This window comes from Paraburkholderia sp. SSBN10T (genome assembly GCF_056619545.1).
Genome location: NZ_JBWQQI010000013.1, coordinates 1 through 57,123, shown reverse-complemented (window position 1 = coordinate 57,123; position 57,123 = coordinate 1). Strand labels below are relative to the sequence as shown.

At 63.5% G+C, this 57,123-nt stretch carries 51 protein-coding genes (1 of these 51 only partly in view); 22 read left to right on the top strand and 29 right to left on the bottom strand.

What is annotated here, in order from left to right; genetic code table 11:
• Positions 1-1,286, top strand: the 3' portion of a protein-coding gene (locus AC1ECK_RS20325; RefSeq protein WP_480322055.1) for a CoA transferase. 109 nt of this gene lie to the left of the window's left edge; 1,286 of the gene's 1,395 nt are visible here — the last part of the coding sequence; its start codon lies off the left edge, out of view; it ends in the stop codon at positions 1,284-1,286.
• 35 nt (positions 1,287-1,321) lie between these two features.
• On the opposite strand, the gene AC1ECK_RS20320 is transcribed toward AC1ECK_RS20325, so the two are convergent.
• The gene (locus tag AC1ECK_RS20320; RefSeq protein WP_480322053.1) at positions 1,322-2,068 is read right to left on the bottom strand and encodes a GntR family transcriptional regulator; all 747 of its coding nucleotides are present in this window, start codon (positions 2,066-2,068) and stop codon (positions 1,322-1,324) included.
• A 312-nt stretch (positions 2,069-2,380) separates the two neighbouring features.
• On the opposite strand from AC1ECK_RS20320, the gene AC1ECK_RS20315 reads away from it, so the two are divergent.
• The gene (locus AC1ECK_RS20315) at positions 2,381-3,226 is read left to right on the top strand and encodes an aldo/keto reductase (protein ID WP_480322051.1); all 846 of its coding nucleotides are present in this window, start codon (positions 2,381-2,383) and stop codon (positions 3,224-3,226) included.
• Positions 3,227-3,319: 93 nt separating this feature from the next.
• On the opposite strand, the gene AC1ECK_RS20310 is transcribed toward AC1ECK_RS20315, so the two are convergent.
• From AC1ECK_RS20310 to AC1ECK_RS20260, 11 genes are all read right to left on the bottom strand, one after another.
• Entirely contained in the window at positions 3,320-3,787 is a 468-nt protein-coding gene (locus AC1ECK_RS20310) for a hypothetical protein (protein ID WP_480322049.1), read from the bottom strand.
• 261 nt (positions 3,788-4,048) lie between these two features.
• A complete protein-coding gene (locus tag AC1ECK_RS20305) occupies positions 4,049-4,939 on the bottom strand; it encodes a hypothetical protein (protein ID WP_480322047.1) in 891 nt (296 codons plus the stop codon).
• A gap of 516 nt (positions 4,940-5,455) precedes the next feature.
• Entirely contained in the window at positions 5,456-7,597 is a 2,142-nt protein-coding gene (locus AC1ECK_RS20300; RefSeq protein WP_480322045.1) for a dipeptide ABC transporter ATP-binding protein, read from the bottom strand.
• Entirely contained in the window at positions 7,594-8,457 is an 864-nt protein-coding gene (locus AC1ECK_RS20295; protein WP_480322043.1) for an ABC transporter permease, read from the bottom strand. Before AC1ECK_RS20295 ends, AC1ECK_RS20300 begins: the two co-directional genes overlap by 4 nt.
• Positions 8,454-9,464, bottom strand: coding sequence for an ABC transporter permease (locus tag AC1ECK_RS20290; protein ID WP_480322041.1), 1,011 nt, complete (start codon positions 9,462-9,464; stop codon positions 8,454-8,456). Before AC1ECK_RS20290 ends, AC1ECK_RS20295 begins: the two co-directional genes overlap by 4 nt.
• Before the next feature lie 37 nt (positions 9,465-9,501).
• The gene (locus AC1ECK_RS20285; RefSeq protein WP_480322038.1) at positions 9,502-11,166 is read right to left on the bottom strand and encodes an ABC transporter substrate-binding protein; all 1,665 of its coding nucleotides are present in this window, start codon (positions 11,164-11,166) and stop codon (positions 9,502-9,504) included.
• Positions 11,167-11,458: 292 nt separating this feature from the next.
• Entirely contained in the window at positions 11,459-11,995 is a 537-nt protein-coding gene (locus AC1ECK_RS20280) for a cupin domain-containing protein (protein WP_480322036.1), read from the bottom strand.
• Positions 11,996-12,240: 245 nt separating this feature from the next.
• The gene (fusA, locus tag AC1ECK_RS20275) at positions 12,241-14,346 is read right to left on the bottom strand and encodes an elongation factor G (RefSeq protein WP_480322034.1); all 2,106 of its coding nucleotides are present in this window, start codon (positions 14,344-14,346) and stop codon (positions 12,241-12,243) included.
• Between the two features lie 238 nt (positions 14,347-14,584).
• Positions 14,585-15,091 carry a DUF192 domain-containing protein gene (locus AC1ECK_RS20270; RefSeq protein WP_480322032.1) on the bottom strand — a complete coding sequence of 169 codons (507 nt, stop codon included), beginning with the start codon at positions 15,089-15,091 and terminating at the stop codon, positions 14,585-14,587.
• 157 nt (positions 15,092-15,248) lie between these two features.
• Positions 15,249-15,443, bottom strand: a complete 195-nt coding sequence (locus tag AC1ECK_RS20265; RefSeq protein WP_480322030.1) for a hypothetical protein — start codon at positions 15,441-15,443, stop codon at positions 15,249-15,251.
• A 384-nt stretch (positions 15,444-15,827) separates the two neighbouring features.
• Positions 15,828-16,409: a pseudouridine synthase gene (locus tag AC1ECK_RS20260; protein WP_480322028.1), complete on the bottom strand. Its 582-nt coding sequence runs from the start codon at positions 16,407-16,409 to the stop codon at positions 15,828-15,830.
• 351 nt (positions 16,410-16,760) lie between these two features.
• Here AC1ECK_RS20260 and icd point away from each other — a divergent pair, with 351 nt between their 5' ends.
• The 4 genes from icd to AC1ECK_RS20240 all read left to right on the top strand — a co-directional run bounded on the left by icd (position 16,761) and on the right by AC1ECK_RS20240 (position 22,547).
• Positions 16,761-18,017: an NADP-dependent isocitrate dehydrogenase gene (icd, locus tag AC1ECK_RS20255; protein WP_480322026.1), complete on the top strand. Its 1,257-nt coding sequence runs from the start codon at positions 16,761-16,763 to the stop codon at positions 18,015-18,017.
• A gap of 445 nt (positions 18,018-18,462) precedes the next feature.
• The gene (locus AC1ECK_RS20250; RefSeq protein WP_480322024.1) at positions 18,463-19,470 is read left to right on the top strand and encodes a DUF2515 family protein; all 1,008 of its coding nucleotides are present in this window, start codon (positions 18,463-18,465) and stop codon (positions 19,468-19,470) included.
• A 2-nt stretch (positions 19,471-19,472) separates the two neighbouring features.
• Complete coding sequence (locus AC1ECK_RS20245) at positions 19,473-20,153, top strand: flagellar biosynthesis sigma factor (RefSeq protein WP_480322022.1); 681 nt, start codon at positions 19,473-19,475, stop codon at positions 20,151-20,153.
• A 663-nt stretch (positions 20,154-20,816) separates the two neighbouring features.
• Positions 20,817-22,547: a multicopper oxidase family protein gene (locus AC1ECK_RS20240; protein WP_480322020.1), complete on the top strand. Its 1,731-nt coding sequence runs from the start codon at positions 20,817-20,819 to the stop codon at positions 22,545-22,547.
• Positions 22,548-22,673: 126 nt separating this feature from the next.
• Here the strand turns inward: AC1ECK_RS20240 and cspD are convergent, their stop codons facing one another.
• Positions 22,674-22,880 carry a cold shock domain-containing protein CspD gene (gene cspD / locus AC1ECK_RS20235; protein WP_017776809.1) on the bottom strand — a complete coding sequence of 69 codons (207 nt, stop codon included), beginning with the start codon at positions 22,878-22,880 and terminating at the stop codon, positions 22,674-22,676.
• Between the two features lie 581 nt (positions 22,881-23,461).
• Between cspD and clpS the strand changes: the two genes are divergently transcribed.
• Together clpS and clpA are read left to right on the top strand one after the other, a co-directional pair.
• A complete protein-coding gene (clpS, locus tag AC1ECK_RS20230; protein ID WP_074300583.1) occupies positions 23,462-23,776 on the top strand; it encodes an ATP-dependent Clp protease adapter ClpS in 315 nt (104 codons plus the stop codon).
• Positions 23,773-26,070 (top strand): ATP-dependent Clp protease ATP-binding subunit ClpA, encoded by a 2,298-nt coding sequence (gene clpA, locus AC1ECK_RS20225; protein WP_480322018.1) that lies wholly within the window; start codon positions 23,773-23,775, stop codon positions 26,068-26,070. Before clpS ends, clpA begins: the two co-directional genes overlap by 4 nt.
• 108 nt (positions 26,071-26,178) lie before the next feature.
• On the opposite strand, the gene dut is transcribed toward clpA, so the two are convergent.
• From dut to AC1ECK_RS20195, 6 genes are all read right to left on the bottom strand, one after another.
• Complete coding sequence (gene dut / locus AC1ECK_RS20220) at positions 26,179-26,625, bottom strand: dUTP diphosphatase (protein ID WP_480322016.1); 447 nt, start codon at positions 26,623-26,625, stop codon at positions 26,179-26,181.
• Between the two features lie 47 nt (positions 26,626-26,672).
• Complete coding sequence (locus AC1ECK_RS20215; RefSeq protein WP_480322014.1) at positions 26,673-27,674, bottom strand: LLM class flavin-dependent oxidoreductase; 1,002 nt, start codon at positions 27,672-27,674, stop codon at positions 26,673-26,675.
• 50 nt (positions 27,675-27,724) lie between these two features.
• Positions 27,725-28,939 carry a bifunctional phosphopantothenoylcysteine decarboxylase/phosphopantothenate--cysteine ligase CoaBC gene (coaBC, locus tag AC1ECK_RS20210; RefSeq protein WP_480322012.1) on the bottom strand — a complete coding sequence of 405 codons (1,215 nt, stop codon included), beginning with the start codon at positions 28,937-28,939 and terminating at the stop codon, positions 27,725-27,727.
• 27 nt (positions 28,940-28,966) lie between these two features.
• A complete protein-coding gene (gene lspA / locus AC1ECK_RS20205; RefSeq protein WP_480322010.1) occupies positions 28,967-29,467 on the bottom strand; it encodes a signal peptidase II in 501 nt (166 codons plus the stop codon).
• Positions 29,467-32,304: an isoleucine--tRNA ligase gene (gene ileS / locus AC1ECK_RS20200; protein WP_480322007.1), complete on the bottom strand. Its 2,838-nt coding sequence runs from the start codon at positions 32,302-32,304 to the stop codon at positions 29,467-29,469. Before ileS ends, lspA begins: the two co-directional genes overlap by 1 nt.
• Before the next feature lie 166 nt (positions 32,305-32,470).
• A complete protein-coding gene (locus AC1ECK_RS20195) occupies positions 32,471-33,466 on the bottom strand; it encodes a bifunctional riboflavin kinase/FAD synthetase (RefSeq protein WP_480322005.1) in 996 nt (331 codons plus the stop codon).
• A gap of 220 nt (positions 33,467-33,686) precedes the next feature.
• Between AC1ECK_RS20195 and purN the strand changes: the two genes are divergently transcribed.
• The 6 genes from purN (at position 33,687) to nadC (ending at position 40,706) form a co-directional block, all read left to right on the top strand.
• Positions 33,687-34,352 carry a phosphoribosylglycinamide formyltransferase gene (gene purN / locus AC1ECK_RS20190; protein ID WP_480322003.1) on the top strand — a complete coding sequence of 222 codons (666 nt, stop codon included), beginning with the start codon at positions 33,687-33,689 and terminating at the stop codon, positions 34,350-34,352.
• Positions 34,349-35,608: an RsmB/NOP family class I SAM-dependent RNA methyltransferase gene (locus AC1ECK_RS20185; RefSeq protein WP_480322001.1), complete on the top strand. Its 1,260-nt coding sequence runs from the start codon at positions 34,349-34,351 to the stop codon at positions 35,606-35,608. Before purN ends, AC1ECK_RS20185 begins: the two co-directional genes overlap by 4 nt.
• A gap of 78 nt (positions 35,609-35,686) precedes the next feature.
• On the top strand, positions 35,687-37,039 hold the full coding sequence (locus AC1ECK_RS20180; protein ID WP_480321999.1) for a mechanosensitive ion channel family protein: 1,353 nt from the start codon (positions 35,687-35,689) through the stop codon (positions 37,037-37,039).
• Between the two features lie 252 nt (positions 37,040-37,291).
• Positions 37,292-38,488, top strand: a complete 1,197-nt coding sequence (locus tag AC1ECK_RS20175; protein WP_480321997.1) for a DesA family fatty acid desaturase — start codon at positions 37,292-37,294, stop codon at positions 38,486-38,488.
• Between the two features lie 167 nt (positions 38,489-38,655).
• Positions 38,656-39,795, top strand: coding sequence for a quinolinate synthase NadA (gene nadA, locus AC1ECK_RS20170; RefSeq protein ID WP_480321995.1), 1,140 nt, complete (start codon positions 38,656-38,658; stop codon positions 39,793-39,795).
• A complete protein-coding gene (gene nadC / locus AC1ECK_RS20165) occupies positions 39,795-40,706 on the top strand; it encodes a carboxylating nicotinate-nucleotide diphosphorylase (protein ID WP_480321993.1) in 912 nt (303 codons plus the stop codon). Before nadA ends, nadC begins: the two co-directional genes overlap by 1 nt.
• Before the next feature lie 147 nt (positions 40,707-40,853).
• On the opposite strand, the gene nadB is transcribed toward nadC, so the two are convergent.
• The 4 genes from nadB to radC all read right to left on the bottom strand — a co-directional run bounded on the left by nadB (position 40,854) and on the right by radC (position 44,265).
• A complete protein-coding gene (nadB, locus tag AC1ECK_RS20160) occupies positions 40,854-42,452 on the bottom strand; it encodes an L-aspartate oxidase (protein WP_480321991.1) in 1,599 nt (532 codons plus the stop codon).
• Between the two features lie 327 nt (positions 42,453-42,779).
• On the bottom strand, positions 42,780-42,947 hold the full coding sequence (rpmG, locus tag AC1ECK_RS20155; protein ID WP_137959005.1) for a 50S ribosomal protein L33: 168 nt from the start codon (positions 42,945-42,947) through the stop codon (positions 42,780-42,782).
• A 10-nt stretch (positions 42,948-42,957) separates the two neighbouring features.
• Positions 42,958-43,191: a 50S ribosomal protein L28 gene (gene rpmB, locus AC1ECK_RS20150; protein WP_007180631.1), complete on the bottom strand. Its 234-nt coding sequence runs from the start codon at positions 43,189-43,191 to the stop codon at positions 42,958-42,960.
• Between the two features lie 264 nt (positions 43,192-43,455).
• Positions 43,456-44,265 (bottom strand): RadC family protein, encoded by an 810-nt coding sequence (gene radC, locus AC1ECK_RS20145; protein ID WP_480321988.1) that lies wholly within the window; start codon positions 44,263-44,265, stop codon positions 43,456-43,458.
• A 189-nt stretch (positions 44,266-44,454) separates the two neighbouring features.
• On the opposite strand from radC, the gene AC1ECK_RS20140 reads away from it, so the two are divergent.
• The 7 genes from AC1ECK_RS20140 (at position 44,455) to AC1ECK_RS20110 (ending at position 51,204) form a co-directional block, all read left to right on the top strand.
• Positions 44,455-44,910, top strand: coding sequence for an FKBP-type peptidyl-prolyl cis-trans isomerase (locus AC1ECK_RS20140; RefSeq protein WP_137959006.1), 456 nt, complete (start codon positions 44,455-44,457; stop codon positions 44,908-44,910).
• 2 nt (positions 44,911-44,912) lie between these two features.
• On the top strand, positions 44,913-45,872 hold the full coding sequence (ispH, locus tag AC1ECK_RS20135) for a 4-hydroxy-3-methylbut-2-enyl diphosphate reductase (protein ID WP_480321986.1): 960 nt from the start codon (positions 44,913-44,915) through the stop codon (positions 45,870-45,872).
• Positions 45,873-46,413: 541 nt separating this feature from the next.
• On the top strand, positions 46,414-47,334 hold the full coding sequence (locus tag AC1ECK_RS20130; protein ID WP_480321984.1) for a type 1 periplasmic-binding domain-containing protein: 921 nt from the start codon (positions 46,414-46,416) through the stop codon (positions 47,332-47,334).
• Between the two features lie 229 nt (positions 47,335-47,563).
• The gene (locus AC1ECK_RS20125) at positions 47,564-48,514 is read left to right on the top strand and encodes a branched-chain amino acid ABC transporter permease (RefSeq protein ID WP_480321982.1); all 951 of its coding nucleotides are present in this window, start codon (positions 47,564-47,566) and stop codon (positions 48,512-48,514) included.
• Positions 48,515-48,527: 13 nt separating this feature from the next.
• Positions 48,528-49,694: an ABC transporter permease subunit gene (locus AC1ECK_RS20120; protein ID WP_480321980.1), complete on the top strand. Its 1,167-nt coding sequence runs from the start codon at positions 48,528-48,530 to the stop codon at positions 49,692-49,694.
• Between the two features lie 17 nt (positions 49,695-49,711).
• The gene (locus AC1ECK_RS20115; RefSeq protein ID WP_480321978.1) at positions 49,712-50,488 is read left to right on the top strand and encodes an ABC transporter ATP-binding protein; all 777 of its coding nucleotides are present in this window, start codon (positions 49,712-49,714) and stop codon (positions 50,486-50,488) included.
• A complete protein-coding gene (locus tag AC1ECK_RS20110; RefSeq protein WP_480321976.1) occupies positions 50,488-51,204 on the top strand; it encodes an ABC transporter ATP-binding protein in 717 nt (238 codons plus the stop codon). Before AC1ECK_RS20115 ends, AC1ECK_RS20110 begins: the two co-directional genes overlap by 1 nt.
• A gap of 164 nt (positions 51,205-51,368) precedes the next feature.
• On the opposite strand, the gene AC1ECK_RS20105 is transcribed toward AC1ECK_RS20110, so the two are convergent.
• The 3 genes from AC1ECK_RS20105 to AC1ECK_RS20095 all read right to left on the bottom strand — a co-directional run bounded on the left by AC1ECK_RS20105 (position 51,369) and on the right by AC1ECK_RS20095 (position 54,410).
• Positions 51,369-51,854 (bottom strand): GNAT family acetyltransferase, encoded by a 486-nt coding sequence (locus AC1ECK_RS20105; RefSeq protein WP_480321974.1) that lies wholly within the window; start codon positions 51,852-51,854, stop codon positions 51,369-51,371.
• A gap of 20 nt (positions 51,855-51,874) precedes the next feature.
• Positions 51,875-53,059 carry an acetylornithine transaminase gene (locus AC1ECK_RS20100; RefSeq protein ID WP_480321972.1) on the bottom strand — a complete coding sequence of 395 codons (1,185 nt, stop codon included), beginning with the start codon at positions 53,057-53,059 and terminating at the stop codon, positions 51,875-51,877.
• 319 nt (positions 53,060-53,378) lie between these two features.
• Positions 53,379-54,410: a CDP-6-deoxy-delta-3,4-glucoseen reductase gene (locus AC1ECK_RS20095; protein WP_480321970.1), complete on the bottom strand. Its 1,032-nt coding sequence runs from the start codon at positions 54,408-54,410 to the stop codon at positions 53,379-53,381.
• 67 nt (positions 54,411-54,477) lie between these two features.
• Between AC1ECK_RS20095 and AC1ECK_RS20090 the strand changes: the two genes are divergently transcribed.
• On the top strand, positions 54,478-55,536 hold the full coding sequence (locus AC1ECK_RS20090) for an NAD-dependent epimerase/dehydratase family protein (protein WP_480321968.1): 1,059 nt from the start codon (positions 54,478-54,480) through the stop codon (positions 55,534-55,536).
• A 16-nt stretch (positions 55,537-55,552) separates the two neighbouring features.
• On the opposite strand, the gene AC1ECK_RS20085 is transcribed toward AC1ECK_RS20090, so the two are convergent.
• The 3 genes from AC1ECK_RS20085 to AC1ECK_RS20075 all read right to left on the bottom strand — a co-directional run.
• The gene (locus AC1ECK_RS20085; RefSeq protein WP_480321966.1) at positions 55,553-55,741 is read right to left on the bottom strand and encodes a hypothetical protein; all 189 of its coding nucleotides are present in this window, start codon (positions 55,739-55,741) and stop codon (positions 55,553-55,555) included.
• Between the two features lie 178 nt (positions 55,742-55,919).
• Complete coding sequence (locus tag AC1ECK_RS20080) at positions 55,920-56,624, bottom strand: pseudouridine synthase (protein ID WP_480321964.1); 705 nt, start codon at positions 56,622-56,624, stop codon at positions 55,920-55,922.
• Positions 56,625-56,720: 96 nt separating this feature from the next.
• On the bottom strand, positions 56,721-57,123 hold a 403-nt coding region (locus AC1ECK_RS20075; protein WP_480321962.1), incomplete at its 5' end, for an ATP-binding cassette domain-containing protein.

Below are 57,123 nucleotides of genomic sequence, written 5' to 3'. Positions count from 1 at the left end.
ACCGGGTCGGCACGCTCGCCACCGCCACGATAGCCGCCGCGGGCCTCGCCGCTGCGGAATGCTTCCGTCTGCGCACGGGTTGCCGGCAACGCGTCGAGGTGGACGCGCGGCGCGCGCTGGCGGCGTTTCGCAGCGAGCGCTATCTGCGCATCGACGACGGCTCGCCGCCCGCCTTGCGCGATCCGGTAATGGGCTTCTACGCAACCCGCGACGGCCGCTGGATCCAGTTGCACACCAATTTCCCGCATCATCTGGCCGGCATCCTGAAAGTGCTGGGTTGTGCCAACGATCGTGCCGCGGTGGCCGAGGCGATTCGCGGCTGGGACGGCGCGGTGCTCGACCAGACGCTCGCCGACGCGGGCCTGTGCGCCGCGCTGATCCGCTCGCCGCGCGAATGGGCGGCGCTCGAGCAGGCGCAGGCGATTGCCGGGCTGCCGCTCTTCGAGATCATGCGAATTGGCGACGCGCCGCCCGAACCGGCTGGACGCGGCGGTGCCGACCGGCCGCTGGCCGGCGCGCGGGTGCTCGATTTGTCGCGCATCATTGCCGGGCCGGTGGCGGGGCGCGCGCTGGCGCAGCATGGCGCCCAGGTGTTGCTGATCAACGGGCCGCATTTGCCGAATATCGCGCCGCTCGTGATCGACAACGGGCGCGGCAAGCGCTCCTCCACGCTCGATCTGCGCGACGCTGCCGGGCGTGAGCGCCTGCGTGCGCTGGCAGGCGACGCCGATGTGTTCCTGCAGGCGTACCGGCCGGGGGCGCTCGCCGCACGAGGTTTTGCACCTGAAGCGTTGGCGCAGGTGCGGCCCGGAATCGTGTGCGTGTCGATTTCCGCGTACGGTCACGCGGGGCCGTGGGCGCAACGGCGCGGCTTCGACAGTCTGGTGCAGTCCGCGAGCGGCATTGCCTGGACCGAGAGCCGCGCGGCGCAGAGCGACGAGCCGAAGCATCTGCCGTGTCAGGCGCTCGATCATGCCACCGGCTATCTGGCCGCGTTCGGCGCGATGGTCGCGCTGGCGCGGCGGGCCACGGAGGGTGGAAGCTGGCATGTGCGGCTGTCGCTGGCGCAGACCGGCCGCTGGCTGCAATCGATGGGGCAGATCGAGGACGGTTGGCGTGTGCCTGAAGTCCACGCCGAGGACCTCCAGGATTGCATGGAGACGGTCGTATCACCGTTCGGCCGGGTGCGTGGGGTCCTTCCCGCCGAGCGCCTGTCGGAGACGCCGCCGTTTTATAGCCGCCCGCCGGTGCCGATCGGCACAGACGAGGCTTGCTGGGTGAATTGACTTGCCGCGCTCGCGTGCGAGGCGCCGCCGCCGCGCTACTTGCGCAGCTCGGCGACGAAATCGTAGTAGTCGTTGCGGCAATAGGTGTCGGTCAACTCGATTGCGCGCTGGTCGGACGTATAGCCGACGCGCGTAATCAGCAGCAGCGCCTCGTGCGGCGCAATGCTCATCTGCTGGGCGATCTCGTCGCTCGCGTTGACGGCGCGAAAATGCTGCAACGCGCGTACGATCCCGAGTCCGCGCTGTTCGAGGTAGCTGTACAGCGAATCGCCGATGGCCTGCGGATCGGGAATCACCGCGGCGGGAAAGGTCGAGTTCTCAACCGCCATCACGATGCCGTCCGCGAGGCGCAGACGCCGCAAACGCGTGACCGCCGCAGCCGGCGACAATCCCAGTTGAATCACTTCGTCTCGATTGGCAGGCACGATCTCGCGCGAGAGCCATTGCGAACTGGGACTGAAACCGCGCCGCCGCAGCATTTCGCTGAAGCTCGACAGGCGCGAGAGCGGATCTTCATAGCGCGGCGTGATAAAGCTGCCCGCTCCCTGAGTGCGGCGGATCAAACCCTGTTCGACCAGCAGCGCGATCGCCTTGCGCGCGGTGATCCGCGAGACGCCGAGCGCGTCGGACAGCACCCGCTCGGACGGCAGCGCCTCGCCTGCGTTCCAGCGGTTTTCATGTATCGCGTTGCCCAGCTTGCGAGCGAGTTGCAGATAAAGCGGCGTATCGTTTTCCGGGTCCGGGCGCAGGTCGCGCCAGCGGTCTTCCGAGGCAGAGTTCATGTGGCAGACGCAAGAAGGGCAAGCGGCAATTCTATGACATCGGCGCGCGGTGTTATAGCGGGCTTTTGCCTGGGGGGCGATTTCGTCTCGCCACAGCGGATAAACTGGCAGCGCAAGCGGCTACGTGCGGACCGCCTTGTTCGCGGTCCGCGACCGGCCTTTCTTTTACAAGCGGGCCTACGTGAGCGAGCTTCCGTAAGCGGGCCTCCGTGAGGGGCCCTGCGGAACCGGCTCTCCGTAAGCGGCCCTGCGGAAGCGCCCCTTTCATGAGTGGCACTCCGCACGCGAACCGCCACAACCGCAGGAGATGACATGACGACCGACATCGCCACCGTGAGCTTGCCCGACGGCGAGCGCATCCCGAAGCTGGGGCAGGGCACCTGGGAGATGGGTGAGCAACCCGCGCGGCGCAGCGCCGAAATCGCGGCTTTGCGCGCCGGCGTCGAACTCGGCATGACGCTGATCGACACTGCCGAAATGTACGGCGACGGCGCCACGGAAACCCTGCTCGGCGAGGCGCTCGCCGGCTTGCGTGAGCGCGTCTTCCTCGTCAGCAAGGTCTATCCCCACAATGCCAGCCGGCGCGGCGTGCAGGCGGCCTGCGAAAAAAGCCTGAAACGCCTGAAGACCGACCGGCTCGATCTCTACCTACTGCATTGGCGCGGTTCGGTGCCGCTGGAGGAGACGGTTGAAGGCTTCGAAGCCCTGCGCCGGGCCGGCAAGATTCGCCACTGGGGCGTCAGCAATTTCGACACCGAGGATATGGAGGAACTGATGTCGGTGCCGGGCGGCGACGCTTGTGCGACCAACCAGATTTTGTATAACGTCGCGCGGCGTGGGCCGGAGTTCGATCTGTTGCCGTGGCTCGCCGGGCGCAACATGCCGGCGATGGCGTATAGCCCGGTGGATCACGCGCGCTTGCCGAAACGCTCGCCGCTCGACGACATTGCCGACGCGCGCGGCGTCTCGGTGTTTCAGGTGGCGCTGGCGTGGGCGTTGCGTCAGCCGGGTGTGTTCGCGATTCCGAAAGCGGGACGCATCGAGCATGTGCGCGACAACCATCGCGCCTTTGAACTGCAACTGGGCGCCGACGACTGCGCGGCCATCGATGCTTACTTCAGACCGCCGCGCAGCAAGCGGCCGCTCGAGATGCTTTGAGCACACGCGGCTAGTGCTGCTATTGCTGTGATGCTCGATGCGCCGGCGCGGTCGAACTGCACGATGCGTGGGTCGCCTCAAGCGCCGCGGGACTCAGTTGCAGGCGTGGTGCAGGTGGACCGAACCGAGCACGGCGACCTCGGCGGGCGTGCGGCCAAGCGACTCTTGGCTCACCTGGGCAGCGTCGTTCACGAAGTCGTCGACGATCGAGGACACCTGAACGTTACGCAGACACAGCGAGACACGCTGGGTCTCGTTGGCCGGCAGCGATGTGCGCTGGCCGAGGAACAGCACGCCGTATTGATAGCCATGGATGATGCCGCGCACGGCGCCGACGCATTCTCCCTGCGCCACGTTGTCGGCCTTCTGCTTGCAGAGCTGCATGAGCGACCATGCGGAGAACGAGGGATCGACGGGAGGGGCGGCCTGTGCCTGCGCCGCTTGCTGTTGAGCTTGCTGGGCAGCCGTCTGTGCGTGGGCCAGCGTGGCGAAGCCGATTGCTGCAGCCATCAACAGGCCGGTGGCTGCTCGCGCCGCGGTGCGGGGGACATTTCGTTGCATGTTGTAGTGCCACATGTTGTGGTGCCCTCATATCGAACGTTGAATCTGTTATGAGGGCAACGAGGCTGTTTGGTTCCTGCTGGATTGGAACCTTGCGGCGCGTGTGTCGGCCGAGGCGTGCCCTGCTGCTGCGGGTCCCGGCTTTGGCGGTGACGCTCGACCGGGGGATCGAGACGCCACCGCCGACGCTTGCCGGGGGAGCTGCTGCGACGGGGCACGGCACGCGAGGAGGAACGGCTCGGGGGCGCCGTTCCGTTGGATCTAATGTCCGTTACCGCCGCTGCCGTTACCGCCGCCACTGCCGCTTCCACCCTTGCCTCCGTGACCGCCGTTGCCGAAGCCTCCGCCAAAGCCCCCGCCAAAACCGCCACCGAAGCCACCGCCAAAACCACCTCCAGGACCACTGCCGCAACCGCAGCCGCTGCTACCGCCGCCGGGGCCGCCGCCCTTGCCGCCACCAGGGCCGCCGCCGTTACCACCGCCGTTGCCGCCACCGTTACCACCGCCGTTGCCGCCACCGCTACCACCACCGTTACCACCACCGTTACCACCGCCGTTACCACCGCCGTTACCACCGCCGTTACCACCGCCGTTGCCGCCACCGTTACCACCGCCGTTACCACCACCGTTACCACCACCGTTGCCACCGCCGTTGCCACCGCCGCTACCGCCACCCTTCCCACCGCCATTGCCACCACCCTTCCCACTAGCGTTCGAGCCACCACCACTGGCGCTGGCTCCGCCGCCGCTCGACCCGGTGCCCGTATTGGCTCCTTCGCCACTGGTCCCGGCAGCGCCGCCGGCGTTTGCACCGGCGCTCGCAACGCTCGTGCCGCCGCGCGGATGCTTCACGCAGTTTCCTGAGCTGTCGCTGCGGCATTCGGGAATCTGGAAGATTGCCGCAGCGTCGTCAGCCGCAGTGGCTGCATAAGCCGCGGGGCTCGTTGCCGACTCGTCGTCCTGCGTGAGCTGGGTCGCCGCGGACGCACCGCTGGCGGGCAACGGAGCGCCCGCTGCAACCGCCAGCCTTACGCCGTCATCGACGAGCGCAGCATAAGCGCCCTGCGTCACCAGCAAACCCGCGCCAGCAGCAACAACAGCAAGCCCTCTGGCAATCCCGTAGCAGTACTGATTTAGTATTGTGGTTTTCATTACTTCTCTCCCGAGGAAACGCCGGCCCTCGTCGCCGCCGTCTCTCAAGCTATGCTTCTTATGCAATGGGCCCGTCGATTCGCGGGCCTCATCGCCTCCCCGAGTTCGCTCTGCGCAGCGCATGCCTCTCTAATGCACGCGATGTGCGCGAAACGCTGTCACCGTTTTGCCGATCCTTCGTGGCTCCGGCTCGTGTGACTGATTCCCCCTCCCTCACGCGAGATGATCGACGCGCTGGTTGCCCGCTCGTCTGCCGCGTGATGTCGACGGTGCGCCGTGGGCCGTGCTGGTCCATTTGTATGGAACTCAGCGCGGCGGTGCGCGCGCGTGGCTGGATCGCTCAACGCGGGCCGGATACCGCTTGTTCCATAGCGATAACCATGCCATTGCCCGCAGAGGCCCGTCCGATGTGGCATCTGTGTGACGGGTCCGGTGCGCGGCGCGGCGAATCGACGGAAAATGTTTCGCTCGTGAAACGCGTGCTGAGGACCGGCATTGGCGAGGCCCGACGCCGGATCAGAGCTCGTGCGGTGCGTCGCCGGCGGTTTCGCTGTGGGCGGCGCACTTGACGCCCTGCAGCGTGCGCAGGTCTTCGATGGGGATGTGGCAGCGGATCCGATGGCGCTCGCCCGCTTCGGCGAAGGGCGGGTCCTGCTCCTCGCAGATCGCACCGAGCTTGCGCGGGCAGCGCGTATGGAACACGCAGCCTGAAGGTGGCGCGGCCGCACTCGGTATCTCACCGGAGAGGCGAATGCGCTCGCTTTGGACAGGCGCGCCGAGCGCGGGCGCCGAAGACAACAGTGCCTCGGTGTAGGGATGGTGCGGGCCGTCGAAGACGGCGGCGGCCGGGCCGCTTTCGAGCAGGCGCCCGAGGTACAGCACGGCGATGCGATCGGACAGGTAGCGCACCACGTGCAGATCGTGCGAGATGAACACGTAGCTCACGCCGCGCTCGCGCTGCAGATCGGCGAGCAGGTTGAGGATCGACGCCTGCACCGAGACATCGAGCGCCGAGGTCGGTTCGTCGCAGACCACCACGCGCGGTTCGCCGGCGAACGCGCGGGCAATCGCGACACGCTGCTTGAGGCCGCCTGACAATTGACGCGTGCGGGCGCCCAGATAGCGATCCGGCAAGCGCACGGCTGCGGTAAGCGCGGCGAGCCTTTCGTCCTGCGCTGTGCCGCGCAACGCGGCGAGCCGCGACAGCGCGCGGCCGATCAGCCGCTTCACGGAGTGCGAGCGGTTGAGTGCCGAGTCCGGGTTCTGGAATACGATCTGCAGCGATTTGACCTGCTCGTCGTTGCGGCTCGTCACGCGCGCCGGCAGCGGTGCGCCGTCAAGTTCGAGGACACTGCCGGCATCGGGCGAGAGCAGGCCTAGCATCAGCTTGGCGAGCGTCGTCTTGCCGCTGCCCGATTCGCCGACGAGGCCGAGGGTCTCGCCGCTGGCCAGATCGAGCGAGACGTCGTCGACCGCCCGCACCGCGACGCCGGCGACGTGGAATGTCTTCGAGACCCGTTCGGCGCGCAGCACGAGCGGACTGGGAGCCGCGGCATCCGCAGATACCGCGCCATCAGTGCCGCTACGCGGCGTGGGCGCTTCGGTGCTGGTACGCGGCAATTCCATCGCGCGTTCGTGATAGTGGCAGCGCGACATCTGATCGCCGTGGGCTCCGGCGACGCGATGCGGCGGCGGGGCCTCGCGGTGGCAGCGCTCGTCGGCGAGACGGCAGCGGTCCGCATAGATGCAGCCGTGCGTGAGCGAGCCGGGCGCGGGCAATTGCCCTGCGATCGTGTCGAGCCGCTCACGCTCCTTGCTGCGGCCGGGGGTCGGCAGACAGCGCAGCAGGCCGACCGTATAAGGATGGCGCGGTTGCGCGAACACGTCCTGGGTTGCGCCTTCCTCTACCAGCTTGCCGGCGTACAGCACGCCGACGCGCTCGCACATGCGCCCGATCACCGCGAGGTTGTGGCTGATGAAGAGCACGGCGGTGCCGAGTTCCTTGCGCAACTGCGCGACCAGGTCCAGCACTTCGGCTTCGACCGTGGCATCGAGACCGGTGGTGGGTTCGTCGAGAATCAGCAGGGCGGGGTTCGAGGCGAGCGCCATCGCGATTACGACGCGTTGCTGCATACCTCCGGACAACTGATGAGGATAGCTGTCCATCACCCGTTCAGGGGCCGCAATGCGCACGCGCCTGAGCATCTCCAGCGTGCGCGCGAGCGCCTCGCCGCGGCCGGCGCCGGCCGCTTCGAAGGCCTCGGCGACCTGGCGCGCAATCGTCATGGATGGATTGAGTGCGCGCCCCGGATCCTGGTAGACCATCGAAATCGCGGTGGCGCGCATCGTGCGCAATGCATCGGCGTCGAGCGCCTGCACGTCCTGTCCGGCGATCAGAATCTTGCCGGCTTTCGCCTTGCCGTTGCGCGGCAGGTAGCGCAACGTCGCCATTGCCACGGTCGACTTGCCGCAGCCCGATTCGCCGACGAGGCCATACGCCTCGCCGCGTCTCACGCGAAACGAGATGTCATGCAAGACCTCGCGGTCGCGTCCACGAATCCGGTAGGTGACCGTCAGGCCAACCACCGTCAGCGCATCGGTGCGGTCGCTCTTCGAGACGTCGAAGGCGGGGAACGAGGCGGGAGGTGGGCCGTTCATCGATCGAGCACACCTTGCACGCTATCGGCGACCAGGTTCACGCCCACCACTAGCGAAGCGATGGCGGCGGCGTCGAACACCACCGTCCACCACGCGCCGCCCGCCATCAGCGTGTACGACTCCGACAACGCCAGGCCCCAGTCCGCCGACGGCGGCTGGATGCCAAAGCCGAGAAACGACAGCGTGGCCACCGCGAAGATCGCATAGCCGAGGCGCACGGTGGCTTCGACGATGATCGGCGGCAGCACGTTCGGCAGGATCTCCGCAAACATGATGTAGGGCGCGCGCTCGCCGCGCAGTTGCGCCGCGGCGACATAGTCGAGATGGCGTTCGGCGAACACCGCGGCGCGCACGGTGCGTGCGGTGATGGGCGTGAAGGTGATGCCGATCACCAGAATCACGGTGAAGTTCGACGCTCCCACGGCAGCCAGCGCGAGCAGGGCGACGATCACGAGCGGCAGCGCGAGCACCGCGTCGATGGCGCGTCCGACCACGTTGTCGACCCAGCCTTCGAAATAGCCGACCACGAGCCCCAGGGCGGTGCCGGCCAGCGTGCCGAGCAGCGTGGCGAGCGGCGCGATGGTAAGGATGTCGCGCGCGCCGACGATCACGCGCGAGAACACGTCGCGGCCGAGCTGATCGGTGCCGAACCAGTGGGCGTGGTCGGGCGGCATCAACGAATTGAGCGGATCGGATGCATAGGCGTCGAGCGGCGCGATCCACGGTCCGGCAATCGCGCAGACCACCCACCAGACGACGATCGCCACGCCGACCACGAAGGTGGGCGAGCGTAGCAGCACGCGCATCTGATCGAAGCGGGGTTCGTGCGTCTCGCGCATGGCCGGAATAATCGTGCTCATTCGCCGCTCCTCACGCGCAGGCGCGGGTTGAGCAGCACTTGCAAGGCATCGGCCGCGAGATTGGCCACCGTGTACACGACGCCGATCGTCAGCACGCCTGCCTCGAGCATCGGAAAGTCCTTTGCCTTGGCAGCGTTGTAGATCAGCGAGCCAATGCCCTGGTAATGAAACAGCGTCTCCACCACGACGAGGCCACCGATCATGTAACCGAGCTGGGTCGCGGCGACCGTGATGGTGGGCAGGAGCGCATTGCGCAAGACGTGCCGCCAGATCACGACACGTTGCGGCAAGCCCTTGAGAATGGCGGTGCGCGTGTAATCGGCGTCGAGCGCTTCGACGGTGCCGGCGCGCGCCATGCGGGCGATGTAGCCGAAGAACACCAGCACGAGCGGCAGCACCGGCAGGATCAGATGCCTGAGCTGTTCGAGCACGCCGGCCTCGGGCGGATACGACGCCTCGATCGGCAGCCAGCGCAACCACACGCCGAAGATCAGGATCAACGCGATCGACGAAACGAATTCCGGCACCACCGTCGCCGACAAACCGGCAATGCTGATCGTGCGGTCGAGCCAGCGGCCTGCGTGCATGGCGGCCCACACGCCACCGGCGATACCCAGCGGTACCACGACGACGAACGCGAGCACGCCGAGCTTCGCCGAGTGCGCCAGCGCATCGGCGATAAACGGTCCAACCGGTTCCCGATACGCGTACGACAGTCCCATATCGCCGCGCACGAAATGCGTGATCCACTCGACGTATTGGGTCAACAGCGGCCGGTCCGCGCCGAGCTGATGATTGAGTGCGGCGACGGCGCGGGCATCGGCGAGCGGCCCGAGAATCGTGCGGCCGATATCGCCCGGCAGCAACTGGCCGCCCGCAAACACGATCACCGACAGCAGCCACAGAGTGATCAGCGACAGCGCGAAACGGCTCGCAAGAAAACGCACGACCCGCCCGGCATTGCCGCTGGCAACGCGAGGAGTGGAGGGTGTGAGCGCGGTGGACATGGCTGGCTCGAAGCGGATGTTTTCGCTGCTCGGGCGCTCAGGCGCTGAGCGTTACCTTGTCGAAGTACAACTGCGCCAGCGCGGTAAAACGCATGCCGTTGACGCCGGCCCGCATGGCGATCAGTTGATCGTAGAAGAACGGAATGATCACCGGCGTCTCATCGAGCAACAGCGTCTGGATCTGGCCGGAGAGCTTGCGCTGCGACGCGATGTCGACTGCTGCGACAAACTGTGCGACCAGTTGATCGTACTGCGGATTCCTGAAGTGCGCTGCGTTCCACGTGCCGTTGCTCGTCAGCGGCGCATTCAGGAACACGTTCGGCACGCCGCGATGACCATAGTCGGTGATGCCGAGCGGCGAGTCGAGCCAGTCCGATTTGCCGGGCGTGCCCGCACCGTAGTACAGCGACTGGCTTTCCACTTTCAGGTTCACGCGCACGCCGATCGCCTTCGCCGCGTTCTGTACGACCACGGCGAGATCGGGGATCTCCATGTACTTTTCGGTGGTGAGCGTCACGTCGAAGCCGTTGGCGACACCCGCTTGCGCGAGCAGTTGCTTTGCTTTGGCGATGTCGATCCTGCGCTGCGCGACGCCTGCATCCGAGGACGGAAACACCGGCGCGAACGGGCTGTCGTTGCCGAGCTGCGCCTTGCCGCGAAACAGGCCGCGCACGATCACTTCGCGATCGAGCGAAAGCGCCAGGGCCTGGCGCACGCGCTTGTCCTTGAACAGCGGATCGTCGTTGCGCATGTGGATCTGGCGGTGCGCGCTCGATTTCACGGCCTTCGTCTTGAACTCGGGGTTGTTCATGATGCCCGAGCCGCCCTGCACGGTGAAGGTGCCCATCACGTCGGCCTGGCGTCCTTGCAGGGCGAGGATCTGGGCCTGCTCGTCGGCGTAGAACGAGAACTGCACGCGTTGCGGTAACGCTTTTTCGCCCCAGTAGTCGGGATTGCGTACGAACGAGGCGCCCACCTTCGGCGTGTATTTTTCGAGCTTGAACGGCCCGGTGCCGATAAAGCTCTTTTCGTAGTTGCCCGCGTAATTCGCCGGCAGCACGATGGCGTTGTAATTGTCCGAGGAAACGTAGTACGGGAAGTTGCCGTTCGGCGCATCGAGATGGAAGGCAACCGTGTGATCGTCGACAGCCTGGGTGCCGCCCTTGGACAGCACACCCTTCAATACCGAGAGCGCCGCCGAACCGCTTGCCGGATCGGCAAGGCGATCGAAGGTGGCGACCACGTCTTTGGCGGTGAAAGGCTGGCCGTCGCTGAACTTCACGTTCGGACGCAGCTTGAAGGTCCACACGTCGCCCTTGTCGTTGGGCTTCCACGATAGCGCGAGCGCCGGCTTCAGCAGCAGATGCTCGCCGTCGTCGTCGATCAGGAATTCGCCGGTCTGAACCAGCAGCGCGAGGCCGCCGGCGTCGGTGACGGTGAGCGGATCGATCGCGCCGGCCGGCGTCAGGTGGGCGACACGAATGGTCGCGTTCGCGGCGCCGGGCGCACCTTGCGCACGCGCTTGGCGCGGGGCGAGCAGACCACCGCCCGCGAGCGACAGGCCGATCACGCTCGCGTAGCGCAGCAGTTCGCGGCGCGACAGGCGGCCGGCGAGGAATTCGTCGAGCGCGTGATTGCCGTATTGATCAGCGCTGTGGCGTGCCGTTTCGAGCGCGAGAAGTCGATCCTTGGGAGTCTTCATCGATGGGGTGTCCAGTCCGTTCTGATAGGTGCCGCGCGGCTTACGTGCGGCAGGGCGACGGTATTGCGATGACGAAAAGCGGTTTCAGTGTAAGCGATTGCCTACGGATTCGGAACGCCTGTGGCGGACGCGCGGCGGCTTGGGGTGCTGAAAAGGGTCAACATGTATCGCGCTGACAACGGCGGCCCGCTCAGCCGCCTGTGGCAAGCCTGGCGCCGTATCACTGTTGCCGACGCCCAGGCAGAAGATCCGCTGCCACGGCGACATCTTTACCGGTTTGCCACCGGCAGATCTACTGCCCGTGCGGATGCTTGTGGATCGGATCGACCCAGAATACCGTTTCGGGCGCTTCCACGGCGTCGATGTTCAGATTCACCACGACCGCTTCGTTGTCGCTGCGCACCAGCACGCATTCGAGCGGGTCGTCGGTGCTGGCATTGATCTCCTGATGCGGCACGTAGGGCGGCACGAAGATGAAGTCGCCGGGACCGGCCTCGGCCGTGAATTCGAGATGCTCGCCCCAGCGCATGCGCGCCTGGCCGCGCACCACGTAGATGACGCTTTCGAGCGCGCCGTGATGATGCGCGCCGGTCTTCGCATTCGGATGAATCGTCACGGTGCCGGCCCAGATCTTCTGCGCACCGACGCGTGCCGCGTTGATCGCGGCGGCGCGGTTCATGCCGGGGGTTTGTGCCGTGTTGGTGTCGAGCTGATCGCCGCGGATCACCTTGACGCCGTGTTCACGCCAGTCGACCGGCGCGGGGGCGGGGTCGGCCTCATGCGGGTGAGCGTGAACATGGTCGTGGTCGTGCGGATGGTCGTGGCTCATGGCGTGTCTCCGATCCAATGCGAAGCGGTCGACCGGAGTTAGTGCTTCAGCACCTACTCCGGTCTCACGTGAAGCAGCCGCGCGGGGTGGGTGCACCGGTTGGCGTTTCGCCATTCTGGCATGTTCAGCGCTGGTGCGTGCAGGGCGCGTAATGTGGAAAAAGCGGCAGAAAAGACCGAGGAAAAAACGGACGAAAAAAAGCCCGTCCAAACTGGACGGGCCCGGTCCGCGCCAACCTTAGGCGCTTACTTCTGCTTGGCGTTGATCACGGCTTCGGCGACGTTGGACGGCGTTTCAGCATAGTGCTTGAACTCCATCGTGTAGGTTGCCCGGCCCTGGGTTGCCGAACGCAGCGAGGTGGAATAGCCGAACATCTCCGCGAGCGGCACCTCGGCGCGCACCAGCTTGCCGCCGCCGCCGGCGATGTCTTCCATCCCCTGCACCATGCCGCGACGGCTCGACAGGTCGCCCATCACGTTACCCATGAAGTCTTCCGGCGTTTCCACCTCGACGGCCATCATCGGTTCGAGCAGGACCGGCTTGGCACGGCGCATCGCTTCCTTGAAGGCCATCGAGCCGGCCATGCGGAACGCGTTTTCGTTCGAGTCCACGTCGTGGTACGAACCGAAAGTCAGCGTGACCTTCACGTCCACCACCGGATAGCCCGCCAGCACACCGGCCTTCAGCGTTTCCACGATGCCCTTGTCGACCGCCGGGATGAACTCGCGCGGAATCACGCCGCCCTTGATGGCGTCGACGAATTCGTAGCCCTTGCCCTGTTCCGACGGCTCCAGCGTGATCACCGCATGACCATACTGGCCGCGGCCGCCCGATTGCTTGACGAACTTGCCTTCGACATCCTCGACCTTGTTGCGCACCGTTTCGCGGTAGGCAACCTGCGGCTTGCCGACCGTGGCCTCGACGCCGAACTCGCGCTTCATGCGGTCGACCAGAATTTCGAGGTGCAGTTCGCCCATCCCCGAGATGATGGTCTGGCCGGATTCTTCATCCGTTTGCACGCGGAACGACGGGTCTTCCTGGGCGAGACGATTGAGCGCAATGCCCATCTTTTCCTGGTCGACCTTGGTCTTCGGCTCGACGGCCTGCGAGATCACCGGCTCAGGGAAAATCATCCGCTCGAGAATGATCACGTGCGCGGGATCGCACAGCGTGTCGCCGGTGGTCGCTTCCTTCAGGCCGACCGCCGCCGCGATGTCGCCTGCGTAGACTTCCTTGATTTCCTTGCGCTCGTTCGCATGCATCTGCAGGATCCGGCCGAGGCGCTCCTTCTTCTCCTTGACCGCGTTGTAGACGGTGTCGCCCGAATTCACCACGCCCGAGTACACGCGGAAGAAGATCAACTGGCCGACGAACGGGTCGGTCATGATCTTGAAGGCGAGCGCCGAGAACGGATCGTCGTCGCGCGGATGGCGCTCGATTTCCTTGTCGTGCTCGTCGTGACCCGTGATGGCGGGCACGTCGACCGGCGACGGCAGATAGTCGATCACCGCGTCGAGCATGGCCTGCACGCCCTTGTTCTTGAACGCGCTGCCGCACAGCATCGGCACGATTTCGTTGGCGATGGTGCGGGCGCGCAAGCCGTGCTTGATTTCCTCTTCGCTCAGCGTATGGCCGTGCAGGTACTTGTCGAGCAGTTCCTCGCTGGCTTCCGCCGCGGCTTCGACCATCTTGTCGTGCCATTCCTTGGCGGTATCGGCCAACTCGGCCGGGATATCCTGGTACTCGAACTTGATGCCCTGGCTTTCGTCATCCCAGAGGATGGCCTTCATCTTGACCAGATCGACCACACCGAGGAAATGCTCTTCGGCGCCGATCGGAATCTGGATCGGCACCGCAATGCCTTTCAGGCGATCGCCGATCTGCCGCTGCACGCGGAAGAAGTCTGCACCCACGCGGTCCATCTTGTTGACGAAGGCGATGCGCGGCACCTTGTACTTGTTCGCCTGGCGCCAGACGGTTTCGGACTGCGGCTGCACGCCGCCGACCGAGTCGTACACCATGCAGGCGCCGTCGAGCACGCGCATCGAGCGTTCGACTTCGATCGTGAAGTCGACGTGGCCCGGGGTGTCGATGATGTTGATGCGGTGTTCCGGATAGTTGCCGGCCATGCCTTTCCAGAAAGCAGTCGTGGCAGCCGATGTGATCGTGATGCCGCGCTCCTGTTCCTGCTCCATCCAGTCCATCGTCGCCGCACCGTCGTGAACTTCACCGATCTTGTGAGTCACGCCGGTATAGAACAGGATGCGTTCGGTGGTGGTGGTTTTGCCGGCATCGATGTGAGCGCTAATACCGATGTTCCGGTAACGCTCGATGGGAGTCTTGCGGGGCACGTGAATCTCCTTGGAGTGGTTCGCCGGTGAAGGGCGCCGTGCGACGCACGCCGCCGCCCGGACGATCTCGGTGCTGCTGTAAGACTATAAGGATAGCGCGTGGCACCTGCTTTTGCAGGAATCTTGCCAGCGCCCGACCTATGCAAAAAAGCCGGTGACCCTGGCAGGGCACCGGCTTTCCGGGAAAGGGCCGTGAAGGGGCGTGGCTTCTGGCGGCGCGCCTGCCCCGAATGGGTGGCTATTGCGCCGCCGGCAACCCCTGAATCGTCATTCCCGGCTTGATGCCCTTCGACTCGAACCAGTTCTTGCTCATTTCCAGTGCATACACGCCGTTGTTGCGCGGGCAGTGGTTGTTGGTCGTTTCGGCATCCATCTCATCGATGTCGGTGATCGTGCCGTCGGCGCGCATGAAGGCGATCGACAGCGGGATCAGCGTGTTCTTCATCCAGAAGCAGTGCACGGCGTTCTCGTTGAAGACGAACAGCATGCCTTCGTTGGGTGCGAGCTGCGAACGGTACATCAGGCCTTGCTCGCGATCCGGATCATTGGCGGCGACGGCGGCGTCGATCACGAACATCCCGACGGTCAGCCTGGCGCGCGGGAAGTCGCCGGGCCGTTTCGCACCAGGCGGCATTTGCTGCGCATAGGCGCTATGAACGGGGGCGAGCGTGAACGAGGCGGCGGCCAGCGGCAGCACAACGGCAAATGCAAAGCGCGCGAGCAACGAGCGCAGGGAAATTCGCACGGCAAGACTCCTGGACGGAAAATTAACCCGCGAATGTTACGCGAGCGCGTCAAAGCGCGTCAAAAACAAAAAGGCAGATCGCCTTGCGGTGATCTGCCTTTCAACGCCGTAAGAACGGCAACTGCTGCTAGTTCTTGACTGCGTTTTTACAACAAACTTACTCCGAAGCGCCCGAAGCTGCTGCTGCAGCTGCTGCCTTCTTATGCGCCTTCTTGTGTGCCTTCTTCGTGACCTTCTTGGCCGACGAAGCTGCTGCTGCCGGAGCTGCCGAAGCTGCGACCGGTGCCGATGCTTGTGCGAATGCTGCCGTTGCGAAGAGGCCAGCGACCAGAGCGGCGATCAGTTTGTTCATTTTGTGAATCCTCAGCTTTAGTTAATTAACCAAATGACCCGGTTATGTATGAGTCATGTCGGTAAACGTGCCATCCACCTTTCGGTTGACAGCCGCATCAAACAATTTTTTTGACGCGTCTGCTAGCGCTCGGACTCCCTGTACTGACCGCGAGAACGGCTTGCACAAAGGCCCTCAAGGCTGAATGCCGGATAGCTTCGGGCGGCATCTGCGTCGAATAACGCGTGAGCTCGCGACGCGGTTGACGCAAATTTTCGGGAATGTTTATGCGCCGCTTTATTGAGCGGTTGGCCGCCCCCAATGCGTCATTGCGATGGATTGGCATTGCATTGGAAATGCTTGCGGATACAACGGCTTAGCGTAGGTGTGCCTAAAGATTGGGCACTATCGCAAGCCATCCCACGGGGCTCGGGGAGGGATTTCGAGCCAGGCGCCGGGCTGTATTCCCAGCGAAAAGATATCGAGCGCGCCGATTCCGACGCGCACCAGGCGCAGGGTGGGGAAACCGACTGCGGCCGTCATGCGGCGCACCTGGCGATTCTTGCCTTCGGTGATCGACAGCTCTATCCAGGTGGCCGGAATGGCTGCACGGTATCGAATCGGCGGATTGCGCGGCCAAAGGGGCGCGGCCTCGATCCCGGCCGGCTCGAGCAGCCGGGCCTGACATGGGCGCGTCACATAGTCGCCCAGGTCGACGCCTCTCGTGAGCGCGCCCAGCGCCGCCTCGTCCGGCGCGCCTTCGACCTGTGCCCAGTAGCGCTTGACGAGCTTGTGGCGCGGTTCGGCAATGCGTGCCTGCAGGGCGCCATCGTCGGTCAGCAGCAGCAGGCCTTCGCTATCCGAGTCGAGGCGGCCGGCCGGGTAGACGCCGGGCATCTTGACCCAGTCGGCAAGCGACGCGCGGGTTTCATGCGGCGAGAACTGGCAGATGGTGCCGAACGGCTTATTGAGAGCGAGAAGGCGCATGCGGAATCCGGCGAGCACCAGCCGGTGTCCGGCGCGAGCCGGTACCGGCGGGTACCCTCGCGACGCGCGGCCGGGCAGGTTCTGTAGAAAATGGCGGGATAATAATGCATAATTCCCAACGGCAGATCTTATGTCTTATATAAGACATAAGAGAACAAGGCCGCTGACAGCCGCTGCCGCTGCCTTGCGTTGTCTCAAAACCTGCGGCGCGGCCGGCACGCGCTGGCGTCACCGTGGGCTAGAATAGCCGCTCGGCCGCTTGCAGGCGTACGGCATTGCGCGTAACGAGGAGCGCCCAGTTCCGCAGTCCCCATCTGCTTCAACCAGAACAGCCATCACTGGAGTCCGATCATGCCGTATCAGCACATCAAGGTTCCGACGGGCGGAGACAAGATTACTGTCAACGCAGACTACTCGCTCAATGTTTCCGACCAACCGATCATTCCGTACATCGAAGGCGACGGCACGGGTACCGACATCACGCCGGTCATGATCAAGGTGGTGGACGCGGCGGTCGAGAAAGCCTATGCGGGCAAGAAGAAAATTCACTGGATGGAAGTCTATGCCGGCGAGAAGGCCACCAAGGTCTATGGCCCGGACGTGTGGCTACCGGAAGAAACTCTCGCGGTCGTCAAGGATTATGTCGTCTCGATCAAGGGCCCGCTGACCACGCCGGTGGGCGGTGGCATCCGTTCCCTGAACGTGGCGTTGCGCCAGGAGCTCGACCTCTACGTTTGCCTGCGCCCGGTGCAGTACTTCAAGGGTGTGCCTTCGCCGGTGCGCGAGCCGGAAAAGACCAACATGGTGATCTTCCGCGAGAACTCGGAAGACATCTATGCCGGTATCGAATGGGCAGCGGAATCGGAGCAGGCGAAGAAGGTCATCAGGTTCCTGCGCGAAGAAATGGGCGTGAAGAAGATCCGCTTCCCGGAAACCTCGGCGATCGGCATCAAGCCGGTGTCGCGCGAAGGCACGGAGCGTCTGGTGCGCAAGGCCCTGCAGTACGCAATCGACAACGATCGCCGCTCGCTTACGCTGGTGCACAAGGGCAACATCATGAAGTTCACGGAAGGCGCGTTCCGTGACTATGGCTACGCGCTCGCGCAGAAGGAATTCGGCGCGGAACTGGTGGACGGCGGCCCGTGGATGAAGTTCAAGAATCCGAAGACGGGTAACGACATCGTCGTCAAGGACGTGATCGCCGACGCGTTCCTGCAGCAGATCCTGCTGCGTCCGGCCGAATACGACGTGATCGCGACGCTGAACCTGAACGGCGACTACATTTCGGACGCGCTGGCTGCACAGGTTGGCGGTATCGGCATTGCGCCGGGCGCGAACCTGTCGGATTCGGTGGCGATGTTCGAAGCCACGCACGGCACGGCGCCGAAGTACGCGGGCAAGGATTACGTGAATCCGGGCTCGGAGATTCTCTCGGCGGAAATGATGCTGCGCCATCTTGGTTGGACCGAAGCGGCAGATGTCATTATCAAGGCGATGGAAGCGTCGATTCTGCAGAAGCGCGTTACGTACGACTTCGCGCGTCTGATGGAAGGCGCGACGCAAGTGTCGTGTTCGGGCTTTGGGCAGGTGCTGATCGAGAATATGTGACGAAACTTCAGGCCGTATTGGCTTGGATCAAAAACCCCGGTAGATCGATGGTCTGCTGGGGTTTTTTGTTTTACCTCGGCGTGCGTTGCTGATGGTAAGGCTCAACTGCCGGCAGGTTCCCTGCTGAGCTCATCAAAACGCGCGGCGCATTGCGGATTCGGCGATGCGGCGGCGTCCGACTGCCATCAGCGCATCCGGATTTTTGCGAGTGCATCACGACTGCGTGAGCAACGCGTATCCGCTAAACGATCGCACAACGAACCTATCCCTTAAATTGTCGCGCCCTGCGGTTTACGTTAGTAAACGTCGTCTGCAGTGAGCAGGCTATGCGCATCGGCAGCGCAGCGAGGCAGGTGCATCATGCGGACCAACGCGACCAGCACACTTGCGAACAGGCTGGCTATGCCGTTGCTAGGGACGAACAATACCAACGAGGATGTGCTTTATGTCGAAGTGTGACGACCCGCGTTGTCCTATCTGCTACCCGAACTGGAAAGAGGAAGAGGCCGCCGCGAGGAAGAAAGCCGAGGATGATCGGCAAGACTGCGTCGACTGCTGGCGGCACTATCAGAAGAAGGCCGAAGCGATTGTTGCCGTGGAAGACCCGATTGCGCGCAACCGCCGCATCAATGCTGCCTATGCAAAACTGTGGCTGGACGATCGTCGTTTCCAGTGGGCCGGGCTAGCGGCCTTCGCATCAAAGCAGGTCGGCTGCGGACTGCTCAACGCTGCGGAGATGATCCGCAAGTCAAACCAGCAGCGCAACGCTTATCAGCAGTGGGGGCGAGCCAGTTCGCCGCTTGAGCGGCTGTCGCCGTATGCGTCGCCACGTATGCTAATTCATGATCAGGCGATGGGAGAAGGCGCGACCAAGGTCTATCAGATGCTGGCAAAAGGGAACACGGCCCTGTTCCTCGATATCTGGCCACTGCATATGTTTTACAAAGAATTTGGACTCCAGCGGTTCAAGCGGTGCTTGCCGGAACGACAGCGGTTGCGTGGCTCGGTCGTGTGGCCGATCGAAACTGCCGTTCCATTCGGTGTGGCGCAGCCTCGAGTCGAGCGCGGGTTTGAGGCAATTGATGCAGGGCACACGGCTGCCGGCGTCAGAATGTTGGCCGAGCATGAACAGCTCAACATCTTGCAGCCTGCCATGTATGACGATCCGACATTCGCCATGCTGATGCGTGCCAACCACTTCGCATGGGCGCTCAACATCCCCACGGGTTCGGCGCGTGAGATCCAGTTGACACTCGCAAATCAATGCACTGTGACGGGAGTAAACGCGCAAATCGAGCGGTTCAGCAGGGAACCACTCGCCAATTTGGCAGATGCCAACCAGCGGATGGTGTTCGTGATGCGCGCCGCCCAGCGTTTTGACGATCTGTTGCGCGATCCGATCGAAAAGTACTCTGTCGAAAACTCCATCTTTCTTATCGCGCACCCAAGGTAGCCATGCCGCGTCGAAACATCAAACTGTTCGGATATCTCGCATGTGCATTGATCGGCTGCGCGGCCGTGTGGGGTATCTACGCGTTGGCAAGGCCCGTTGATGAAGTCGCACTGACCCTTGGCGAACCTTATGAGCAGGTACGCAAGCAATCCCGCTCGACCTTGCCCGCTGCCGACCCCAGTATATTTTGGGGGGGATTTGTAACTCGTCCGGCCAGATTGCGTTTCACAGCTCCTGGGTATGACTTCGTCACGCCACCTGCGAAATTCCTGTACGTCGGGGCGGACAAGTACGGAAAGGTCGACTCGGTAACTTTGTCCCCGCAGGTTGAAACGTTGCCACTCGATCAAGCAATGGCGATCGTGCTGGATTTGCAGGAACAGCTACGCCAGCACGGCTGGCGCACGGTGCAAACGGAGCGCTACCCGCCGATCAGCAACACGCCCTCAATGGTCGACAGCATCCGGCGGGGCGACGATCCGCAGACTTTCTGGCAGGTCGCGGACAAGTATCAGGTGGCACTCGACATTCGTCGGTTCGTTCACGAAAGCCGACCGCAGGACGAGCGGTATCTCATTACGCTCGCACTAAGCGAGCCGCTTATGCGGGAAGGCGGGCCGGACGAACAGGAAACCACAACGTCATTGACTTGTCCCTTCTGTGCTCACATTGATGTTGATTAAGCCAGAGATGTTTCTGGTTTTGGGAACGCGTCAAGTTAGCTCCGGGCTTGCTTGATGCATGCGCAGGAACTAGCCTGGGGAAGGCTTGCGCTATGATGTACCGGTCGACGACCCCCCCTCTGGACTCGCCTTCCCGCAACCGCATGTACTTCCTGAAACGTCTCCTGCTATTGATCTCGCTTGCGCTGCTTACTGCGCACGGCGTGTCTGCACATGAGCATGCGGCGGATTTGCAGAACATGTCGTTCTCTTCCACGGGAAGTGTGCTCGTAACCACCGCGGATGCTTCGTCCCATTGCCCGGGATCAGTGGCCTCTGCCTCCGGTCAGCCCTGCGGTCACGACCACGCACCGTGCTGCTGCGTTACCCCCTGCGGCATCCATTGCGGTGCGTTGTTCTCTGCCTTCCAGTTCGAGCCCCACGCGCTCGACCCGACACACCCTAAACCGCTTCCCGAACTGCGTCGAGACGGCCTGACTCACGCGCCGCCCGTGCGCCCGCCGATCGGCTGACGGTTCGATGCGTTGCGCTGGTCCGAACGACTTGCGCAATGCATGCGGTACAGCACGGCTCGCGCGGCGGCTGGCATCGTGCGAGCGTTTGAACGATAGCGCGCAGCAGCCTACGAGCGCCGCTGCGCCGTCCAGATTAGGGAAGCGATCCATGATCCGCAGGGAATTTCTCGTCCGCGCGTTGAGCGCGGCCGCAGCATCACTGCTTGCGCGCGAAGCGCTCGCACAACAAGGTATGCATGCGATGCACGGCATGTCCGGAATGAGCGGCATGCAGGGAATGCCGTCCATGTCCGGGATGCCGGACATGCCAGGCGGCATGGCATCGTCCGTCGAGATGGCCGCGCCCGAGGCGCTGACCTCCGGTGCGCCGCTGGCTCCGTTGCGCAGGCTTGCCAACGAAAGCCGGGAACCGGGGTTGTTCCGCGCCACCCTTGTCGCGCAGCCGGTTCGACACACGCTGATTGCAGGGCGTCCGACCACTTTCTGGCAATACGATTCCGCGGGCGAGCACGCCGGCGTCGGCAGCGATCCAGTTTCCGCGTCACCGGATAGCCCGGTCACCGGCCCGCTGATCGACGTGCGTGAAGGCGATACGGTCGAGATCCGTTTCGTGAACCGTCTGCCGCAACCGTCCACGATTCATTGGCATGGCCTGCCGGTGCCAGCCGACCAGGACGGCAATCCATCGGACCCGGTCGCGCCCGGTGGCTCACGTGTCTACCGCTTCACGCTGCCGCGCGGCAGCGCCGGCACGTACTGGTATCACCCGCATCCGCATGGTCAGTCGGCCGAGCAGGTGTTTCGCGGACTCGCGGGCCCGCTCGTGGTCCGCGCAGCCGACGATCCGCTCGCCGGCTGGCCCGAGCGGCATCTGTTCTTCTCCGATCTGAAGCTCGCGAGCGACGGTTCGATCCCGCCGAACGACATGATGGACTGGATGAACGGCCGCGAAGGGCAGTTTGTGCTGGTGAACGGTGCGCGCCGCCCGCTTATCGTCGTCGCGACGGACGAGCGCTGGCGAGTATGGAACGCGTGTAGTGCCCGCTATTTGAGATTGTCACTGGGCGAGGGCCATGTATTCACCCAGGTCGGCACGGATGGAGGGTTGCTCGAGCAGCCGCGCACCGGGCTGAACACACTTTTGCTGGCGCCGGCCGAGCGTGCAGAACTGATCATTTCCGCCGTTAGAGCGCCGGGTGAGGCGGCGCAAGCTGCGCAACCTGCGCAGTCGAAGCCGTTGGCGAAATCCCCGCAGGCGCTTCGGGCCGTCCTGAGCGCCGAGGTCTACGACCGTCGCAAGATGGCGATGTCACACGGCAGCCTGCAGGCTGACCCGGTCCTGCCGCTTGCCGACGTGCAGTTTGAACCAGGTGCCGCGGACGCCACCCAGACCGTCCATCCGCTTCCGACCGCGCTGCGGACCATTGCACCGCTCGGGGCGCCGGCCGCACGAAAATCCGTCGTGTTTTCCGAACGCATGGACATGGCCGCCATGCACCGCGCCGACGGGCCGGGTAATGGGTTGCACGCGGGGCTGCCAGCCGGTATGGCTTTCATGATCAACGGCGCGACTTTCGATCCACGCCGCATCACGCTGACCAGCCGGCGTGGCGAGGTCGAGCACTGGTCGATTGAAAACCGCACGGATATGGACCATCCGTTCCATTTGCACGGCACGCAGTTTCAGGTGCTGGCGCGTGAGCGGGGCGGTGTCGTCGCGCCGGAGCCTTACCGGGCGTGGCGCGACACCGTCAACGTGCAACCGGGCGAGACGGTGCGCATTGCCGTGGTTCAGGAGTTGGTGGGCAAGCGGATGTTCCACTGCCACATCCTCGAACACGAGGATCTCGGCATGATGGGCACGCTCAACGTGATCTGAAGGCTATCCGAAAGCCGGGTACGGGCGCTGGGCACAAACTCGCCCACGCGGGACGCGCATGTCGCGTCCCAGAATGAAGAAACCCGGCACGAAGCCGGGTTTCCAGGGTACGGGTATCGAACAGACTCAGGCTGCGGCCTGGATGTTCGATGCCTGCTTGCCTTTGGGGCCTTGCACGACCTCAAAGCTGACCTTCTGGCCTTCCTTCAGGGTCTTGAACCCATTCATCTGGATGGCCGAAAAGTGTGCAAACAGATCCTCACCGCCTTCGTCGGGCGTAATGAATCCGAAACCTTTCGCGTCATTGAACCATTTGACCGTACCAGTTGCCATACCAACTTCCCCTGTAACTCATGACACCACCACGAGCCCTCGAAAAGCTTAACGGCTGCGGGTATGCAACCGCTTCCTCCTCACAAGCTCACCATCGGCATTTTTTCGAAATATGTGGCTGACTGAAAAAAGTGCCAGCTTGATTGTTGAGGCTCTTTATTCGAGTGTCAAGAAAATTTTGAGACCTGTTCCGGCGCGTTGCAAACACCCCATTTCCAGGGTTTTTCCCGCTTTTCTTATGTGCGCTAGCGCAACCGCCCTGTCTTGAAAAGTCGCATAATCGACTCACATGCAGTTCTGCTGCCGGTGCTCCCGCAAGTATTACCGTATGACAGCGAAGTGACGCCCTCGGCCGTCGTGCAGGCGGTCAGCTTGCCGGGGCAGGTTGTGCGATACTCGGTCCAACTGCACTGCAACAGCAGTGGCAACAACCTTCAGGAGGGCCGGCTCCGCAATCGGCTCCGTGCAGGACGCACGCGTGACAGGCAGCGCCGTCACGTGGGGACGAACAAGGGATCGCCGGACAGCCGGTGGGGTTTTGACAGGATTGCGGGCCTGTCCGAGTTGTTTAGAATGGGTGTATGGCAATTATCCCGGACAAGCAGGACGGCACCGTACTGGAGCGGCAGGAAAAAAAGCTGAAGCCGCCCTCCATGTATAAGGTGGTGCTGTTGAATGACGACTTCACGCCAATGGAATTTGTCGTGATGATCGTGCAGGAATACTTCAATAAAGATCGTGAAACCGCAACGCAGATTATGTTGAAGGTGCATCGCGAGGGCAGGGGAGTTTGTGGGGTCTATACGCGGGACATCGCGTCGACCAAAGTCGAGCAAGTCGTTACCCACGCACGGCAGGCCGGGCATCCGCTGCAGTGTGTGATGGAGGAAGCATGATTGCCCAGGAACTGGAAGTCAGCTTGCACATGGCGTTCATGGAAGCACGCCAGGCGCGGCACGAGTTCATTACGGTCGAACATCTTTTACTGGCCCTGTTGGACAATCCGACGGCAGCAGAGGTGTTGCGCGCATGCGCGGCCAACATCGAGGATCTGCGCCAGAACCTGCGCAACTTCATTCATGACAACACGCCGACCGTGCCGGGCACGGACGACGTCGACACGCAGCCCACGCTGGGTTTCCAGCGCGTGATCCAGCGTGCCATCATGCATGTGCAGTCCACCTCGAACGGCAAGAAGGAAGTGACCGGTGCGAACGTGCTGGTTGCGATCTTCGGCGAGAAGGATTCGCATGCCGTCTACTACCTGCAACAGCAGGGCGTAACGCGCCTCGACGTGGTGAATTTCATCTCGCACGGCATTGCCAAGACCAGCAGCACCGACGCCGCCAAGGCGAGCGATGCGAACGCCGAGTCCGACGAAGCCGCTGCGCAGAAAGAAACGCCGCTCGCCCAGTTCACGCAGAACCTGAACCAGATGGCGAAAGACGGCCGCATCGACCCGCTGATCGGGCGCGAGTCGGAAGTCGAGCGCGTCGTGCAGGTGCTGTGCCGCCGGCGCAAGAACAATCCGCTACTGGTCGGTGAGGCGGGTGTCGGCAAGACCGCGATCGCCGAAGGGCTCGCCTGGCGCATTACGCGCGGCGAAGTGCCGGATATCCTGGCCGACGCGCAGGTGTACTCGCTCGACATGGGCGCGCTGCTCGCCGGCACCAAATACCGCGGCGATTTCGAACAGCGCCTGAAGACGGTCCTCAAGGAACTGAAGGAACGTCCGCACGCCATCCTGTTCATCGACGAAATCCATACGCTGATCGGCGCGGGCGCCGCGTCGGGCGGCACGCTGGATGCATCGAATCTGCTGAAGCCGGCGCTCTCGTCGGGCACGCTCAAGTGCATCGGCGCCACCACCTTCACCGAATACCGCGGCATCTTCGAAAAGGATGCGGCCCTGTCACGCCGTTTCCAGAAGGTCGATGTGACCGAGCCGACCGTCGAACAGACGGTGGCGATCCTGCGTGGCCTCAAGTCGCGTTTCGAAGAGCACCACGGCGTCAAGTACTCGTCGGGTGCGCTGTCGGCCGCGGCTGAACTGTCGGCGCGCTTCATCACGGATCGTCATCTGCCGGACAAGGCGATCGACGTGATCGACGAAGCGGGCGCAGCGCAACGCATCCTGCCGAAGTCGAAGCAGAAGAAAACCATCGGCAAGGGCGAGATCGAGGAAATCATCTCGAAGATCGCGCGCGTGCCGGCGCAAAGCGTGTCGCAGGACGACCGCAGCAAACTGCAGACGCTGGACCGCGACCTGAAGAGCGTGGTGTTCGGGCAAGACCCGGCCATCGACGCGCTGTCGGCCGCGATCAAGATGGCGCGTGCCGGGCTCGGCAAGCTCGACAAGCCGATCGGTGCGTTCCTGTTCTCCGGCCCGACCGGGGTCGGCAAGACCGAAGTGGCCAAGCAACTGGCGTTCACGCTGGGTATCGAGCTGATCCGCTTCGACATGTCCGAATACATGGAGCGTCATGCGGTGAGCCGCCTGATTGGCGCGCCGCCGGGCTATGTCGGTTTCGATCAGGGCGGTCTGCTGACGGAAGCCGTGACGAAGAAGCCGCATTGCGTGCTGCTGCTCGACGAAATCGAGAAGGCGCATCCGGACATCTACAACGTGCTGCTGCAGGTGATGGACCACGGCACGCTGACCGACAACAACGGCCGCAAGGCGGATTTCCGCAACGTCATCATCATCATGACGACGAACGCGGGTGCCGAGGCAATGGGCAAGTCGGTCATCGGTTTCACGACGCGCCGCGAAACCGGCGACGAGATGGTTGATATCAAGCGCATGTTCACGCCGGAGTTCCGCAACCGTCTGGACGCAACGATCAGCTTCCGCTCGCTCGATGAAGAAATCATCATGCGCGTGGTCGACAAGTTCCTGATGCAACTGGAAGACCAGTTGCATGAAAAGAAGGTCGATGCGCTGTTCACCGACGCCCTGCGCAAGCATCTCGCCAAGCACGGTTTCGATCCGCTAATGGGTGCGCGGCCGATGCAGCGTCTGATCCAGGACACGATTCGTCGTGCACTGGCCGACGAGTTGCTGTTCGGCAAGCTGATGAACGGTGGCCGCGTGACGGTGGATGTGGATGCCGAAGACAAGGTGCAGCTCACCTTCGACGAAACGCCGGCGCCGCGCAATCCGAATCCGGAAGCGGTCGAAGTCGAGTAAGTATTCGGTTTCTCGCAGCAAGCAAGGTAAAACGGCGCGGGCCATGTGTGGTCCGCGCCGTTTTTCTTGGGTGCTTGTCCCGTAGCGCTCCGGGCGCTGAAGACTTGGTTAGTGCTTGCCGGTGCTGCCGAAACCGCCCGCGCCGCGTTCGCTTTGCTCGAAATCGTCGACGACATTGAATTCCGCCTGTACGACCGGCACGATCACGAGTTGCGCGAGCCGTTCCAGCGGATTCAGCGTGAATGCGGTTTGCCCGCGGTTCCACGTCGAGATCATCAATTGGCCCTGGTAATCCGAGTCGATCAGGCCGACCAGATTCCCCAGCACGATGCCATGCTTATGCCCCAGGCCCGAACGCGGCAGGATCAAAGCCGCATAGCCGGGATCGCCGACGTGGATCGCCAGACCCGTCGGCACCAGTGCGGTTTCACCTGGCTGCAGCGTCAGCGGTTCGTCGAGGCACGCGCGCAGGTCGAGGCCCGCGCTGCCCGTCGTTGCGTAGGCCGGGAGTTGGTCGCGCATGCGCGCGTCGAGAATCTTCAGGTCAAGTTTCATGCAGTTCGAGTGAGTGGGTAGGGGTAAAAGTTCAGCGTGAGGCTGGTTCAGTGACCGAGCTGGAACGCGTCGGCGAGCAGTTCGTAGGAGCGCAGCCGTGCGCGGTAACTGCCGGCCACGGTCAATACCACCAGTTCATCGGCCTGGAACTGCTCCTGCAGGGCGAGCATGCGTTCAGTCACGCTCTGCGGCGTGCCGATAATGCTGCGTGGCTTCTCGCGGTCAATCACCAGTTGCTCGCGCTCGCCGTACTCCTGCGCCAGACCCTGCTCGATAGTGGGAATTGGCGCGTTCAGGCCATAGGCCATCTGCACGCGGCGCAAGTCGACGGCTTTCTCCAGCGCCGCCGCCTCCTGTTCCGTATCCGCACAGATCACGAACACCGCCGCAGCAAGGTACGGTTGCGCCTCGTTGCCCGGCTTGAAGCGCTCGCGATACGCCTGCGCGACCTGATGGCCGAAGTGCGCGTTGATGAAGTGCGCGAACGCGAAACGGATGCCGAGCTGGGCGGCCAGCAGGCCGCCGAATTCGCTCGAGCCGAGCATCCATAGTTGCGGGCGGGTCTCGATCTGCGGCTGCAGCAGCACGCCGCTCGCCAGATGATCGGCCGGCAGCGTGCCGTTCAGCAGGCCCACTAGGTCAGCTACCTGTTGGGGAAAGATATCGCCGCGGTTGTACTCGCCGGCGGCTACGGCTTGTGCGGTGCGCATATCGCCGCCCGGCGCGCGGCCCACGCCGAGATCGATGCGGTTTGGGAACAGCGCTTCGAGCATCATGAACTGCTCGGCAACCTTGAACGGGCTGTAGTACGGCAGCATCACCCCGCCGGAGCCGATCCGAATGCGCCTGGTCACGCTGCCGAGGTGGGCCAGCATCACCTCGGGGCAGGGATTGGACACGCCGCGCAAGCCGTGGTGCTCGGCGCACCAGTAGCGCGTATAGCCGAGATCGTCGGCAAGCTGCGCGAGTTCGACGGTGGCGGCGATCGCGTCCGCCACCGAGTGCCCGTCGATCACGGGCGTTTGATCGAGCACGGAAAGTAGCGTCATGACAGTACTGCTCCAGGGTGACTCAAGGTTCCGGCAAGAGGACCGTGTGGTTACCGGATCAGGCTCGTATCGGGCAGACGCTTCGCGATTTCGGCAATCAATGCGCCCGCGAGCGCCCGTTTGTCCGCACGCGGCAGTTTCGTCGCGCCGCCCGCTTCGAACAGGACTACTTCGTTGTCGTCGAGGCCGAAGGTCAGCGGGCCGAGATTGCCGATCAGAAGCGGCACATTCTTGCGCACGCGCTTTTCTTCGCCGTGTACTTCGAGATCGCCGCTCTCCGCCGCAAAGCCGACACAGAACGGCGGGTGCGGCAGCTTCGCTACCGCGGCCAGAATGTCCGGATTTTCAACAAAGTTGAAAGACGGTATGGCGTGCCCGGCGGTTTTCTTGATCTTGTGGTCGCTGACGTGGTCGACGCGCCAGTCGGCCACCGCCGCCACGCCGATGAAGATGTCGTAGTCGGGCACCGCGCGCATGACCGCATCGTGCATCTGCTGGGCCGTTTGCACATCCTCGCGGAACACGCCCCACGGCGTCTCCAGCGCAACCGGTCCGGCGATCAGATGCACGTCGGCGCCGGCCTGTTGCGCCGCGCGCGCCAGCGCAAAGCCCATCTTGCCGCTCGAGCGGTTGGTGATGCCGCGCACCGGGTCCAGCGGTTCGAAGGTCGGACCGGCGGTCAGCAGCACACGGCGGCCGGCGAGGATCTTCGGCTGGAAAAACGCCGCAATCGCTTCGTAGGTGGCGGCGGGCTCCAGCATGCGGCCGTCGCCGACTTCGCCGCACGCTTGCGCGCCGGAGTCCGGGCCGAGCACGTCGATGCCGTCGGCGCGCAGTTGCGCGACGTTGCGCTGGGTGGCCGGGTTCTGCCACATCTGGCGGTTCATCGCCGGCACGACGAGCAAGGGGCAATCACGCGCCACGCATAGCGTCGAGAGCAGGTCGTCGGCCATGCCGTGTGCCAGCTTGGCGAGGAAATCCGTCGAAGCCGGCGCGATGACGATCGCATCCGCTTCGCGCGACAGATCGATATGCGCCATGTTGTTCGGCACGCGCGCGTCCCACTGGCTCGTGTAGACCGGACGGCCCGACAGCGCCTGCATGGTGACCGGCGTGATGAACTGCGTTGCCGCTTCAGTCATGACGACCTGCACGGTGGCGCCTGCCTTGGTCAGCAGGCGCGTGAGTTCGGCGATCTTGTAGCAGGCAATCCCGCCGCTCATGCCGAGGACGAGATGTTTGCCTGCGAGTTCTGCGGTTGCCAACGAAGCCTCCGAGACAAAGCTACAGCGTTAGCGCGAGCCGCGTACCCGCCGCAATTCGTCGAGCACGAGCAGGATCGCGCCGATCGTAATCGCGCTGTCGGCGAGGTTGAACGCGGGCCAGTGCCAGTTGCCGACGTGGAAATCGAGGAAGTCGATCACGTGGCCGTACGCCAGCCGGTCGATCACATTGCCGAGCGCCCCGCCCAGAATCAGCGCCAACGCCGCGCAGAACATCTTCTGCGCGCCATGGCGCTTGAGCAGATAGCAGATCACCAGCGCCGCGACGACACCCAGGCCCGTGAAGGCCCAACGCTGCCAGCCGCCCGCCATGGCGAGGAAGCTGAAGGCGGCGCCGCGGTTGTACACGAGGATGAGGTTGAAAAACGACGTGACCTCATGCGGCACACCGTAGGCAAACACCTTCTGGACCGCGATCTTCGTGAGCTGGTCGAACAGAATCACGATCAGCGCAACGCCGAGCCACGGCGCCAGCGACCCGCCGGCGGGTTTCGACAGGGTTCTTGCCATTATGCCGCGCTCCTCGTTTCGCCGCTTCCAAACAGGTTGCTAAAGCACCGGCCGCACAGCGACGGGTGTTCGGCGTTCTCGCCGACGTCGGCGCGGTAGTGCCAGCAGCGCTCGCACTTCAGATATTTCGATGCGACCACTTCGACGCCCTCGGCCGCTTCGCTGTCGACCTTCACGACCGTTGCCGCGGACGTGATCAGCACGAATTTCAGATCCCCGCCGAGGCTCGCCAGCGCGTCGTGACGCGCACCGCTCGCGCGGATTTCGACTTCCGCCTGTAGCGACGAGCCGATCAGATTCGCCACCCGGGCTTCTTCCAGCGCCTTGGTGACGTCGCTGCGCACCGCGCGCAGCAGCGTCCACTTGTCGAGCAGCGCGGCGGCGTCCGCCACTTCCGGATAGGCGTGATACGTCTCGGTGAAAATCGTTTCGCTGGCCGGCTGGAACACCTTCCATGCTTCTTCGGCGGTGAACGACAGGAACGGCGCCATGATGCGCAGCAGGCCGTGCGCGATGTGATACAGCGCGGTCTGGGCGGCCCGGCGCGCGACGGAGTCCGCCGCCGTGGTGTACAGGCGGTCCTTCAGCACGTCGAGGTAGAAACCGCCGAGGTCTTCCGAACAGAACGTCTGCAGCTTGGCGACGACCGGGTGGAACTCGTACTTGTCGTAGTGCGCGAGGATCTCGGTTTGCAGGTTGGCCGACAGCGCCACCGCATAGCGGTCGATCTCGAGCCAGTCTTCGACCGGGCGCGCGTGCTTCTCGAAGTCGAAGTCCGACAGATTGGCGAGCAGGAAGCGCAGCGTGTTGCGGATGCGGCGATAGCTTTCCGTCACGCGCTTCAGGATTTCCTCCGAGATCGCCAGTTCGCCCGAATAATCGGTCGAGGCGATCCACAGGCGGATGATTTCCGCACCCAGGCGATTCGCCACTTCATGCGGATCGATGCCGTTGCCGAGCGACTTGCTCATCTTGCGGCCTTCGCCGTCCACCGTGAAGCCGTGCGTGAGCAGCGCGTTGTAGGGCGGGCGGCCGTCGAGCATCGAAGCGGTCAGCAGCGACGAATGGAACCAGCCGCGGTGCTGGTCCGAGCCTTCCAGGTACAGGTCGGCCGGGAACTGCAGTTCGTCCTTGTGCGAGCCGCGCAGGACATGCCAGTGGGTCGTGCCGGAATCGAACCACACGTCGAGCGTGTCGCGGTTCTTTTCATACATGTTGGCGTCATCGCCGATCAGCTCGCGCGGATCGAGCGATTGCCAGGCCTCGATGCCGGCCTTCTCGACGCGTTGTGCGACTTCTTCGAGCAGTTCCAGCGTGCGCGGATGCAGCTCGCCGGTTTCCTTGTGGACGAAGAACGCCATCGGCACACCCCATTGGCGCTGGCGCGACAGCGTCCAGTCCGGGCGGTTGGCGATCATGCTGAAGAGGCGCTGCTTGCCCCACGACGGGTAGAACGCGGTGTTTTCGATGCCTTCGAGCGCGGTTTCGCGCAGCGTCCTGTCGGTGTCGTTCGGCTTCACATCCATGCCGGCGAACCACTGTGACGTGGCGCGGTAGATGATCGGCGTCTTGTGACGCCAGCAGTGCATGTAGCTGTGCTCGTACTTTTCGGTGCGCAGGAGCGAGCCGGCCGTTTGCAGCGCTTCGACGATCTTCGGATTCGCCGCCCAGATCGACAGGCCGCCGAACAGCGCGAGCGATTCGATATAACGGCCGTCGCCCATCACCGGGTTGATGATGTCCGAATCGGCCATGCCGTGCGCCTTGCACGAGACGAAGTCTTCCACGCCGTAGGCGGGCGAGGAGTGGACGATGCCGGTACCGGTTTCCGTCGTCACGTAGTCGCCGAGATAGACCGGCGCCGTGCGCTTGTAGCCCGGATGCGCGGAGGCGAGCGGGTGGTGGAAGCGCAGGTTGACGAGCTTTGCGCCCGGGGCTGTCGCCACGACGTGGCCTTCGAGGCGGTACAGCTTCAGGCAGGCTTCGACCCGCTCTTCAGCCAGGATCAGCAGGCCGCGCGGCGTATCCACCAGCGCGTAGACGATTTCCGGGTGGAGGTTGAGCGCCTGGTTGGCCGGGATGGTCCACGGCGTCGTGGTCCAGATCACGATGCCGCCTTCGCTGCGCGGCAGCGCCGCGAGGCCGAACGCGTGCGCGGTCTTCTCCGGCTCGGCGAAGGCGAACAGCACGTCGATGGTCGGATCGGTCTTGTCCTTGTACTCGACTTCCGCTTCGGCCAGCGCCGAGCCGCAGTCGAAGCACCAGTTCACGGGCTTCAGGCCGCGGAACACATAGCCCTTTTCCATGATCTTCGCGAGCGCGCGGATTTCGCCGGCTTCGTTCGTGAAGTTCATCGTCTTGTACGGGTTGTCCCAGTCGCCGAGCACGCCCAGACGCCGGAAGCCGAGCTTCTGCTTCTCGATCTGCTCGGTCGCGTAGGCGCGCGCCTTCTGCATCACCTCGGCGGCCGGCAGCGACTTGCCGAACTGCTTTTCGATCTGGATTTCGATCGGCATGCCGTGGCAGTCCCAGCCCGGCACGTAGACCGCGTCGAAGCCCGCCAGGTTGCGCGCCTTGACGATCATGTCCTTGAGGATCTTGTTCACCGCGTGGCCGAGGTGGATGTCGCCGTTGGCATACGGCGGGCCGTCGTGCAGGATGAACTTCTTGCGGCCCCGGGAGGCGGCGCGAATCGTTTCGTAGATCTTGCGTTCCTGCCATTCCTTGACCCATTGCGGTTCGCGCTTGGGCAGGTCGCCACGCATCGGAAACGGCGTGTCGAGCAGGTTGACCGGGTAGCGGGACTGCGGTTTCGAATCGGCTTTCTTGTTGCTCATGGTGTGGTCGCGGTGAATTCTTTCGATGCGCGGCAAGCGCGCGATATGCGCACGATGCGCGGGGCGTTGGGCGCGCCCGGCAGGCATGTCGCGTGATCCACGGACGCCCTTCGATGCGCGCGGCGAGGGTACGTGTTGGGCTTGACGCCGGCACGTACCGTGGCGGCTATCTAATTCGGTCCGTGGCTGAAGTGGCGAAGCCGGTCGAGCGGCTGCCCGGCGTGCCGGTGCCGACAGCCGCAAACCAGGCACGCGCATTGGCGACGTCACGCGCGATGGCGGCGGTCAGCGTTTCGAGGTCGACGTACTTTTCCTCGTCGCGCAGCTTCTTCAGGAATTCGACGCGCACGAGCTTGCCGTAGGCGTCGCCGTGCCAGTCGAGCAGGTGAACTTCGAGCAGCACGCGGCCGGAATCGTCGACGGTGGGGCGCAAGCCGAGGCTCGCGACGCCCGGCAGCGGTTCCGCTGCGATGCCGTGCACGCGCACCACGAAAATACCGGCGAGTGCCGGGCGCTTGTGGGCGATCGGCAGGTTCAGGGTGGGAAAGCCGAGATCGCGGCCGAGCTTCATGCCGTGCACCACGTGGCCGCTGATCAGATAATCGCGGCCGAGCGCGGCGCGTGCCGCATCGAGATCTCCCGCCACCAGCGCCGTGCGCACGCCCGAGCTGGAGATGCGCGCGCCTGACGGATCCGCGACGGTGGCCATCTGCTCGACTTCAAAACCGTGCTGCACACCCGCTGCCTTCAGCGAGTCGAAATCGCCCGCGCGCTTCGCGCCGTAGCGGAAGTCGTCGCCGATCATCACCCAGCGCGCATGCAGGCCGTTGACGATGATCCGTTCGACAAACGTATCCGGCGACTGGCTGGCGAAAGTGTGATTGAAGTGCTCGACCACGACCCGGTCCACGCCATTGGTGCGCAGCGCCTCCAGCTTGTCGCGCAGCATGGCGATGCGCGGCGGCGCGCCGGCCGGGTTGAAGAATTCGCGCGGGTGCGGCTCGAAAGTCATCACGCAGACGGGCAGGCCGCGCGCATCGGCAGCCGCCCGCACGTGGGCGAGCAAAGCCTGATGGCCGCGGTGGACACCGTCGAAGTTGCCGATGGTCAGGGCGCAGGGCGCACGGCTCTCGGCATTGGGAAGACCGCGGAAGACTCTCACAATAGCGGGTTGGGCGACTTTAAGTTTTGGGACGACGTGTAACGGACGACGTTTAACAATGACGTATAACGGGCCGGTCTGTGGGGCCGCCGCCGGCGCATATGCCGCCAGCACGGACTCCGCCAGCGCGTATCCCGCAAAACAAACGATTATAAACGCTCAAAGCGAGGCACGGCGGCGCAGCGCCGTTCCGGCGTCCCCCGAATGATAAAATCCGCGGATGAAAAAACTTGTCATCCTGATTTCCGGGCGGGGCAGCAACATGGAAGCCATCGTGCGTGCCTGTTCGCGCGAAGGCTGGCCGGCGCAAGTCGCCGCCGTGATTGCCAACCGTCCAGACGCCGCGGGCCTTGCATTTGCCGCGTCGCACGGTATTGCCACGTCGGTGGTCGACCACCGCCAGTTTCCCGATCGCGAGTCCTTCGACGCCGCCCTTGCGCGCCAGATCGACACCTTCACGCCGGACCTGGTCTTGCTCGCCGGTTTCATGCGCGTATTGACGCCCGGCTTTGTCGACCACTACGCGGCGCGTATGCTGAACGTGCATCCGTCGCTGCTGCCGAGCTTCGCGGGTCTGAAAACCCACCAGCAGGCGCTCGACGCCGGCGTGCGGCTGCACGGCGCGTCTGTCCATTTTGTCACGTCGCAGCTCGATCATGGGCCTATCGTGATTCAGTCCGCCGTGCCGGTGCAGGACGGCGACGACGCCGCGGCGCTCGCCGCGCGGGTGCTGGCCACCGAACACATCATTTACCCACGCGCGGTGCGCTGGTTCGTCGAAGGGCGTCTCGCGCTCGACGGACTGCGCGTCACGCTAACGCCGCCGGAGCCGCAATGGCTCTTTGCCGACATCAATAGCAACAAGATCGCCGGAGAGGGCGTATGAGACTGCATGGTTTTTTGATTGGACAAACCGAAACGCTGCTGGCGGACGTGCTGAAGCTGGCCGGCCCTGCCGACGCGGCCACCAGCCGTTTTTTCCGCGCCCACCCGAAGCTCGGGCACGGCGAGCGCGGCGTGATCGCCGAAGCGGTGTTTGCGGTGCTGCGCCGCCGGATGGAGTTCGCCCATCTGGCCGAAAGCGGCACGGGCAGCCCGGCGCGCCGGATGGCCTTGCTGGGCCTGATGCAGACGGCGGGGCGCTCGGCCCTGAAACCGTTCGTGTCCGACACCGAGTCGAACTGGCTCGAACACGTCGCGAAGATCGACCCGGAAAGCCTGCCGCTGCGGATTCGCATGAATCTGCCCGACTGGATCTACCAGGCGCTGTCGAAGCGCTTCGAGGCCGAAGAACTGGCACAACTGGCCGCCGCGCTGAACTACCCGGCGCCGCTGGACCTGCGCGCCAATCCGATCAAGGCGACCCGCGACGACGTGCTGGGCGCGCTCTCGAAGGCCGGCATCGAAGCCGGCGCCACGCCGTTCGCGCCGTTCGGCGTGCGGGTGGTCGGCAAGCCGCCGCTCACCAAGCTGGATGCGTTCCAGAACGGTTGGGTCGAGGTGCAGGACGAGGGCAGCCAGTTGCTGTGCTCGCTGGTCGCGCCGAAGCGCGGCGAGATGATCGTCGATTTTTGCGCCGGTGCGGGCGGCAAGACGCTCGCATTGGGCGCGATGATGCGCTCCACGGGCCGGCTGTACGCGTTCGACATCTCCGAGCGGCGCCTCGCCAAGCTCAAGCCGCGCCTTGCGCGCAGCGGCTTGTCGAACGTCAACCCGGTGCTGATCGACAGCGAGCATGACGCGAAGATCAAGCGCCTCGCGGGCAAGATCGACCGCGTGCTGGTCGACGCGCCGTGCAGCGGCCTCGGCACGCTGCGGCGCAATCCGGACCTGAAATGGCGTCAGTCGCCGGAATCCGTCGCCGAACTCGCGCCCAAGCAGTTGTCGATCCTGACCAGCGCCTCGCGCCTCGTGAAGGTGGGCGGGCGTCTGGTCTACGCGACCTGCAGCATTCTGGAGGCGGAGAACGAGGCGATCATCACGCAGTTCCTCGCCAATCATCCGGGTTTCGCTCTCGTGCCGGCGCGCGACGTGCTGGCCGAGCAGCGCGTCGAGATCGAAATGGGCGACTACCTGTCCCTGTGGCCGCACCGTCACGCCACCGACGGCTTCTTCGCCGCCGTGCTGGAGCGCCGGGCTTAACGCGCCTGAAGCGCCGCGGGCGCGCCGGCCGCCTTGCAGCAACGGCGGTCGCAGCGCACCGGGCGCAACATCGAAACCATGCACAATCGGATCTTCTTTCACCTGTTCGGCGACGTTGCCCACGACTTCGGCCAGCCGGTGATGCTCTGGCAGGCGGGCCTGCTGCTCGGCACGCTCGTGCTCGCATGGGGGCTCGCCCGGCTGCTGCGCCGCACGCTCGATCTGCGCCGCCAGACGCGCTATCAGGCGCTGCGTTTCGGCGCGGAAAGCCTGAACCGCGCGTTTTTTCCGCTGATCGGCGCTGCCCTGGTGTGGCTCGCGCAAGCGGTCGCCGGTCCGTTCATGCATACGGCGCTGCTCGATCTGGCGCTGGTGCCGTTGTTCGGCATTGGCCTGATCTACGTGATGTTTTTCCTCGCCCGCCGCGTTTTTGCGAGTCATGGCGAAGCTCATGCGTGGCTCTTCCTTGGCGAGAAGATCGTTTCGCTGATTGTCTGGATCGGCATGGTGCTCACCGTGATGGGCATTCAGGACGACGTCCTCGACTGGATGGCCAGCGTGCACTTTCGCGTCGCCAATGCGCATATGACGCTGCTGTCGCTCTCGACTGGCCTCCTGTGGGTCTGCGTGACGATGGTGGTGGCAATGTGGCTCGGCTCGGCGTTCGAGGAGCGGTTGATGCGCTCCCATACGCTCGATGCGAACCTGAAAGTCGTAGTGGCGCGGGTCGGCCGGGCGTTGTTCGTGCTGGCGGCGGTGCTGATCAGCCTGTCGCTAGTGGGCATCGACATCACCGTGCTGGGCGTGTTCGGCGGCGCGCTGGGTGTGGGGCTCGGTTTCGGCTTGCAGAAGATCGCCAGCAACTATGTGTCCGGCTTCATCATCCTGATCGACCGGTCGCTGCGGATCGGCGACACCATCAACACCGGCGGCCTGCAAGGCATGGTCACGCAGATCCGCACCCGCTATACGGTGGTGCGAGGTCTTGACGGGATCGAAACGCTGATTCCGAACGAAAAGCTGATTACCGACGTGGTGCAGAATCAGTCGTCGTATCTGACCCGCGGTTTGGCGAAGCTTGCGGTGCAGGTGGCCTACACGTCGGACGTCGAACAGGCCATGGGCTTGCTCACGCAAGCGGCCGCCGGGGTGCCGCGCGTGTTGCAGGACCCGGCGCCCACTCCGTATCTGGTGGGCTTCGGGTCCGATGGCATCAACCTCGAACTGGCCTTCTGGATCGAAGATGCGGCGACCGGCACCGGTGGCGTGCGCTCGGTGGTCAACCGTAATATCTGGCGTCTGTTCAGCGAAAACGGCATTTCGATTCCGTTCTCGCAACGCGAAGTGCGCATCGTCGGCGCGAGCGACATACTGTCTCGATCGGCAAATCTGACCGAAAAGGCCGCCGACGAGCCGGGTAGCGCCGCCTGACGGGGTTGCGCTGTCGTGCCTGCGTGCCGAAAAAGCGTGCCAGCGTGTTTCCCCTGGCTTGATGCGCCACAAAAAATCCCCAATTGTTACAAACACTTGGAACGGTTCAAGTAGAATAACGTCCAATCTGTCCGTATGCTTTCACTTTCTTGACATCGCGTTTTTGGTTACCCCGTTTCTAGTTGTCTTCCAGTTGCGGTATTCGCGTTGTGTTCTGGTGTTCTGTCACTCTCGTTCCACAGGTAAATTGCCTTGTTGAATTCCTTGCTTGATTTTCTTGCCCACGGCCTGCTGCGCTTCTCCTGGTGGCAACTCGTGGTGTACACGCTCGTGGTGACGCACATCACGATCATCGGTGTGACGGTGTATCTGCACCGTTGCCAGGCGCACCGCGCCCTTGACCTGCATCCCGCGGTCAGTCATTTTTTCCGCTTCTGGCTGTGGATGACCACCGGCATGCTGACCGGCCAATGGGCGGCGATTCACCGTAAGCACCATGCGAAGTGCGAGACGGAAGAAGATCCGCACAGCCCGCAAACGCGCGGCATCTGGAAGGTCCTGCTGGAAGGCGCCGAACTCTATCGCGCGGAAGCGAAGAACGAAGAGACCATGCGCAAGTTCAGTCACGGCACCCCGAACGACTGGATGGAACGCAACGTCTACACGAAGTACCCGATTCTCGGCGTGAGCCTGATGATGGTGCTGAACGTCGCGCTGTTCGGCCTCGTCGGCCTGACGGTCTGGGCCGTGCAGATGATCTGGATTCCGTTCTGGGCGGCCGGCGTGGTGAACGGTCTCGCGCACTTCTGGGGCTATCGCAACTTCAATTCGTCGGACGCGAGCACCAACATCTTCCCGTGGGGCATCCTGATCGGCGGCGAAGAACTGCATAACAACCACCACACGTATGCGACCTCGGCCAAGCTGTCGAACAAGTGGTACGAGTTCGATATCGGCTGGATGTACATCCGCATCATGTCGGCTTTCCGCCTCGCCAAGGTGAAGAAGGTCGCGCCCACGCCGCGCCTGACCACCGGCAAGCTGGTGCTCGACCAGGACACGTTGCAGGCCGTGCTGGCCAACCGCTACGAAGTGATGGCCCGTTATGGCAAGGCGCTTAAGCGCGCTTATCGCCAGGAACTGGCGCACCTGAAGGAAGTGGGCGCGCGCGAAAAGTATCAGGTGATGCGCGGCGCACGTAGCTGGTTCCACAAGGAAGAAGCTGGGCTCGACGAGCCGCAGAAGCGTCAATTGCCGCAAATCTTCGCGAACAGCCAGAAGCTGCGTACCTACATCGAGTTGCGCAATGAGTTGGCCGCCATGTGGGAGCGTTCGAACGCCTCGCGTGAACAGTTGCTGGTGCAGTTGCAGGATTGGTGCCATCGCGCGGAGCAAAGCGGCATCAAGGCCCTCCAGGAATTCGCGATGCGCCTGCGTCGCTATGCATAAGCACGAAATCTATTAAAATTTAGTTACGTCACAAAACCCCGCGTTGGCGGGGTTTTGCTTTTTTGGGCCGCCAAAAACGTCGGACGTGACGCGCAGCACGCGCAACAGGCACAGCACGTGCCGCCACGCACGGCGAGCAGCGGCGAATCAGCAGGGCAGAGGGGATCATGAATCAGCAGGCGATCAGGAGCGTTGAATACGACCGGCCGCAGGCGCAGGGCCTGACGTGTGGTATCGGGCAAGCGTGGGCAAAGGTGCCGGACGTGCCGTCGGCGGAAGAAAAGCGCGCGCTGAAGGCGCGTATCCGCGAGTTGCTGGTGCGTGAGAAAGCGGTGCTCGTCGCACACTATTACGTCGATGCGGAATTGCAGGAGCTTGCCGACGAAACCGGCGGCTGCGTGGCGGACTCGCTGGAGATGGCCCGTTTCGGCCGTGATCACGAGGCGCAGACGCTGGTGGTGGCCGGCGTGCGCTTCATGGGCGAGACCTCGAAGATTCTGAGTCCCGACAAGCGTGTGCTGATGCCGGATCTCGATGCGACCTGCTCGCTCGATCTCGGTTGCCCTGTCGACGAGTTCTCAGCGTTCTGCGATGCGCATCCGGATCGCACGGTGGTGGTCTACGCGAACACCAGCGCGGCTGTGAAGGCGCGGGCGGACTGGATGGTGACGTCGTCGATCGGCCTTGAGATCGTCGCCGACCTGCATGCGCGCGGCGAAAGGATCATCTGGGCGCCGGACAGGCACCTGGGCAGCTACATCCAGAAGAAGACGGGGGCGGACATGCTGCTGTGGCAGGGTTCGTGCCTCGTGCATGACGAATTCAAGGGCATCGAGCTCGATCTGCTGCGCGAGCAATATCCGGACGCGAAGGTGCTGGTGCACCCCGAATCGCCGGAAAGCGTGGTGGCGCAGGCCGATGTGGTGGGTTCGACGACGCAACTGATCGATGCCGCGCAACGGCTCGATGCGAAGCAGTTCATCGTCGCGACTGATCTCGGGATTCTCTACAAGATGCGGCTTGCCGCGCCGGGCAAGACCTTTATCGAGGCGCCCACGGCCGGCAATAGCGCGACCTGCAAGAGCTGCGCGCATTGCCCGTGGATGGCGATGAACGGACTGGCGAACCTGGCCGACGTGCTGGAACGCGGTCACAACGAGATTTTTGTGGATCGCGCAGTGGGCGAGCGCGCCCGTGTGCCGATCGACCGCATGCTCGACTTCGCGGCGCGCCACAAGAAGCGCGTGCAGGCGAGCGGCGACCTCGCGAAGGACGCGGCATTGTTTTCGAACGTGGGGGCAGCGTAATGGGGGCGGCTGAGCAGAATCGGGCGCGGTATCAGGCTGACGCGGTATCGCCGTTGTTTCCCGAGGTGCGGGCGCAGTATGGCGCTGCCTTCGATGCAGCGCTTGCGCGCAACGTCGCGGATGCACTGGCGGAAGATGTGGGTACCGGCGATCAGACGGGCCGTCTCGTGCCGGCCGATGATCTGCGCGACGCGCGGATCATCGTGCGTGAAGACGCAGTACTGTGCGGTGTGCCCTGGTTCAATGAAGTGATGCGCAGCGTCGACTCGCGCATCGACGTGCAGTGGCGCTATCGTGAAGGCGAGCGTATGACGGCCGACACGCCCGTTTGCGAGTTGCGCGGCCCGGTGCGCGCGTTGCTGAGCGCTGAGCGTAATGCGCTCAATTTCCTGCAGATGCTCTCTGGTGTGGCGAGCGCGACGCGGCGCTACGTCGACGCGATCGCTCATACCCAGGCGCGCATTCTGGACACGCGCAAGACCTTGCCCGGTCTGCGGCTTGCTCAGAAGTACGCAGTGCGCGTGGGCGGCGGCGCTAACCAGCGGCTTGCACTCTATGACGGCATTCTCATCAAAGAGAATCACATTGCCGCGGCTGGCGGCGTGGGGGCGGCGATGGACGCTGCGCTCGCGTTGAACGCGGGCGTGTCGATCCAGATCGAGGTGGAAACGATCGAGCAGCTTGAAACTGCCCTGGCGCATCGGGCGCAATCCGTGCTGCTCGACAACTTCACGTTCGATGCCATGCGTGAGGCGGTGCGTCTCACGGCCGGGCGCGCCGTGCTCGAGGTCTCGGGCGGCGTGAACTTCGAGACCGTGCGGACGATTGCCGAGACGGGCGTCGATCGCATCTCGATTGGCGCCTTGACGAAGGACGTGCGCGCAACGGATTACTCGATGCGGATCGTCTGATTCTGCCGTTTCAATTTGAGTGCGCGGCATGGCGTCATTTGCCGCGGCCGCCGCTGCAGCAAAAGGCCATCGCCAACCTCCGATGGCCTTTTGCTTTTGGGCAGGTCCGAAGCGCGCGGCGCCCAGCCGCGCTCTGAACTTCACGCGTCAGACGTTGCGGTTGCGCACATTCTCTGGCGACAACACCGTGGGCAACGCTTTCGGCAAGGCAGTCGGCCAGTCGCGGCTGAAGTGAAGGCCGCGGCTTTCGCGCCGTGAGCGGGCGCTATCCACGATCAGCGAGGCCACCTCGACCAGATTGCGCAGTTCGAGCAGATCGCGACTCACCTTGAAGTGCGCGTAGTACTCGTGGATCTCGTCGCGCAGCAGCGCGAGACGATGCTTGGCGCGCGCGAGCCGCTTGTCGGTTCGTACGATACCGACGTAGTTCCACATCAGCCGGCGCAGCTCGTCCCAGTTGTGGGCAACCACGACTTCTTCGTCCGGATCGGACACGCGGCTCTCGTCCCAATCCGGCAGCGGTGCATGGACGGCGGCGCTGAAACCTTCCGCTTCGATTGCTGCTGCGGCAGAGCGGCCAATCACGAGGCACTCCAGCAGCGAATTGCTGGCAAGACGATTGGCGCCGTGCAGTCCGGTGCAGGAGGTCTCGCCGACCGCATAGAGGCCCGCCAGATCGGTGCGGCCGGCCAGATCCGTGACGACCCCGCCACAGGTATAGTGCGCCGCCGGCACAACCGGAATCGGCTCTTTGGTGATGTCGATACCGAACTCGAGGCAGCGCGAAAGAATTGTCGGAAAGTGCTCTTGCAGAAACGCCGCCGGCTGGTGGCTGATATCGAGGTACACGCAGTCGATGCCGCGCTTCTTGATCTCGAAGTCAATCGCACGGGCGACGATATCGCGCGGCGCCAGTTCGGCGCGCGCGTCGTGCTGGGGCATGAAGCGGGTGCCGTCGGGCAGCTTCAGAATGCCGCCTTCGCCGCGCACCGCTTCCGAGATCAGGAAAGATTTGGCGTAGGGATGGAACAGGCAGGTCGGGTGGAACTGGATGAATTCCATGTTCGACACGCGGCAGCCGGCCCGCCATGCCATGGCGATACCGTCGCCCGTGGCAGTGTCCGGGTTCGTGGTGTACAGGTAGACCTTGCCCGCGCCGCCGGTTGCAAGCACCGTGTGCGGCGCCTCGATGGTGACCGTGCGGCCGCTTTCCAGGTCGAGCGCGTACAAGCCGTGGCAGCGACGCCCCGGCAGGCCGAGGCGGTCAGACGTGATCAGGTCGATTGCATAGTGGTTTTCGAGCAGCGTGATGTTCGGATGGCGGCGCACGCGCTCGCTCAGCGTGGCGACAACGGCGTGGCCGGTCGCGTCCGCTGCGTGAATGATGCGGCGATGGCTGTGGCCGCCTTCGCGCGTGAGGTGAAAGCCGAGTTCGGCGGCATCGTCTTTTGTGAACGGCACGCCTTGGGCGATTAGCCATTCGATGGCCTCGCGCCCATGCTCGACAATGAAACGCGTCGCCGCTTCGTCGCACAGGCCGCCGCCGGCGATGAGCGTGTCGCTGACATGGTTTTCGATGCTATCTGCGGAATCCAGCACGGCGGCGATACCGCCTTGCGCCCAATCGCTTGCGCCTTCCGTCATCGATACCTTGGCAATTACCGCGACCCGTCGCGTCTCCGCCAGATTCAATGCGACACTCAAACCCGCCAGGCCACTTCCGACAATTGCCACATCAAAATTCATTTCCTGCGTCTCCGTCACTTGATCGGCCGTTGCGACCTGTGTCGCCGCTCACCGAGAAACAAGAAAGCATACGCGCCGAGCGACCGGAGGGAAAGCTGGCCGGATGGTCAGTGCACAAAGCGGGGGAGCGCGGAGCTAAGCCGACGCATGAACAGGCGTGGAAGCGCTAGCCGGATCGAGCCGGCAGCGAGCAATAAGAAGCGGCTAGAGGGAGTGGGCAGTGAGTAAGCCCGGAGCGCAAAAAATAAAGTAGAAGCAACAAAGCAAAAAGCCCTGCACACGTGCAGGGCTTTTTTTTGTCTTCGTCAACAAGCCGGAGGCAAGACCTTATTTGATCTTGGTTTCCTTGTACGGCACATGCTTGCGAGCGACGGGATCAAACTTGCTGATCTCCATCTTTTCCGGCATGTTGCGCTTGTTTTTCGTCGTGGTGTAGAAGTGACCCGTACCTGCGGTCGATTCCAGCTTGATCTTGTCGCGTGCGCCCTTGGCCATGATTTACTCCTTAGGCTTCACCGCGTGCGCGCAGGTCTGCGAGCACGGCGTCAATGCCGTTCTTGTCGATCAGACGCAGGCCGGCGTTCGAAACGCGCAGACGCACCCAACGGTTTTCGCTTTCCACCCAAATGCGGCGGTTTTGCAGGTTCGGCAGGAACCGGCGCTTGGTTTTGTTGTTCGCGTGGGAAACGTTGTTGCCGCTCATCGGCGCTTTCCCAGTTACTTGGCATACGCGTGCCATATGAGAGCACTCCTAATACGCTAATTCTGAGTTCGGACGCCGTGAAAGTTATCCGGAAGGGCCGCGCTGATCGCTCGATTGCGTTCAGTCGCTTGTCTCCCGAAAGGCCTTTGGTGGCTTCGGAACAGGGTTGGAAACAGGCAAACTGGAATTCTAGCAGAAAAAAAGCCGATAAATCAAACCTTATTTGCGACCGACTACCCGGGACGGCGTGGCGCCGCAGCCGCAATGTGATGGGCACCACGGTGCTGGCCGCTCAAGGATTCACGACCATCCGGCCCTCGCAAACGAGAATGTCTCGTGCGTGCCGATAACAAGGTGGTCGACCAGTTTAACGTCGATCAGCGCGAGGGTATCGCGCAGCACCTGAGTCAGCCGCCGGTCACTGGCGCTCGGTTTGACCGCTCCGGAGGGGTGATTATGCGCCACGATCATGCTTGCCGCATTGGTGGTCAGCGCCCGGCGCACAATTTCCCGTGGATAGACCGCCATGCGCGTGAGCGAACCGCGCGAGCTTTCTTCGGTGCTGATCAGCCGGTGCCGGGCGTCCATGAAGAGGCAGACGAAGACTTCATGAGGCCGCGAGCCGATCAGCAAACGGAGATAGTCTTCGACCGCCTCCGGCGAGTCGATCAGCGGCTTCTCGCGCATTTCCTCGACGAGAGAGCGCCGCGCCAGCTCGAGAATGGCGAGCAACTGCGCCGTTTTGGCGGGGCCGATGCCGGGAAGTCCGTTGAAATCCTCCGGTGTGGCGCCGAGCATCGCGCGCAGCGAGCCAAAGCGCTTCAGCAGCGCATGGGAGATGCCGAAGACGTTGTGCCCCGGCAAGCCGGAGCCCAGCACCAGTGCGACCAGTTCGGCGTCGGCTAGCGTGCCGGGGCCGAGTTCGAGCAGCCGCTCGCGCGGCATGTCGCGTTTGGTGCTTTTGGCGCGGTTGCGCTTGCGTACCGCTCGCTGGGGCGCGGGCGCCGCGCGCGCAGGCGGCTTCGGCCCGGGCCGCCTGCGCGCGGCGGCTAGCGTACCCGCGTCCGCGATAGGGTTTGCCGTCACTTCTACACAGGCGTAATAGTCCATGCTGTCGTTCTCCGGTTTGTGGATGAGAACCGCCTCACTGCGGCGATTTGGGATATGACACTCGCAAGCCGCCGCTGGATATGTGGCTTACAATAGAGCCTTTGCGCACGGCACCATGACGGTTTGCCACCCGCACCGGCAGCGCCCACGGCGCCCGTGTGCAGCGCGTCCCGACTGAACGAGTACTGCATGAGCATCATCGACATCTCTGAAGTGAAACCCGGTTCGCATGTCACGCTCCATTACCGGCTTTCGCTTGCCGATGGCGCCGAAGTCATCAACACCTTCACGGAAAAGCCGGCCACGCTGCTGCTGGGTGCAGGCCAACTGGCGCCGTCGCTGGAAGACATTTTGCTGGGATTGAAGGTCGGCCACCATTCGACCTTTCAGCTAACGCCGGAGCAGGCATTCGGCCCGCGCAATCCGGAGCTGCTGCAGCGGGTGTCGCTCGCCACGCTGCGCGAAAACAGCATGATCGGTGAGGATTTTTCGCCGGGCGATCTCGTCGAATTCAACGCCCCGGGTGGCGGGCGCTATGCCGGCGTGCTGAAGGAAGTGGGCGAAACGTCCGCCCTGTTCGATTTCAATCACCCGCTCGCCGGCCAGGCGCTGGCGTTCGAAGTGAAAATCATCGGGATTCTGTAAACATGAGCACCACGGATACGACTCTGACCGAAGCCGAGATCCTGCTGGCGCAACCGCGCGGTTTCTGCGCGGGTGTCGATCGGGCCATCGAAATCGTCGAACGCGCGATCAAGCTGCACGGTTCACCTATCTACGTGCGTCACGAGATTGTTCACAACGCCTATGTGGTGGAAGACCTGCGCAAGAAGGGCGCAATCTTTATCGAGCAACTGGAGGAAGTGCCGGCCGGCAATACGGTGATCTTCAGCGCGCATGGCGTCTCGAAGACGGTGCGCGCGGAAGCCGAGTCGCGTGGTCTGCGCGTCTATGACGCGACCTGTCCGCTCGTCACCAAGGTGCATATCGAGGTCGCGAAGATGCGCCAGGATGGCTTCGATATCGTGATGATCGGCCATAAGGGGCATCCGGAAGTCGAAGGCACGATGGGGCAGGCAGGCGAAGGCATGTATCTCGTCGAAGACATTGGCGATGTCGAGGCGCTCGCGCTCGCCGACCCGCAGCGGATTGCATTCGTCACGCAGACCACGCTGTCGGTCGACGACGCTGCCGAGATCATCGCTGCGCTCAAGGCCAAGTATCCGGCCATCCGCGAGCCTAAAAAGCAGGACATCTGTTATGCCACGCAGAACCGCCAGGACGCGGTGAAATTCATGGCGCCGCAGTGCGACGTCGTGATCGTGGTGGGAAGCCCGAACAGTTCGAACTCGAACCGCTTGCGCGAAGTCGCCGAGAAGCGCGGAATTCCTTCCTATATGGTGGACTCGCCCGACCAGATCGATCCGGCCTGGATCGTCGGCAAGCGCCGCATCGGCGTAACTGCCGGCGCATCGGCGCCGGAAGTGCTGGCGCAAGCGGTGATCGCCCGTTTGCGCGAACTGGGCGTGCGCAATGTGCGTGCGCTCGAAGGCATTGAGGAAAACATCGCGTTTCCGTTGCCGCGAGGTCTGGGTTTGCCAGCCTGACAATCTGCCGACGTTTCTGTAAGAAAAGCGCGCCTCTGGCGCGCTTTTTTATTTCTCCGACGATTGCTGCGCGTCCTTTAAATAAGTGCCTGATCATAGAAATGGACCGTTTTGCAGTGCCCGGAACGCAATTATTTTGTCTCCCGGCGATTTTATTTAATCTATCTTTCGACGATCGATCCCCATTTGTTGATGTGATATTCGCCACCACCGATTTTTGATGCACTAACATAGTGCGTCGACACACCGATATACAAAAAGGTAGTACTTATCGCTCAGCGCGATGAAATCAGGGATCGGCCGGGTTCGCTGCAACACTTGATGCTGCTAGGGTCTAGGATGGTGCAACTGATGCACGAGAAATTGTCGCAACCAGGTTGCGCCTTTTGCCGGATATTGTTCTCAAAATGAGGTTGCAATGCAGGAAAACCCTGCCGTTTCAACAATATTGCCCGCCGCATAATTGGAGTTACAATGCGCGCGTTCTCAAGGCCTCCGGGCCTCGAACGCTGGATTTAGCAAGGCGCTGGAGACCTACCTAATGCGAGTCAAGTTTGCTTACGCCGTGTCCATCCCGGCCGCGGTTGAGATGCTGACCGCGTGCAGCAAGAAGAGCGATGGCGTGGCAGACACAGGCGGATCCGCTGCGACGATGGCGCAGGCGCCGGCAAGCAGGGTGCCGGTCGGCTATGCGACCCCATTAACGGGAAGTATTGCCCCTCTGGGCAAAAACAACGAAAACGGGGCGCGATTGGCGGTTAAAGAAATAACCACGCAGGGGCCAACAGTCGACGGCCAGAAGATCCAGCCGGAGCTGGACGCGAAACGCGTCGCGCCAATGGTCAATGCGCCCGCCGATGGCGAGGGGCGCGCGCACGAGTCTGCGAAGACCGCGAAGGCGAGCGTCGCGAAAACGGTCGCACGGGAAGCGACGCATGATCAGGCCGCGGATGTCCGGGCCATTCTCACCAACATCAAGCGTGTTCAGCCGGACGGCATGAAGTCCGGCCGTATGCACGCAACGGGCGGGCCGCCGGCGAAGCAGGCGGCCGCGCTCGATATCAGGGCAAAAATCCTTGGCGGCGACGGCGTGTGTACCGGCAAGGTGGGGGAGCAGGCGGGATCCGCCGGGCAAAACCCGGTCAGTTCGAAGGCGGCACTCGTGCTTTCGGACATGACCCAGGGAGCGGGCTTCACGAAGAAGCATGAAGGCCGTTCCCACACGTCGGTGCAGAGTGACGCGCCGTTCACGTATGAAGCGCTGTACGTGATTGTCGATGCAATGAAGCGCGCCAACTCAATCGATGCGCCCGAGGTGCTGGCTGCGATGCCATGCGCCGGTTACCCATGCGTAACCGGCCACATCGCATTCGACGACAAGGGTGATTTGAAAGGAGGCGCCATTACGCTTTACGACTTCAGGGACAGCAACCACGCGGTCCTCGACGCCGTAGAGATGTAATGACGGGACGTACAGCCTGACGGCACCTGGCCCACCCAATGGTGTCGTTTTTGCATCCGTTTCCGGCAAGGCGGCGACTGCATCCCAGTCGCAAGACGAGCCGGTAGCGGATAACCCTTACCGGTCTTTTACATCAGTACCCGCAGTGCCGTTGCGATTTGTGTGAAGCATCACCGCCCACCGGCTGATGGCGAGCGCAAATCCAGTCGCACGGGCTAAGGAGCATTAAATGGATATCTTCATCCAGCAGATCCTCAATGGACTGGTGCTTGGCAGCGTTTACGCCATCATCGCACTGGGCTATACGATGGTTTACGGCATCTTGGGCATCATCAACTTCGCTCACGGCGATGTCTTGATGGTGGGCGCGATGGTTGCGCTCTCAGCCATAGGCGTGCTGCAGAACCACTTTCCGGGGCTAGGCAATGTGCCGACGCTCATCATCGCGTTGATCATCGCCGCAGCGGTTTGCTCGGTGGTCGGCTACACGATCGAGCGCGTGGCCTACCGGCCGTTGCGCCGCGCGCCGCGTCTGGCTCCGCTGATCACCGCCATCGGCGTGTCGATCCTGCTGCAGACGCTCGCGATGATGATCTGGTCGCGCAACCCGCTGCCGTTCCCGCAACTGCTGCCGACCGATCCGATCAACGTGATCAAGTCCGGGCCCAACAATCCGGGCGCCGTGATCTCGATGACTGAAATCGTGATCATCGTGGTGGCGTTCCTCGTGATGGGCGGCCTGCTGCTGCTCGTGCACAAGACGAAGCTCGGCCGTGCCATGCGCGCGATCGCCGAAAATCCGAACGTGGCGAGCCTGATGGGCGTGAGCCCGAACTTCGTGATCTCGGCAACCTTCATGATCGGCTCGGCACTCGCTGCGCTGGCCGGCGTGATGATCGCGTCCGAGTACGGTAACGCTCACTTCTATATGGGCTTCATCCCTGGCATGAAGGCCTTTACGGCGGCTGTGCTCGGCGGCATCGGCAATCTCGGTGGCGCGATGGTCGGCGGCGTGGTGCTTGGCCTGATCGAACAGTTGGGCGCGGGCTATATCGGCAACCTCACGGGTGGTGTGTTCGGCAGTAACTACCAGGACGTGTTCGCATTCATCGTGCTGATCGTCGTGCTGGTGTTCCGTCCTTCGGGCCTGTTGGGCGAACGTGTTGCGGATCGCGCGTAAGGAGTAATTAGACATGACCTCAATTCAACCGATCGAGCCGTCCACGACGCTCATCCCCGAGAAAAACCCGGCGAAGACGCTGACGGTCGGCATCATTACCGCGATCCTGGTCGCTGCCGCGCCGATGATCATCGGTGCTCTGGGCGGCAACTACTGGGTGCGCGTGCTCGACTTCGCGATGCTATACGTGATGCTAGCGCTGGGCCTCAATGTGGTGGTGGGCTTTGCCGGCCTGCTGGACTTGGGCTACATCGCGTTCTACGCGGTGGGCGCGTACACGGCGGCGTTGCTGTCCTCACCGCACCTGATGGCCTTCGGCTGGATCGCGAACCTGTTCCCGGGTGGCCTGCACGCGCCGATCTGGGTCATCGTGCCGTGCGCGATGGGTCTCGCGGCCCTGTTCGGCGTTCTGCTCGGTGCACCGACGCTGCGTCTGCGTGGCGACTATCTCGCGATCGTGACCCTGGGCTTCGGGGAAATCGTGCGGATCTTCATGAACAACCTCGACCGTCCGGTCAACATCACCAACGGGCCGCAGGGGATCACGGGCATCGACCCGGTGAAGATCGCCGGTTTCAACCTGTCGCAAACCCACACGCTGTTCGGCTTCACCTTCACGACCGTGTATATGTACTACTACATGTTCGTGCTATGCGCGTTGCTGGTGATCTGGGTGTGTACGCGTCTGCAGCATTCGCGTATCGGCCGCGCGTGGGCCGCCATCCGCGAAGACGAAATCGCCGCCAAGGCAATGGGCATCAACACCCGTAACGTGAAGCTGCTGGCGTTCGCCATGGGCGCCTCGTTCGGCGGCCTGTCGGGTGCGATGTTTGCGGGCTTCCAGGGCTTCGTGTCGCCGGAATCGTTCACCTTCTGGGAATCGGTCGTGGTGCTGGCCTGCGTGGTGCTGGGCGGTATGGGCCACATCCCGGGCGTGATTCTCGGTGCAGTGCTGCTCGCTGTGTTTCCGGAATTCCTGCGTTCGACGATGGGTCCGTTGCAAAACGCTATCTTCGGTCATGAGATTGTCGATACCGAGGTGATCCGTCAGTTGCTGTACGGTCTCGCGATGGTCCTCATCATGCTGTACCGCTCGGAAGGCCTGTGGCCGTCGCCGAAGCATGAGGACAAGATTGCAAAGCTGGCAAAGCGCAGTGGCAAGAAGCCGGTGCGTGCCTGAGGCCTGGGAGAAAATCTATGAGCGATAACCAAATTCGTCTGTCCGTAAAGGGCGTGAACAAGCGCTTCGGCGGCTTGCAGGCGCTGTCCGAAGTCGGGCTCGAAATCAAGTCGGGCGAGATCTATGGCCTGATTGGTCCGAACGGCGCGGGCAAGACCACGTTCTTCAACGTGATCACGGGCCTCTATACGCCGGACTCCGGCGACTTCAAGCTCGACGGTGAGAACTACACGCCGACCGCGGTGTACCAGGTCGCGAAGGCCGGCATTGCCCGCACGTTCCAGAACATCCGTTTGTTCGGCGGCATGACTGCGCTTGAAAACGTGATGGTGGGGCGCCATGTGCGCACCAAACATGGCTTGTTCGGCGCAGTGTTCCAGACGCCGGCCGAGCGTAAGGAAGAGCGCGAGATCAAGGAACGCGCGCTCGAACTGCTGGAGTACGTCGGCGTGCTGCAATACGCGGACTACACCTCGCGCAACCTGTCGTATGGCCACCAGCGTCGTCTGGAAATCGCCCGTGCGCTGGCAACCGATCCGAAGCTGCTGGCGCTGGACGAGCCGGCCGCCGGCATGAACGCAACGGAGAAGGTCGAGCTCACCAAGCTGCTCGACAAGATCCGCAGCGACGGCAAGACGATCCTGCTGATCGAGCACGACGTGAAACTGGTGATGGGCCTGTGCAACAACATGACAGTGCTCGATTACGGCAAGGTGATCGCCCAAGGTCTGCCGCAGGACGTGCAGAAGGACCCGAAGGTGATTGAGGCATATCTGGGTGCGGGGGTCCACTGATGGCTACGGCAATGTTGAAAATCAAGGGCCTGCAGGTCAATTACGGCGGCATTCAGGCTGTCAAGGGTATCGACCTGGAAGTCGGGCAGGGCGAACTGGTCACGCTGATCGGCGCGAACGGCGCAGGCAAGACCACGACCATGAAGGCGATCACGGGCCTGAAGGCGTACTCGGCGGGCGATATCGAGTACATGGGCCAGTCCATCAAGGGGCTGCCCGCGCATGAGCTGCTCAAGCGCGGTCTGGCGATGGTGCCGGAAGGGCGCGGCATCTTCGCGCGTATGTCGATTGTCGAAAACATGCAGATGGGTGCTTATCTGCGTAACGACACCGATGGCATCAAGGCGGACGTCGACCGCATGTTCGGCTTCTTTCCGCGCCTGAAGGAACGCGCCGCGCAATACGCGGGCACGCTGTCGGGCGGCGAGCAGCAGATGCTGGCGATGGCGCGCGCGATCATCAGCAAGCCGAAGCTGTTGTTGCTCGACGAACCGTCGATGGGTCTGTCGCCGATCATGGTGGAGAAGATCTTCGAAGTGGTGCGGGCGATTTCGGCCGAAGGCATGACCGTGCTGCTGGTCGAACAGAACGCACGTCTCGCGCTGCAGGCGGCGAATCGCGGCTACGTGATGGACTCGGGTCTGGTGACGATGTCCGGTGACGCGAAGCAGATGCTCGATGATCCGAAGGTTCGGGCTGCTTACCTGGGTGAATAAGCTGACGAGTAAGCTGAGCAATCGGAGCGGCTGAACCAGCCGCTCCGATCTCCCCAAAATACAAAGGCCGCATGCGATTTTTTGCATGCGGCCTTTGTCATTTCTGCGCGCCGGCTTGCTCAGCCGGCCGAAACGGCATGACACAACTGACTCACGCAGCGGACTTAAACCGCAGAGGGTGACGCTGCTGACGAGACGCCGGCATGCTCACCCAGGCGCTTCCCCAGACTGATGACCTCATCGGCGCGATAACCGAGAGCCTCGTAAAACGCCCGCACTTCCTGCTTCGCCGTCAGCACTTGCAGATTGACCTTCGGACAGCCCATGTCGACGAGCGCCGCTTCGGCATGGGCAATCAGCCGGGTTCCGATGCCGAGCCGGCGCTGCGAGGCATCCACCGCGAGCGAGTAGAGCCAGCCGCGGTGGCCGTCATAACCGGCCATCACCGTGCCCACCAGACGCTCGCCGAGCGTGGCGACAAAGAACAGCTCCGGCTGGGTGGCCATCTTGTTGGCGATCGACAGATGCGGGTTGCGATGCGGCCGTGTCGCTTCCCGATACTCGGGAAACGCCTCCTGCCACAGCGCGACCACAGCATCGGTATCGCTCGCTGCAAAGCGGCGGATCGATAGCGTAGTGGTCGTCGTCATACGCGCTCCTTTGCCGGCGTTTAGAGGGTGTCGAGAATCGAGCGCAGCATGGCCATCATCTGGTCGATTTCTTCGTTCGTCACGTTCAGGGCCGGCATGAAGCGCAACAGGTTCGGTCGCGCTGCATTGAGCAGCAAGCCATCCGGCTGCATGTTGCGGGCCTTCTCGACGATCTGGTTGCCGATGTCCTTGCCGAGCAGCAACGCGCGCAGCAAGCCTTCACCACGTTCGCCAGCAAAGCCGCGTTCTTCCGACAGATCGAGCAGCTTCGCGCGCAGATACTCGCCGCGGGCGCGCACGCTTTCCAGGAAGCCCGGCGCAGTCAGTTGCGAGATCACCGAGTAGCCGACCGCCGTCATCAGCGGATTGCCGTTGTAGGTGCCGCCCTGATCGCCGGCCTCGAACACTTCGACTGCAGCCTTGCAGAGCAGCGCCGCGAGCGGTACGCCGCCGCCGATACCCTTGCCGAGCGTCATGATGTCCGGCTCGATGCCCGACAGTTCGTAAGCGAACAAGGTGCCGGCACGCCCGCAGCCGCTCTGCACTTCGTCGGCGATCAGCAGGATGTTGTGCTTCTGGGTCAGCGCCCGCAGTTGCTGCATGAATTCGCGCGTCGCCGGAATCACGCCGCCTTCGCCCTGGATCGGTTCGAGCATCACCGCGACGGTCTTGCCGTTGATGAGCTTCTCAACCGAGGCGATGTCGTTCAGGTCCGCCTTCGGGAAGCCCGGCACTTGCGGCGCGTAGATCGTGTCCCAGCCCGGCTTGCCGCTCGCCGACATGGTGGCGAGCGTGCGGCCGTGGAAGCTGTGGTCGAACGTGATGATCTCGTAGGCGCCGTCCTTGTGTTTCTTGCCCCACTTGCGCGCCAGCTTGATCGCGCCTTCGTTGGCTTCGGCGCCGCTGTTGGCGAAGAACACCTTGTCGAAGCAGCTATGTTGCGTAAGCAGGCCCGCGAGCTGCGCCATCGGCGCGTTGTAGAACGCCGGCGACGGGTTGATCAGCAGTTGCGCCTGCTTGTTCAGCGCCTCGATCATGCCTTCGTTGCAGTGCCCGAGGCTGTTGACCGCCCAGCCCTGGATGAAGTCGAGGTAGCGCTTGCCGTTATTGTCGTAGAGCCACGAGCCCTTGCCGTGCGTAAAAACGATCTCGGGCCGGTTGGTGATGTACATCAGCGACTCGACGGGATACTCATTGAAATTCATGGCGGCGCGCTCCGGGCGTTGCAAGGGTGAAGGAACAGTAAAAAGGGGCGAAAAAAACAAAAAAGCCACGGCATGCCGTGGCTTTCGTGATTCGAACAACATGCGCCTCTTCGGCGCGAATCCGTGACCAAGCCGGCGGCATCCCTAAGGGAGCAGCGAGCGGCGACGTCGGAGTTCGGACTGGATGCGGTTCATGCGCGAAAGAATACGACAACGCGAGCACCGGTGTAAACCATGAATTTCGTCTGCGGCGGACTTTTTTAGTCCGCCGTGCAGGCTAATCAGGCTGACGCAGCCAAGCCGGGCAAGCGTTAGCTGGTTAAACCGGGTTCGCGAGGTCGGCTGCGCTCGTGAAGGAATCCGCGTAGAACTCGTCTTCCGGCAGGCCGTGGTGCTGCGTGAAATCGCGCTGCGCCGATTCGACCATCACCGGTGCGCCGCAGGCGTACACCTGATAACCCGACAAGTCTGGCAGGTCTTCGATGACGCTGCGATGAACGAAGCCGGTGCGGCCGGTCCACGCATCGCTCGGGTCCGGTTCGGAGAGCACCGGCACGAACTTGAAGTTCGGGATTTCGCGCGCCCATTGTTCGGCCAGATCCAGCAGGTACAGGTCTTTCTTGCGGCGCGCGCCCCAGTACAGCGTCATCGGCCGGCCGAGGTTCTTGAACACTGCGTGTTCGACGATCGCCTTCAGCGGCGCGAAGCCGGTGCCGGAGGCGAGCAGCACGATCGGCTTGTCCGAGTCTTCGCGCAGGAAGAAGGTGCCGAGCGGCGCTTCGAAGCGCAGGATGTCGCGCTCCTTCATGGCGTTGAAAACGTGATCGGTGAACGCGCCGCCGGGCATATGGCGGATATGCAGCTCGATCGGGCCTTCGACGTGCGGCGCATTGGCCATCGAATAGCTGCGGCGCTTGCCGTCCTTCAGGATGAACTCGAGGTACTGGCCCGCGAGGTATTGCAGACGCTCGTTGGCGGGCAATTGCAGCTTCAGCACGACCACGTCGTCGGCTTTGCGCTCGATCGCGTTCACGCGGCACGGCAGCTTTTTCACCTGCACGTCGCCCACGCCCGCGACTTCGCGGATGTCGATCTCCAGATCGGAGCACGGTGTTGCGCAGCAGAACAGCGCCATGCCGCGGGTCTTTTCGTCGTTCGACAGCGCCGATGACGAATGCTGGCGCTGCTCGACTGCGCCGCTGATCACGGTGCCCTTGCAGGAGCCGCAGGCGCCGTTCTTGCAGCCGTACGGCAGGCCGATGCCCTGGCGCAGGGCGGCGGTCAGGACGGGTTCGTCGGGCTCTACTTGAAACTGCCGGCCGCTTTGCCGGAGGGTTACATTAAATGCCATAGCGTGTTCGAGTTCGAAGAGTCGGTAATCGGTGCGAGCCGCCCCTGACGGCTACAATGCGTCCACCATGAAAGCCACACGAAACTTGCGCCGCCGGCGCGTGCTCATTGTGGGCTGCGGCGATGTCGGCATGCGTTGCGCCGCGCTGCTGCAGCCGCGCGCGCATCTGTTTGCGCTCACGACCCAGCCGGCCCGTTGCGCCGAATTGCGCGCGGCGGGCGTCACGCCGCTCGTCGGCGATCTCGATGCCCGCCGTAGCCTGAAGCGGCTTGCGGGCCTCGCGCCGACCGTGCTGCATCTGGCTCCGCCGCAAAAGACCGGCGACGACGACCGCCGTACGCGGGCGTTGCTTGGCGCCCTGAGCGCGCGCCGCTACTGGCCCGCACGCAGTGCGGTGGCGCCGGTAGCGCGTTTGCGCCGCCTTCGCGGTGCATGGATGGAACGCAAAACAGCCAATATTGTACCCGACGGGGTAGGACGCTCCGCTGCTTCGCGGCTTCCTGTGCGGATGGTTTACGCGAGCACGACCGGGGTATACGGCGACTGTGGCGGCGCGCTGATCGACGAAACGCGCACGGTGCGCCCGGCCAATCCGCGGGCGACGCGGCGTGTCTCCGCGGAACGGCAATTGCGGCGCGCCACCGCACGCGGCACGCTGCAGGCGAGCATTGCGCGCATTCCCGGCATCTACGCGGGCAACCGCTTGCCGCTCGCGCGGCTGGAGAAGCGCACCCCCGCACTGCTCGACGCCGACGACGTCTACACGAGCCATATCCACGCCGACGACCTCGCCGCGATTCTGGTGCGGATGACGAGACTCGGCCGGCGTGGGCGCGTGGTCCATGCTTCGGACGATACAACCTTGAAAATGGGCGAGTACTTTGACCTGGTGGCCGACGCGTACGGTCTCGAACGCGCCCCGCGCATTTCGCGCGCGCAGGCCGAGGCGCAGATCGACCCGATGATGCTGTCGTTCATGCGTGAATCGCGGCGGCTTGTGAACGAGCGGATGAAGCGCGAGCTGCGGGTGCAGTTGCGCTATCCGACAGTGGCGGATTTTTTGCGGAGTGCGCACGCTAAAGCGGCGGCGGGCGGCGAAACGCGACCTGCCGACGCAGCGCCATAAAACATGCGGCTCGATCTCAGGTGAGCGCCGGCAATGCTTCCAGCAGCAGGAAGCAAAGGACTGCGCCGATCAGGGCGCCGATCAGGCTCGGATGATACTTGTGCCGCAAATGCATCACGGCCAGCAGGGCGCCGACCACGAGCGCGGCCAGGCAGACAAATGCAATCATCGCGGCCGAGATCTCGAACGAAGTGTGGGTGACCATGGCGCTCCTCCCTGAAACCTTTGTACTCGTTGTTTAATCGAGTATAAAGCGGCTTGTCAGGAACGGCATGCTGCGACGCAGCGCAAACAGGGCGCCAGCCGGCTTATCAAGGCGGCCTCGGTGGGGCACCGCACGCGGCGTCCCCGACGCTACGGGGCTGTGCGGCTTGCTTACTTGTTTACCCGCTCCGTAAAGATCCGAGGTCGGTTTCATCGAGCCATTGCCAGGCGCCGACCGCGAGCGTCGCGGGCAGGCTGAGCCCGCCAATCCGCTCGCGATGCAGCGCTTCGACGCGGTTGCCGGCGGCCGCGACCATCCGCTTGACCTGGTGGTATTTGCCTTCGAGCACGGTCAGTTCGAGCGCGTGCTCGCTGCGCGCGTGCGCGGCGACCGCCGCAACCGGTTTGGCTTCGCCGTGCAGCAGCACGCCTTCGCGCAACGCGCCGAGTTGCGCATCGTCGAGCGGATGACGGGTGGTTGCGAGGTAGACCTTCGGCACCTTGCGCCTGGGCGAGGTGAAGGCGTGGACGAACTTGCCGTCGTCGGAGAGCAGCAGCAGTCCGGTCGTATCTTGATCGAGCCGGCCTACGCATTGCACGCCGCGCGCCGCGAATTGCGGCGGCAGCAGGTTGAACACGCTCAGATGATGCTGCGGCTCGCGCGAGCATTCGTAGCCCGCGGGTTTGTTGAGCAGCAGGTAGGCGTGTTCGTGGTAAGGCCAGGTGGTGCCGTCGACCGTGAAGTTGAGCGCCTCGGGCGAGAGGTCGGCGTCCGGATCGGTGTGGACGGCGCCGTCGATCGCCACGCGGCCGTCGGCGATCAGTGCGCGGCATTGACGTCGTGAGCCGAAACCCTGGGTAAAGAGAACGCTTTCGAGATTCATGGGGAGCGAGAGAACGGCAGGGCGAAATGCAGACGACGGACCGCGGTCCGTCGCTTCGCGTGCATTCTACCCGGCGCCCGCGCCTACGCGTGGCGGTCAATGCCCGCCGGCGCGCCGCTCCACAAACCGGCGCACGTAATCGTCGGCCGGACGCGTGAGGATCTCGTTGGGCGTGCCTTCCTGGACCAGCGTGCCGTCGCGCAGGATCGCGATACGGTTGCCGATGCGCAGCGCCTCGTCCAGATCGTGCGTGATGAACACGATGGTCTTGTTCAGCGTGGCCTGCAACTGCAGCAACTGGTCCTGCATCTCGGTGCGGATCAGCGGATCGAGCGCGGAGAACGCCTCGTCCATCAGCAGCACGTCGGTGTCGGCGGCCAGCGCCCGGGCGAGGCCCACGCGCTGGCGCATGCCGCCGGACAACTCGTCCGGGTAGTGCTCGCCATAGCCGTTCAGTCCCACCTTGCCGAGCCACGTGCGCGCCTTCTCGTGCGCCTGG

Coding starts and splice junctions, on each gene's coding strand:
- AC1ECK_RS20320 (WP_480322053.1), bottom strand. CDS start 2,068: ATGAACTCTGCCTCGGAAGACCGCTGGCGCGACCTGCGCCCGGACCCG.
- AC1ECK_RS20315 (WP_480322051.1), top strand. CDS start 2,381: ATGACGACCGACATCGCCACCGTGAGCTTGCCCGACGGCGAGCGCATC.
- AC1ECK_RS20310 (WP_480322049.1), bottom strand. CDS start 3,787: ATGCAACGAAATGTCCCCCGCACCGCGGCGCGAGCAGCCACCGGCCTG.
- AC1ECK_RS20305 (WP_480322047.1), bottom strand. CDS start 4,939: ATGAAAACCACAATACTAAATCAGTACTGCTACGGGATTGCCAGAGGG.
- AC1ECK_RS20300 (WP_480322045.1), bottom strand. CDS start 7,597: ATGAACGGCCCACCTCCCGCCTCGTTCCCCGCCTTCGACGTCTCGAAG.
- AC1ECK_RS20295 (WP_480322043.1), bottom strand. CDS start 8,457: ATGAGCACGATTATTCCGGCCATGCGCGAGACGCACGAACCCCGCTTC.
- AC1ECK_RS20290 (WP_480322041.1), bottom strand. CDS start 9,464: ATGTCCACCGCGCTCACACCCTCCACTCCTCGCGTTGCCAGCGGCAAT.
- AC1ECK_RS20285 (WP_480322038.1), bottom strand. CDS start 11,166: ATGAAGACTCCCAAGGATCGACTTCTCGCGCTCGAAACGGCACGCCAC.
- AC1ECK_RS20280 (WP_480322036.1), bottom strand. CDS start 11,995: ATGAGCCACGACCATCCGCACGACCACGACCATGTTCACGCTCACCCG.
- AC1ECK_RS20265 (WP_480322030.1), bottom strand. CDS start 15,443: ATGAACAAACTGATCGCCGCTCTGGTCGCTGGCCTCTTCGCAACGGCA.
- AC1ECK_RS20260 (WP_480322028.1), bottom strand. CDS start 16,409: ATGCGCCTTCTCGCTCTCAATAAGCCGTTCGGCACCATCTGCCAGTTC.
- icd (WP_480322026.1), top strand. CDS start 16,761: ATGCCGTATCAGCACATCAAGGTTCCGACGGGCGGAGACAAGATTACT.
- AC1ECK_RS20250 (WP_480322024.1), top strand. CDS start 18,463: ATGTCGAAGTGTGACGACCCGCGTTGTCCTATCTGCTACCCGAACTGG.
- AC1ECK_RS20245 (WP_480322022.1), top strand. CDS start 19,473: ATGCCGCGTCGAAACATCAAACTGTTCGGATATCTCGCATGTGCATTG.
- AC1ECK_RS20240 (WP_480322020.1), top strand. CDS start 20,817: ATGATCCGCAGGGAATTTCTCGTCCGCGCGTTGAGCGCGGCCGCAGCA.
- cspD (WP_017776809.1), bottom strand. CDS start 22,880: ATGGCAACTGGTACGGTCAAATGGTTCAATGACGCGAAAGGTTTCGGA.
- clpS (WP_074300583.1), top strand. CDS start 23,462: ATGGCAATTATCCCGGACAAGCAGGACGGCACCGTACTGGAGCGGCAG.
- clpA (WP_480322018.1), top strand. CDS start 23,773: ATGATTGCCCAGGAACTGGAAGTCAGCTTGCACATGGCGTTCATGGAA.
- dut (WP_480322016.1), bottom strand. CDS start 26,625: ATGAAACTTGACCTGAAGATTCTCGACGCGCGCATGCGCGACCAACTC.
- AC1ECK_RS20215 (WP_480322014.1), bottom strand. CDS start 27,674: ATGACGCTACTTTCCGTGCTCGATCAAACGCCCGTGATCGACGGGCAC.
- lspA (WP_480322010.1), bottom strand. CDS start 29,467: ATGGCAAGAACCCTGTCGAAACCCGCCGGCGGGTCGCTGGCGCCGTGG.
- ileS (WP_480322007.1), bottom strand. CDS start 32,304: ATGAGCAACAAGAAAGCCGATTCGAAACCGCAGTCCCGCTACCCGGTC.
- purN (WP_480322003.1), top strand. CDS start 33,687: ATGAAAAAACTTGTCATCCTGATTTCCGGGCGGGGCAGCAACATGGAA.
- AC1ECK_RS20185 (WP_480322001.1), top strand. CDS start 34,349: ATGAGACTGCATGGTTTTTTGATTGGACAAACCGAAACGCTGCTGGCG.
- AC1ECK_RS20180 (WP_480321999.1), top strand. CDS start 35,687: ATGCACAATCGGATCTTCTTTCACCTGTTCGGCGACGTTGCCCACGAC.
- nadA (WP_480321995.1), top strand. CDS start 38,656: ATGAATCAGCAGGCGATCAGGAGCGTTGAATACGACCGGCCGCAGGCG.
- nadC (WP_480321993.1), top strand. CDS start 39,795: ATGGGGGCGGCTGAGCAGAATCGGGCGCGGTATCAGGCTGACGCGGTA.
- nadB (WP_480321991.1), bottom strand. CDS start 42,452: ATGAATTTTGATGTGGCAATTGTCGGAAGTGGCCTGGCGGGTTTGAGT.
- rpmG (WP_137959005.1), bottom strand. CDS start 42,947: ATGGCCAAGGGCGCACGCGACAAGATCAAGCTGGAATCGACCGCAGGT.
- rpmB (WP_007180631.1), bottom strand. CDS start 43,191: ATGGCACGCGTATGCCAAGTAACTGGGAAAGCGCCGATGAGCGGCAAC.
- radC (WP_480321988.1), bottom strand. CDS start 44,265: ATGGACTATTACGCCTGTGTAGAAGTGACGGCAAACCCTATCGCGGAC.
- AC1ECK_RS20140 (WP_137959006.1), top strand. CDS start 44,455: ATGAGCATCATCGACATCTCTGAAGTGAAACCCGGTTCGCATGTCACG.
- ispH (WP_480321986.1), top strand. CDS start 44,913: ATGAGCACCACGGATACGACTCTGACCGAAGCCGAGATCCTGCTGGCG.
- AC1ECK_RS20130 (WP_480321984.1), top strand. CDS start 46,414: ATGCGAGTCAAGTTTGCTTACGCCGTGTCCATCCCGGCCGCGGTTGAG.
- AC1ECK_RS20125 (WP_480321982.1), top strand. CDS start 47,564: ATGGATATCTTCATCCAGCAGATCCTCAATGGACTGGTGCTTGGCAGC.
- AC1ECK_RS20120 (WP_480321980.1), top strand. CDS start 48,528: ATGACCTCAATTCAACCGATCGAGCCGTCCACGACGCTCATCCCCGAG.
- AC1ECK_RS20115 (WP_480321978.1), top strand. CDS start 49,712: ATGAGCGATAACCAAATTCGTCTGTCCGTAAAGGGCGTGAACAAGCGC.
- AC1ECK_RS20110 (WP_480321976.1), top strand. CDS start 50,488: ATGGCTACGGCAATGTTGAAAATCAAGGGCCTGCAGGTCAATTACGGC.
- AC1ECK_RS20105 (WP_480321974.1), bottom strand. CDS start 51,854: ATGACGACGACCACTACGCTATCGATCCGCCGCTTTGCAGCGAGCGAT.
- AC1ECK_RS20100 (WP_480321972.1), bottom strand. CDS start 53,059: ATGAATTTCAATGAGTATCCCGTCGAGTCGCTGATGTACATCACCAAC.
- AC1ECK_RS20095 (WP_480321970.1), bottom strand. CDS start 54,410: ATGGCATTTAATGTAACCCTCCGGCAAAGCGGCCGGCAGTTTCAAGTA.
- AC1ECK_RS20090 (WP_480321968.1), top strand. CDS start 54,478: ATGAAAGCCACACGAAACTTGCGCCGCCGGCGCGTGCTCATTGTGGGC.
- AC1ECK_RS20085 (WP_480321966.1), bottom strand. CDS start 55,741: ATGGTCACCCACACTTCGTTCGAGATCTCGGCCGCGATGATTGCATTT.
- AC1ECK_RS20080 (WP_480321964.1), bottom strand. CDS start 56,624: ATGAATCTCGAAAGCGTTCTCTTTACCCAGGGTTTCGGCTCACGACGT.